This window comes from Acinetobacter ursingii DSM 16037 = CIP 107286 (genome assembly GCF_000368825.1).
Taxonomy (GTDB): Bacteria; Pseudomonadota; Gammaproteobacteria; order Pseudomonadales; family Moraxellaceae; genus Acinetobacter; species Acinetobacter ursingii.
The window spans coordinates 1,091,601-1,149,271 of the sequence record NZ_KB849717.1 but is presented as its reverse complement, the minus strand read 5'-3'; the positions used below and the strand labels follow the sequence as shown (position 1 = coordinate 1,149,271).

The window sequence follows — 57,671 nt, the reverse complement described above, 5'->3', positions numbered from 1 at the left end:
TTTTGTTTGGATCGGCTGTATTGCCTAGATTATCCATGCTGGTATCAACACCCATAATTAGCATATGGCTTTGTTTTGCTGCCCAGCTACTATTGATGACTGCGCCAGTACTATCCACTTGACCAGATGCGAGATCATGCGCCAATACACCGCCCGCTTTGATGGTTTTGCTAAAGGATACGTTATTGCTTTCAACCCATCCAGAAGCTCCTTTCACCATAGAGTCTTGAATGTTGGCCAGTGCGGAATAGCCAACTTTGTCTTTGATGTTGACTGTGGTGCCTTCCATTTTAGTAAAGGCCATACTTGCGCCTTTGAGTGCAGCATAACGATGTGTTTCAAGAAAAGCGGCAGCAAGTTGAATTTCTGCATCCGTAAAGCCGTTGTTGGCAGCTTTGAGTTTGACCCAAAGTTTTTTCTTGGCAAGAACAATCGGGGTATAACTTGCATCATTTGGATCAGTGGTTAAACTTTCCATAATGTTTTCAGGTTTAATACCACGAACGTTGACCAAATCTTCAATGGTTTTACTGTTGGTTGATCCTAGTTTAATCCATTGAATACGCGCTGTTGTCGATTCGGTTAATACATCCAGATATTTGGCAACATAGAGTGTTCCCGCAGATAAATCTTTTTCTTTATCTGCCACGAACATAAAGAAACCGCCATTGGTATAGTCATCGCCCATAATCGCAGTACGATTATCTGGCATCACCTGAATCAATTCATGTGAAATACGGCCTAAACAGAAATGTTTTTTTGCTGTACCTGAACCGTCTTTATTCACCACAATTTCTGGTAAATGCCCATAGTTATAAGGATTTGCTTTTGAGGCATCGCCAAAATAGTATGTCCCAATACCATCCGCACTTGGGCCACCAATCCCTTGTTTAAATGCATCTGGTTCATATTCTTCGCTAGAAAGGTGGGTATTCCACGGAGAAAGACTCGCACCACAGGTAATCCACAAGCCATGAACTTTGGACATATCCACGTTAAAATATTTTTTAAGCGTTAAATGGCCTGTTTTTTGATCTTGATCAAGCGTCAAAATAGCGATAGGCGATGGCAGTTGACCATACATGCTGGTTCCTGCCAAATTTTTAGTCGTGTATTCAAATTGAACCACATGGAACACAGGATTGGTTACACCTGCAACAGAAGCCCCTTCAATTTGGATCAAAGATGAACCATCTGGACAGTCAGAGAAAAATTGGCGCTCTGAACCTGCAACAGACGTATCTTTGATTGGGTTACCATTGACATCAAAATAACCACCAGCAACGATCGTACCGCCATTTAACGCAGGAACGCTTTCACCTGTTTTAAAGAATGAACTGTATCCAAGTTGATAGTCTGTTTTTGAGCCATCATCCCAAGAGATACTCAATTTTGAACCGACAGACGTGGTTGCCATTGCTGCTGGATCAGCCAATGTTGGTGCTGTCATTGGGGTAAACGTTGCATTTTTAAAATTAGCAGGTTTAACTGGTGTTGTAGAGCTGTCATTATCACTGTCATTGCAGCCAGCTAATGTTGCCGCAGTTGCCATTGCCCCCAATGGTAAAAAAGGAATTCCGCTGAACCATTTTAGTAAATCACGACGGGTAGGATGATTGCTTGCCGATGTCATAATAAATCCATAACGTTTGTGGGTATATTTGTGGCATTGATTCTAGGCAACTTAGATGACATTTTTTTTACGGTTTTAAGTCAATTTAAAGACAATATATTTTGTAAAATCAAATAATTAATTTTATAAAAATAAAGCCTGAATATATTGAATATTCAAGCTTTTAAAGATGTTATTGTTTTTAATTTTAAAGTTTTAATGTGCTGGTTTTTCTAGTAGTTTTCCAAAAAACAATCCCATCTCAAATAATAGCCACATCGGGACAGCGAGCATCACCATCGAAATAGCATCTGGTGGAGTAATAAACATGGAAATGAAGAAACAGCCGACAATTATAAAACGTCGTTTTTCAGCGAGGCTTTGAGTACTCACCACGCCAATCAAAATGAGGAGTAAAGTCACAATAGGAATTTCAAAAGTAAAACCAAATACCAGAAATAATTTAAGACAGAACTCAAGATAACTATTGATATCGGTCATTGGTGCGACTGTTTCAGGTGAAACGCTAATGAAAAAATGTAAAATAGCAGGCAGGGTGATGAAATAAGCAAAGGCAATGCCTGCAAAAAACAAAACGATGCTGCCTACAAGTAAAGGCAATGCCAAATATCGCTCTCTGGCGTACAGTGCAGGTTTAATGAATAACCAGAGTTGATACAAAATAAACGGCATGGCGAGAACTATCGCCACAAATAAATTCAACTTAAATGGAGCCATAAATGTGGCAGTAACATCCGTTGCAATCATAGAGGATGATGCAGGCAACTGCATGCGCAAAGGTTCAGATAGCCATTGATAGGTATAATTACGAAACGGAAGTAAGCAAAAAAATAAAAACAGCGTTACTCCCACGATTCTAAATAAATGTTTGCGTAATACCACCAAATGATTGGTCAATGGCATTTGTTCAAGTGTTTCGGCTGCTGTATTGAGCGTATTTGAGGGTAGCTGGTTCATACGGCAATCTTCAGTTCAATAGTGGCGGTCGGTTGCAATGTGGTGGGTAGACCATCAACAGTCTTTTCTTTTTGCTGCCAGTTTTTAAAGGGAATATAGCTTGCGGTTGAAATAAATGAATACACTCGAACAATTTTTTGTTGTTCCTGATGATTTTGAGGCGTTTGTTCTAATTCGGAAAGTTTTCTCTTTTCTATTTCTTCCAGTTGAGATTGTACTTTGCGTTCGAGTGCTTCAATTCGATTTAACTCATCCTGCATTTCTTTACGGAATTCAGAAATTTTGAGTTCACGGTCAATTTCATTTTGAATATTGCTGATATGACGTTTAATTCTGGCATACCAGCGTCCTGCAAAACGTGCCGCTTCAGGCAGCTTGTCAGGGCCCAAAACCAGTATGGCGATGACTGCAAAACACAGAATTTCGGTCATTCCAATATTCAACATGAGGGACGTTCCTTAGCCTTTTACAGATGATACAGGTTCAGAATTTTTCACATCTGCATCGATCGTTTTAGGTTGATTAAGCGCAGACTTTTCTTCGTCTTCACGAATTGACTTTTTAAAGTCTTTGACTGCACCACCCACATCTTTACCCAAATTTTTAAGTTTTGAGGTACCAAATAAAAGCACCACGACAATCAAGAAAATCACTACATGCCAAATCGATAAGCCTGCCATTTTTGTATCCTCCAAAAGTTTGTGGATATTTCAACAGTCTGTAGTGACAGTGCAGTGACAGAAATATTTCATTTTTAAGACAATTCAATTTTAGCTTTAGAAAAATGCTAGTATTCCACGTGATGATTGAAACCTTATTTTAGAGCATGTTGTGAATCTTATTCTCCCACTGATCGCCTTTGTTGTTGGATGGATACTGGCTCAAACGCGATTCGCTGTTGGTCTCAAACCTGCATTTGCGACTTTATTGGCCCGTGTCTTTATTCCGATTGTGATTATTTACAATATGGTGTTTTATCAGACGGGTAGTTTAAGTCTGATGCTCTTTAGTTTCGTCTCCGCAGTTTTGTTATATGCGTTGTTTATGCAATGCTTTAAAGATCGTTTAGGCGCATTATGCTTTAGCTATGTCAATATGGCGTGGCTGGGTTTTCCATTCGCGATTGCTTTATTTGGTACTCAAATCAGTTCTGCGATGGTGGCTTTATATATTGGCGGGTCTATTTTTGGCAATATTTGGGCTGTCACTGCGGTGTCTTCGGAGCCGCAAGAAAAATCGGTCATTGTAAAAAAAGTGATGCAATCTCCACCTTTTGTGGCTTTGGTTTTAGCTGGATTATTTAGGTTGATGGAGCTGCAAAATATCCAAGAAACCTATTGGGTTGATCACGTTTATAGTGCCAGTAAGATCGGAATGACCTTTGCAGGAATGTGTGTATTGGGCATGTGGTTACGACGAACCAAAGTCAATGTAGATGATTTAAAACGAAGTAGCATGATTTTAGCGCTTAAAATCATTTGTGGTATAGCATTGTGTAGTATTGCTTATTTTTATCTACCGATTCCACATGTTCAGCAATATATCGGTGTCATGTTTTTATTGTTCTGTTTACCGCCTGCGGCAAATATTGTGGCGCTTGAAACGCATTATCAGGGGACTGGAGTTTCAGCGAAGTATATTGCGTCGGGTACGATTGTGAGTTGTGTGGTGATTGCAGTTTATGGAATGTTGCTGCATTTTTATTTTTAAATCTATAAATATCCAGAATAAATATTCTACGTGTAAACGTCGTTCGCAATGTTTTAAATCAAAATATATTTACAATATAAATTATTGTAAGTATATGTTTTTCAATGTATTTTAATAGGAAATAAGTGATGTGTAGTTTTCTCATTCTTTACTTTTCAAGGATGAAAAGTAACAAAAATCCTTTGTTTGGCTGATGGTACGTCCTTGATACCACAGCCAAACGGGCGGCATCCATGCCGCCGTCACGGTCGTGCATCTCTATTTTATATTCAAATCTATGTGTATGTTTCTTGTTGAGAGGGTTCTTTATACGTGAGCCAAACTCTCACGAAAACGTTGCATTGCCTGCCCACGATGGCTGATTTTATTTTTTTCTTCCTTACTCATTTCCGCACTGCTGATGCCAAGTTCTGGCAACCAAAATAATGGGTCGTAACCGAAGCCATGTTCACCACGCGCTGCTTCTAAAATTTCGCCATGCCAGAAACCCTGAAAGATTTGTGGAAGTGGATCTTCTGCATGTTCAACCAAAGCCAATACACAGACAAACATTCCTTCAATCACTTGCCCATTTTGACGAAATGGTTTTAAGTCATTTAAAAGTTTTTCATTATTGGCGCTATCATTGCCATGATTACCCGCATAACGTGCTGAATAGATACCCGGTGCGCCGTCTAATACAGGAACACAGATGCCAGAATCATCTGCAATGGCAGGTTTTCCTGAAATTTTAGACGCATGTCGTGCTTTAATAATGGCATTTTCAATGAAGCTCAGTCCATCTTCAATCGCATCTGGAATGTCCAGTTGCCCTTGAGGAATAACATCCACGGGAAGTTTTAACTCTGCAAAGAGTTTTTCAAACTCGGTAATTTTACCTTTGTTGTTACTGGCTAAAACTAAAGTACCTTGAGAGAGCCAATGTGGTGCAGACATAATCAAAACCCGAATAAAAAGAGAAAATTAAAAAACAAAAAGCACCCGAAGGTGCTTTAAAATTTGAAGAACTTACTGCGCCTGAATCCACTTATCCGCACGATCAACCGCTTGACGAATCTGATCTTGGGTTAAATTGGCAGCCAACGCCGTTTTTTTGCTTTGTGACATGTTAATCACTTTATTATCCAACATGCCATCACGAGTTGATAACTCATACCATTGATACGCGCCCTGATAGTTTTTCTTTTGCTCTTCCATCATCGCGAGATTATAACTAGCACGGTTGTCACCATTACTGGCTGCTTTTTCAAAGTATTTACGCGCCATCGCTTCATTTTTAGCAACGCCAACGCCATCTGCATACATACGGCCGACATTGAGCTGAGCAGGGGATAATCCCTGATCTGCTGCGGCTTTAAACCATGTAAAAGCTTGTTTATCATCTTTGGCCACATCTTTACCGTATTGGTAATGCGAACCTAAATAAAATTGTGCACCCGCCTGACCCGCTTTAGCAGCTTTCATCAGATCGGTAATCCCCATTGTAGAATAATGTGCAGCTTGTGCTGCAATAGATTGTGGTTGGGCAACGTAATCAGCATGTGCGTGAATACTTAAAAGTCCAACTACTAGTGTGCTGAATAATGTTTTTTTCATAGAGCGCTCACTCGATATATTGCGACTTCACCAAACAAATTAGGGACATGCTTACTTAAAAAGCTCCCTTGCTGATTCCCATTGACGGCAAGTCGATTAATAATCCGAATCTGATTTTCTGCACACAGTGCTTCAAAATCTCGGAAAGTACATAAATGAATATTGGGCGTGTTATACCACATATAAGGTAATGCATCTGAAACAGGCATCATTCCTTTCAAAGCCAAAAACGAGCGCGTCTTCCAGTGCGCAAAGTTTGGAAAAGTAATGATGGCTTGTTTGCCCACTCGCACCATGTCACGTAATAAAACGTCTGGTGCATCTACAGCCTGCAAAGCCTGCGCCATGACGACATTGTCAAAAGACTGGTCGGCAAAACGGCTCAAGCCAAGATTCAAGTCTTGCTGAATAATATTTAACCCGCGACTGACCGCAATTGCAATCTTTTCTTGATCAATTTCTAGCCCATAAGCATGAATTTGGTGTTTTTTGCTCATATGAGCCAATAATTCACCATCGCCACAGCCTAAATCCAGCACACTGGAACCCGGTTTAATCCACTTTTCCGCAAGTTGTTGGTCGATACGCATCAGATCGCCTCCACATGTGGGGTAGATTTTAAAAGCGCTTCACCGCCTAAAAAAGCCCGTAGCGTTTTTACATAGAGTGGAATAGGAAATAAAAATGAATCATGCCCTTGTTCAGCATCGATATCCAGATAAGTCACAGGTTTATGATTGCTAATAAGTGCATCGACAATTTCCTGAGAACGTTCTGGGGCAAAACGCCAGTCTGTAGTGAAGGAAATCACGAGGAAACGACATTGGGTTTGCGCCATTGCTTTAGTCAATGACTGCTCATACTCACGTGATGGGTCAAAATAGTCCAGTGCCTTGGTCATAATCAAATAGGTATTGGCATCAAAATTTCGGCTAAATTGTTCACCCTGATAGCGCAGATAGCTTTCCACCTGAAATTCGACATCAAAGCCATACATAAATTTGCCTGATTTTAAATCACGACCAAATTTTTGTTTCATCGCTTCTTCAGATAAATAGGTGATGTGACCCACCATCCGCGCCAAAATCAATCCGCGTTTTGGATAGCTATCATTTTCCAGATAACGACCATGATAAAAATCAGGGTCGGACAGGATGGATTGGCGCGCGACTTCGTTAAACGCGATATTCTGTGCTGAAAGTTTAGGTGCACTGGCAATAATCACACAATTTTTTAAACGATCAGGATAGTCCACTGACCATTGTAAGGCCTGCATGCCGCCCAATGACCCACCAATCACCGCATACCAAACATCAATGCCCAATCGATCTGAAAGCATAGTTTGGGTTTTGACCCAGTCACGCACGGTGACCAAAGGAAAATCTGGGCCGTAAGGACGGTTTTCATTTTCAGGATTGGGCGAAGTTGGGCCAGTCGAGCCATTACATCCGCCAATATTATTCAGTGCAACCACAAAAAAATGATTGGTATCAATCGCTTTGCCTGGGCCAATACAGGCATCCCACCATCCTGATTTTTTGTCATCTTCGTGATGATAACCCGCCGCATGATGATGCCCAGAAAGCGCATGACAAATCAAAATCGCGTTAGATTGATCTGCATTTAAAGTACCATAGGTTTCAACCATCAGTTCGAAACGCGGTAAGCTGCGGCCACATTCTAAATGTAGAGGGTGTTCAAATTGAAACTTTTGTGGAGTGACCAAACCCACGGAGTCAGATGCAAAAGACACGGGAGCGATTCGCCTTCTATCTTTAAACCAATAATAAAGAAAGGATACCATAGGTATCCTTTCAAAAAGAGTGTTTTACGTAGTTTATACAGCGGCAGCGGCCACTTGATCTGTGCTCAAGACACCTTGTTCAATTAAACGATTGGTTGAGGCCAAAATCGCTTCAATGGATGAGGTCACGGTGTTGTCATGGATTCCTGCTCCAAACGCACTCTTACCTGTTCCTTTGACTTGAATTTCAATCAAGGTCAAGGCCTTGGCGTTGGCACCAGAGCTAATGCTACGTTCTTCATAGTTCAATACATCAATCGGCAATTGAAGCGCATTTAAGAAAGCCGAAATTGGACCATTGCCTTCGCCACGTAATTGTTGGATTTCACCATCAATATCCACTTCGAGTTCAATTGCCTGCGTGCCATTTACGTCAGAAAGGCGATAGTTTTTTGCGGTATAGTGCTGCTGTTTAGCATTTACGTAAGTGTCTTGGAACAAATTCCAGATTTCAGTTGCACTAATTTCCGTACCGTTGCTGTCGGTATGTTGTTGCACAATTTGTGAAAATTCAATCTGTAAACGACGCGGCAATACCACGTTGTAGTGAGATTCTAACAAGTAAGCAATGCCGCCTTTACCCGACTGGCTATTGACACGAATCACTGCATCGTAGTCACGACCCAAGTCTTTTGGATCGATTGGCAAGTAAGGCATATCCCAGATTTCTTCGTTTTTCTGGAATTCAAAGCCTTTTTTGATGGCATCCTGATGTGACCCTGAGAATGCCGTGAAGACCAAATCACCCGCATAAGGATGGCGTGGATGCACCGGTAAGCCCGTACATTCTTCAATGATGGCAATCACTTCATTGATGTTGGAGAAATCTAACTCGGGTGCAACACCCTGCGTGTACATATTTAAAGCAATCGCCGCGACATCAACATTACCTGTGCGTTCACCATTACCAAATACGCAACCTTCAACACGGTCTGCTCCAGCCATAATCGCAAGTTCAGACGCTGCAATCCCACAGCCACGGTCATTATGACAGTGAACAGAAATGATCACTCCATCACGACGGGCAAGATTACGGTGCATCCATTCGATTTGGTCTGCATAAACATTTGGTGTTGAAACTTCGACTGTTGCAGGCAAGTTTAAAATCACTTTATTGTCTGCTGATGCTTCCCAGATTTCAGTCACCGCATCGCAGACGTCTTTAGCGACTTCTAATTCTGTAGCAGAAAAACATTCTGGGCTGTACTGAAATACCCATTCAGTTTCAGGATATTGCGCTGCAATTTCTTTAATTTTTTTAGCAGCATTAACCGCTAAAGCTTTAGAGCCATTGGCATCAACATTCAATACTTTTTGACGGAAGGTCGGTGAATTAGCATTATAGATATGCACAATCGCGCGTTTTGCACCGACCAAAGACTCAAAGGTACGCTCAATTAAATGATCACGTGCTTGTACCAACACTTCAATATAGACATCATCTGGAATGTGGTTTTCTTCAATCAATTTACGAGTGAAGTCAAAATCTACTTGAGACGCCGATGGAAAACCAATTTCAATGTGTTTGAAACCAATTTTGACCAACATCTGGAACATTTTAAACTTTTGATCGATGTCCATCGGTTCAAAAATGGCTTGGTTACCGTCACGCAAGTCGGTACTCATCCAGATCGGCGCTTTGGTAATTTCGTTATTCGGCCATTGGCGGTCAGGTAAATCGACGCGCTGGTACATACGGCGATATTTTTTGCTTGGATCTGCCAACATCATGAGATAACTCCTTGTTGTAGTGCGCTTGCTCTATATTTTCAGGCAACTCACTACTTTATATATGGTGTTTAAATAAAACGATTAAAAGAAAATAACGAAAAATTTTGAGGCCAATTTTACAGGCAAAAAGAGAGTATGCGCGCTTGGCGCAGCATCAGGAGTGTATTCAAATCAGATGTAGACTTGGAAAAAGCAAAAATGTATTTCATTTCCGTATACCATTAAATAAGCTTAGTGGTTTCACCTGCGTAAAAAGATTTTACGACTCATTTGAGTGTAGGTGAAAAACGCCGCATATGCAAAATCATATCTTAAATTTTAATTTGAATAAATGGAAAATATTTCCCTGTTTTTTGCATAATTTGCAATTTATGAGGAAATATTTTCCTAATAATGATTCTATGTTGGTGATATTTTTTATTTATGGATTTGCGGAGCAGGTTTTATAACTCAGACCACATTCGCATCAGATTATGATAAATGTTAGTGAGCTTCATTACTTCTGGATAATGGTCGCCATGTTGCATACGTAAATTGCGAACGGACTCATCCAAAGTAAATAATAAATGCCGTTTGTTATCATCGCGAATTAAACTTTGTACCCAGAAAAAAGAAGCGAAACGTGTACCACGAGTAATACTACTGACCTCATGTAAACTGGTTGCAGGATAAAGTACGACATCGCCTGCGGGAAGTTTAACTTCGTGGTAGCCATAAGTATCTTCAATGACAAGTTCACCACCGTCATATTCATCTGGTTCACTTAAAAATAAGGTGCAGGATAAATCGGTGCGGATTTGTTCAGTTGTACCACGGATTAGACGAATCGAATTATCGACATGAAATCCAAAACTTTCATGTTCATTGTAACGATTAAACAAAGGTGGAATAATTTGATGGGGAAGGGCTGCGGTTTGGAATGTGGGATGATTCCAGATAGCCTTAATCACCAGATCGCTTAAATGCTGGGTCAAGGGATCTTGTTCAGATAATTGCTGATTGTGCTTAACTGAGGCAGACAAAGTTCCCGCAGTCACTTTACCTCCAACCCAAGTGGCTGATTCCATCAATGTTCTAAATTCCGCGACCTGTTGTTTGCTCAGTACTTGAGGAATATGATGGATCATATGAAATACCTTTGATCAGAAAGTGGCAATTAGAAAAATAGCCTCATGAGGAGGCTATTTTTCTAAATTTTAATTAAAGCCATAAATAGATTATGGTTTTAAGGATTAATATTTAAAATTAATGGCTAATACTGCATTACGACCATCACCTTCAAAAGCATAGTGTGCAGCATGCGCACTGGTGAAATAACGTTTATCCGAAATGTTATTTACATTTAACTGTAAATTCACATTTGGATTAATTTCATATTTCGCCATGGCATTATAAATGGTGTAAGCAGGCATATATTTTTCGGCAGTGGTACTCGAGTTAACATAGACATTGTCTTTATATTGAGCACCCGCACCTACAGTCAACTGTGGTAAGACTTTATAAGTCGACCATAATGTTGCACTGTTTTTTGCAACATATGGGATTGGGCCACCTGCTGGAACTGCTGTTCCACGTGAAAAGCCACCATCGGTGAGTTCACTGTCTAAATAACTATAACCTGCTGAAACTTCCCATTTATTGGTGATATGACCGTTTAAGCCAAGCTCAAAACCATCAACCTTACTTTCACCCACATTTGAGTAAAAACCTGCTGCATCCTGAATACGAGTATTTTGCTTTTCAGTACGGAAGATTGCAGCAGTGACATTGGCACGTTTATTGAAGATATCCCATTTAGTACCGACTTCATAAGTGCGGGCTTTTTCAGGTTTCAGGTCATTAATGGTAATGGCAACTGCCGATTCACTACTATCACCTTGTCCAACACCCACTGGATTGGCAGAAGTCGCATAGCTCGCATAGATACTGCCATTTTCAGTTGGTTTGAAGATCAGACCCGCTTGATAACTAAAGAAATCGCTATCGCTTTCAATACTTGTTCCCGCAGGAGTGGTTCCAGATGCCTTATTATATTTAGCTTCTGTATCGAACTTATCCCAACGTAAACCCAGATTCATTAACCATTGTGGTGTAAATTCGATGCTATCAAGCGCATATAAACCCACGGTACGGCTACGGGTGGTTGTGACCGCAGGATTTGCATCACGTGTACCAATCATGGCTGGATTATCTGGACTGGTGATACTGGTACACCAATAAGTCACAGCATTACACTGAGCATCTGCGGCTGTTGCAGATTGATTAAACGTGTATGACCCCATATCAGTGTCTTGTAAACTCCATTCAACGCCTGTATTAAACGAGTGTTTAATGGCGCCTGTATTGAATTTTCCAGTTAGAGCAAGTTGGTCTGAATAAGCGTCGGTGTCAGAAATTCGACTCAGCGCATGACCACGATAAACATAACCATTTAAAACATTGTTTAGCCCATTTGTACCCGTTTTAGAGTCATTTGAGTTGGTGTACACATAATCTGTTTTTGATTTTGTATAGTTCACCACATTAGATAAGGTTAAGTTGTCGTTAAAATCATGTTCTAACTTAAAGGTGCCAATATGGTTCTCACGTTTATCAAAGTCGCGATTTTTCCATCCATAGTAAATACCTTGTTTGGCTTGATAGGGTTTTCCGCCAGTCGATAAAAATGGAATACCTGCATCAGGTTCGTCATAACTTTGTAAATAGTAATAGCTTAATGATCCGCGAGTGGCTGTACCCAAGCCCCATGCGATGCTTGGTGCAATACCAACGCGATTGTATTCTGCACCATTACTTTGACCAGGCTTTTCGTTTTGATGTCCCATGACCACGACACGGCCAGCAACACCATTTCCAAAATCTTTATTGGCATCAAGTTGTATCTGACGATAGTCGTCTGTACCTGCTGCGACAGTGCCTTGATAAACATCACCTTGATGCGCTTGTTTGGTAATGAGGTTGATACTACCGCCAACACCACCGCCACCAGATAAAGTAGAACTCGAACCTTTGGTGACTTCTACCTGTTCAATTGCAAACATATCGCGGTTTTGCAGGGTGGCATTGCGGACACCATCTACATAGATTGAAGACTGGGAGCTATAACCACGAATATAAGGTGTATCACCAAATGGTGTACCACCTTCGCCTGCTGCGAAGGTAATTCCTGGTACATTTTGTAATGCTTGAGTTAACGAATTTGCACCGGTGTCTTGTAGCAATTTTTGAGAAACGACAGCAACAGATTTTGGCGTGTCTAAAAGGGGTGCAACATATTTTTTATTAGCCGAGTTATCTACTTTCAGACTGTCAGTACTCGCTTCAGCGTGAATAGTAGGTAAATGGGAAACGTCATCTTGAGCGATTGCTGGAACAGCAACAACAGATAAAGAAGAGGCGATTGCGGATGAAACAATCTTCTTACGCGTTTTAATAAAAGACATAGTCACAGATATCAATAATAAAAAGTATGTGAATAATAATGATTATTATTTTTATAAGTAGTTTTTTTCCATTGAAATTCTTGTTCAAAAAAGGAGATATTATGGATTTTAAGAAACATTATTTTACATGTGTATATTTAACTTTATGAAAACTAAATAAATTATTGATATAGATGAAAATATGTTCTTTTAAAAAAATTATTTTTTAAGTTTTTTTTAAGTTTTTTGTTTTTTTGGGGAAATGGTTTTTTCCATTAAAAACTTCCTTTTTCATCATCTGTTTTGTATATCGGGAAAGTTGTCATATAATGTGGCACTTTTAAAAATTGTTACTCTAACTAATTATCGAGGAAGCCATGCAAGTAACGACTGAAGCGGTTTCGGGCGTTGCCCGTCGTTTAAATGTTTCTGTACCGACGAGCCGTATTAATGAGCAATTTGAAGCTCGTTTAAAACGCACTGCCAAAACTGTGAAGATCAACGGCTTCCGTCCAGGCAAAGTGCCTATGTCACGTGTACGTTCAGACTTCGGTCCTGGTATTTATCAGGAAGTAGTGAACGATATTATTCGTGATAGCGTTTTTGAAGCAATTCAACAAGAAAAAATCAATGCTGTAGGCATGCCGAACATTGAAAAAGTGGAACATAAAGATGACGCTTTAGTGTATGAAGCGACTGTTGAAGTGTATCCAGAAGTTGAAGTTAAAGCATTCAATGATTTGGAAGTTGAACGCAAATCAACTGAAATCAACGACAAAGACGTTGATCAAATGATCGAAAACTTGCAAAAACAACGTCAAACTTGGGCTGTTACCAAAGGTATGGCGAAAAAAGACATGCAAGTGACTTTCGACTTTGAAGGTTCGATTGATGGTGAAAAGTTTGAAGGCGGTTCTGCTGAAGACTTTAAACTGGTATTGGGTTCTGGCCGTATGATTCCTGGTTTTGAAGATGGGATCGTGGGCATGAAAGCAGGTGAAGAGAAAGTCATCGACGTCACTTTCCCTGAAGATTACCAAGCTGAAAACCTTGCAGGTAAACAAGCGCAATTCAAAATCACTGTGAAGCAAGTTGAAAAATCAAAACTTCCAGAGATTGATGCAGAATTCCTTAAAATCTTTGGTTTGACTGAAGAAGAAGGCGTTGAAAAACTTAAAGCTGATGTTCGTAAGAACATGGAGCGTGAAGTTCGTAACGGTTTACGTAACCAAGTAAAACAAGCGGCGTTTGATGCACTTGTTGCTGCAAACGAAATCGAAGTTCCTGCTGCGATGGTTGCTCAGGAAATCGATCGTCAACGCGAACAAATGATTCAACAGTTTACTCAACAGTTTGGTGGTGCTGGTGCTCAAGCATTTGACAAGAGCATGCTTCCAGATGAATTGTTCAAAGAACAAGCTGAAAAATCAGTAAAATTGGGTGTATTGGTAAGTAAAGTACTTGCTGATGCGAAACTTGAAGTGGATCAAAGCCGTGTAGATGCTTATATCGAAGATATGGCATCTTCTTATGAAGATCCAACTGAAGTGATTGAATACTTCAAAAATGACAAACAGCAACGTGCTCAAATCGAAGCGGTTGTGTTAGAAGATCAAGTGGTTGATCACATTTTGGCTGCTGCAAAAGTAACCAATACTGATGTGAGTTATGAAGACTTATTGAAAGAACAACAAGCGCGCCAAGCTCGTTAATCTTTCATATAGATTGAGAAAAGGCGCGAAAGCGCCTTTTTTTATGAATCTGTTCTTTTCTGATATTCCGACAGAAATGCGCGTTTTATACAGAAATAAAACGATATTTTGAAAGGAATGCTTTTGCAATTTTAGTGATTATCCCTCATATTGTGGGAATGAGTTAAGTTACAAAAATTTAGGAATAAATAATCGTATGTATGTTCCAACAATTGAAAATGCTTTAGTTCCTGTTGTCGTTGAACAGTCTTCACGTGGTGAACGTTCTTTTGATATTTTTTCACGTCTGCTACGCGAACGTGTAATTTTTCTAACGGGTGAAGTTGAAGACAACATGGCGAATTTAATTGTCGCTCAGATGTTGTTTTTAGAAGCAGAGAACCCAGATAAAGATATACACCTCTATATTAATTCACCAGGTGGTTCAGTGACCGCAGGTATGGCAATTTACGATACCATGCAGTTTATTAAGCCAGATGTAGTGACTTATTGTATGGGTCAGGCGGCATCTATGGGTGCATTTTTACTCAATGCTGGTGCTAAGGGTAAACGTTACTGTCTTGAAAATGCCCGTGTCATGATCCACCAGCCACTCGGTGGTTTCCGTGGTCAGGCTTCTGATATTGAGATTCATGCGCGTGAAATCTTATTTATCAAAGAGCGTTTGAATCGTTTAATGGCAGAACATAGTGGTCAAGACTACGAAACCGTTGCCCGTGATACGGATCGTGATAATTTCATGACTGCGCAAGCAGCCAAAGAATATGGTTTAGTGGATCAGGTTTTATCTAAACGTCCCTAAAAGTTAAGATTTAAGTTGGAGTAATTATGTCCGAACATCCTCAAGGACAAAAACATTGTTCATTTTGCGGTAAAACGCAGTCTGAAGTCGGGAAACTGATTGCAGGTGAGGACGCATATATCTGTAATGAATGTGTGGACGTGTGTCTTGATCTTGTGCAAACCAGTCAACAAGTTGAAGCTGGAGATTGGGCAAGTCGTGAGCTACCTAAACCGCAAGAAATTCGTAAAGCTTTGGACCAATATGTGATTGGTCAGGATATTGCGAAAAAAACCTTATCTGTAGCGGTTTATAACCATTACAAACGTTTGAAAGTCGGTCAATCTGGACATAAAGCCAATCAGGATATTGAAATTGCCAAAAGTAATATCTTGCTAATTGGGCCAACAGGTTCAGGTAAAACCTTGCTTGCACAGACTTTAGCGCGGTTATTGGATGTTCCATTTGCTATGGCAGATGCGACGACCTTAACCGAAGCTGGATATGTGGGTGAAGATGTCGAAAACATCGTGCAAAAGCTGTTACAAAAAGCCGATTATGATGTAGAGAAAGCACAAAAGGGCATTATCTATATCGATGAGATTGATAAAATTACCCGTAAGTCTGAAAATCCATCGATTACCCGTGATGTATCGGGTGAAGGGGTACAGCAAGCCTTACTGAAAATGATTGAAGGCACAGTGGCTTCGATTCCGCCGCAAGGTGGACGTAAGCATCCACAGCAGGAATTTATTCAGATTGATACTGCGAATATCCTGTTTATCTGTGGTGGTGCGTTTTCTGGACTTGAAAAAATTGTGCAGCAACGTCAGGAAAAAGGTGGCATTGGTTTTACTGCGGAAGTCAAAAATAAAGATGAAAGCAAAAAACTGGCTGAATTGTTCCGTCAGGTTGAACCGACTGATTTGGTGAAATTTGGTTTAATTCCAGAGTTTATTGGTCGTTTGCCTGTGATTGCAACGCTTGAAGAACTGGATGAAGCAGCGCTCATGCAGATTTTGACTGAGCCGAAAAATGCGTTGACTCGTCAGTATCAATATCTATTTAATATGGAAGATGTTGATTTGGTATTTGAAGATGCAGCATTGCGTGCAGTTGCTAAAAAGGCTTTAGAGCGTAATACAGGTGCGCGTGGTTTGCGTTCGATACTGGAAAATGTATTGCTTGAAACCATGTATGAGCTGCCAAGTCGTGATGATGTTGGCACTGTCATCATCAATGAAGCGGTGATTACAGAAGGAGCGCAACCCGTTTTCCAAAAGGAGCGCTTACCGTACAAAAATCATGATACGGTTGAACAAGTTGATTTGAAAGTGGTTGATTCTAAATCTGCATAAGTTTTACATAGGTTCAGTCATCTGATACTTATCTGAAAAGCATGATCTGCTCAGGCATTTCATGCTTTTTTATTTGCAAATAAAAAATGAGGTGTTAATCTTGAGGCGAAATACGCATAGTTTTGCGCCGTAAAATAAATGAAATAAAACGCCTTGAGGGATATCATGCGTTATTTATTATTATCACTGTGTTGCGTTGGGGTGTTGACAGCTTGTCATAGTACTTCCCAGTTAAAATCTGAGCCTGAAACCTTAACCTCAACTTTGCCAAAAGTCGATGTCAATCAAGAGCCTGGAATATTAGATCAATATCATGTGGGCGGCTTTTCTGTTGGTGGTTGGGTTAACCAAAAACTAGGACAATATTTTCAGCCGATTCAACCACAAAACTCGCAAGCAGCAGTGGTATATTTGTATCGTCCTGACTCGCGTTGGAATCAGCAGGAGATCGCCGCTGCCAACATCTTTATTAATGGAAAGCGGATTCCGAGTTTATTAAATAATCATTATTATTGGGTGGAATTGCCTGCGGGAACCTATCGGATTTCGACCAGTCGTCCTTTAACAGTTTTTCATTTTCAAGAACCTAAATATATTGATATGACGGTAGATGCAGGACAAAGCTATTATCTGAAATATGATGAAGAAAATCCTGCACGTAAAGAACGCACAGGGCCATTTTTGATTATGCAGGAAAAAATAGGGCGTAATGAAATTGCATTTACTCGTTTGAAATCATCGAGCTATAACTTTGTAGCACAAGATACTTCAGGCAAAATTCGACATAAACCGCAAGAATTAAAACCTGCAAAATACGATGAAAAGTCAGATGTGTTATTGGTTAAGCCATTTAAAATCTGGAATCCAATGACGTGGTAAGCTTAATTCGGCTGAGGGGGTATCCCGCTACAGCCGAATTTACATTTATACCGCTTAAAAAACTTTAAAAAATGATGATAAATTACGGTTTTTCTTGATTTTTGTTTTTTTCGACAATAAGAGGAGCAATAATAGCCATCATTTTTTCCTGAAAATTTTCGCGTGTTTTATCATCATTAAATATTTCTTGGCCTAGCTGCATCATATAGGTAGACAATTCACCCATCATTTTGGCATTTTTTCGAGTAATGGATTGACCTTCAGGCGTTTTGAGAAATTTAATACTGGCTTGTAACTCTTCTTCGCTGTAAGTTTTCAAGTAAATATCTTGAATCACCTGCTGAGTTTTAGGATTAGCAATGATTTGATTGCTTGATTCTTTTAAAAGTTGGCTCAACTGGGTGGCTGCTTGTTTCTCTTTAATATTCAGTGTTTGCGAACCAGTTGTATTTAAAATAATTTGCTCTGCCTGTTTATTATAATAAGGCTCTAACTCTGTGAGTGATTGACGCAATAAATAGTCAATTTGACTCACTTGCATGAGTTCTTTCACTGTACTGAGTTTTGCAGGCGAAGCCAATAAACCTGTGCTAATGCAGGTCAGGCACAAACTGATAGAAAGGCGCTTAATAAGTTGTTGAACAGCCATGAGGATGCCTTTGGTCTAAATTATAAAATTAATTTGAAAGTAAGGTATAAAAGTGAATCTAGTTTAATCTATATGTTGGTTTTTTTAATATTATTTTGTAGTTCTTTTTAAACCCTGATGAAAGATTAGCTTTTAAATGAAAAAGCGACCATTTAGGTCGCTCTTCTTGCTCTTATAATTTTAGGCAGTTGCCTCTGGAGCATTGCGCCATAAGCTTTCAAGATCGTAAAACTTACGAGCGGTTGGTAACATCACATGGACAACAACAAAGCCCAGATCGATTAAGATCCATTCGGCATCACGTTCACCTTCAACCCCAATCGGGCGAAAACCTGCTTTACGTGCTTCATCAGCAACATTATCAGCAAGGGCTTTAACATGGCGGGTAGATGTACCGCTCGCAATAACAATCGCGTCGGCGACATTGCTAATGCTGCTTACATCAAGTTCTAAAATATCTTTTGCTTTTACATCGGTAAGTGCATCATGTACAACTTTTAGACAAGCTTCTACATTATGCGGCGTTGAATTCATTGCGAGATCGTGAGAATTAGAAGCGCTGGGCGATGGTTCTAAATTCATAAAGGGTATAATTTCCTGACAATTACTCAGGATCTAATATAGCGAAGTTTTGACTAAATTTCAAACCCTCGCTGTAACACATTATGTATTTACGTCATTAGAAAAATATTTGTTTTTCCATTCGAATGACTGTGCAGATGTGTATTGAGGTTTGTATTCTGCTGCAATGTATCCTTGGTACTGACTGTGCTGTAACCACTGAAAAATCTGTGCAAAGTTCAGTTCGGCTGTATCAGGTTCATGACGACCTGGGCAGTCTGCAAACTGGATGTGTCCAATCTGGTTGATATTTTCTTTTAAACCTTCGAGTACATCTTCACCCATCATTGCCAGGTGATAGCAATCATATTGCATTTTTAAAGCAGGATGTTGTACCGCTTCAAGCATTTCCTGAGCCTGAGCAATATTTTGCACTAAAAAGCGTGGCATATCAGTGCCATTAATCATTTCAAATACAGGCTCAATCCCATGTTCAGTCATCAGGTGACACGCCAGTTTAAGGTTGCTGGCCAGTGTATTTAGGCAGGGCAGTAAATCTGCATCCAGCGGTTGTTTACCAGCTAAGATATTGATTCGAGGCACATCTAGCGCACTCGCGTACTGAATCGCTTGTTCCAGCGCCTGATGAAATTCAATTTCTTTGCCAGGAATGCCTGCCAGACCATTGCCACCTTGCATCAGATCACCCGTAGGAACATTAATCAGACACAGACTTAAGTGATGTTGTTCGAGTTGTTCACGAATCTGGTGAATGCTGAGTTCGTAAGGAAATTGAATCTCTACATGTTGAAAGCCATATTGACGTGCCAGTGCAAAGCGTTCAATTAAAGGAACTTCAGTAAAAATAAGGGAAAGATTCACTGCTAACTGACTCATGATCTTCATCCTTTAAGATTTATTTTCTATCTGTTTGATCATAGTCGCTAAATCTTGCTCGGCAAAGCCTTTTTGTTGGTGCGCTTGTAACTGAGTTAAAGCTTGGTTAGCCACAGGAATATTGAGATTAAAATTTTTCGCCAATTGTACTGCGTTGTTTAAATCTTTCGACAAGGTTTGTACTTTCCATTGCACAGGTTCAAAGTTATGTGTCGCCATGCGTGGTGCTAAGATCTGAAACGGTTTTGAGTCTGCAAAGCCGCCTGCTAGTGCGGGTGCGAGCAAAGTGGTATCTACACCAGCTAAATTCGCCAATGCGATAGCTTCTGCAATTAAGGCGCTATTGGCTGCTACAATTAATTGATTACAAATTTTGGTCGCTTGCCCTGTGCCATTTTCTCCCATACGTGTCACACGTTGGGATAGAACTTGATAAATAGGAGCTAGTTCATCAATGATTTTTGCATCGCCGCCTGCAAAGATCACCAGCGTACCTTGTTCTGCACCCGCTGTGCCGCCAGAAACAGGGGAGTCAATCCAGTCGACTTGCTGTTGTGCGCTTTGCTTGGCAAGGTCTAAGGTCGTTTCTACAGACAAACTGGAAAAATCGACAATAACTTGTTTAGCTCTTAAGTATGGTTTAATTTGTTCAAATACATGGCTCACCGCATGATCATCCGCCAGACAAGTCAAAATGACAGGATAATCGCCAATATTTTTAAGTTGTAAAGATGTAGCGCCCATTGTAATTAATGGTTCACATGCGGCTTCAGTTCTATTCCAGACTGAAACTTTAAACCCTGCTTTTATTAAACGGCTTGCCATCCGACTGCCCATTAAACCCATACCTAAAAATGCAATTGGCGTATTTACATCAACTCTCATATTGGCTTCCTTATCGACATGTATATCTATCTATTTGTATTGGCGCGGCAAAAATTCAGTTTCAGGATGTTTGTCCTTTTGACGTGCCAAACGACTATTTTTACCGAGAATCAATTTAAGCTGCCAAAGTTTTTCCAAACGTAATGCTTTTTTCGGTTCGTGTTCCATCGCATCTAAAACCCGTTTTGCTGCTGTTAATGCGTCAGGAGAACGCTGTATGAGTTCAAGTGCCAACTGATTCGCACGTTCCAGTGGATTTTCAGAAAGATGGGTGACCAGACCAATTTCTTTGGCATAATCTGCATCAAAAATACGCGCAGTTAGCGTTAATTCTTTCGCTAAATCTACACCGACCAATCCTTTAATCGTGCGAGTCAGTCCCATATCTGGAACAAGTCCCCAACGACTTTCCATAATCGACATTTTGGTTTCTGGCTGTGCAATACGAATATCTGCGGCAAGCGCCAGTTGCATACCTGCCCCAAAGCAATAACCTTCAATTGCCGCAATCACAGGAACAGGCAGGTTCTGCCATACCAAAAAGGCTTTTTGAAAAAGGCTTTGTCCGGGTTTTATTAGCTCCCATGCAGCATACAGGCTGTTTTTAGGTGCGTTTAAGTCAGCCAGATCAATGCCTGCGCTAAAGACTTGTGCCTCACCTGTTAGAATGACACAACGTACACGACGGTCTTTTTCAATTTTTTTTGCAGTGCTGACCAGTTCACGCAGTAAAGCAAAGCTCATGGCATTGCGTTTTTCTGGTCGATTCAGGCGAACTGTGACGATACCATTTTGATTGCTGACATTGAGAAGCGCCATGTGTATTCCTTTGATTTTATTTATGTACGCAGCATAACATGAGCCAATCATGGAAAAATGACAGCTCAGTCACATTGAAAACCGCTGTGCTAAGACGTGGTATTTAAAATTTGTTGTGCTGCACTCTCAACTTCACGAATACTGAGTTGAAGTTCCTCAAAACGATTTAATACCTCTTGAATGAAAGCGTCATCGGCACGACGGCGTTCTTTTCTCAAGGTTGAAACGAATTGTTCAAAGTTGCCAGTGACATGTTGTAATTTTGGTGTCCCGACATAGCGAGTTGCACCATAAAGACGATGCAACACATGTTCCAGTTGCGGGAAGTCTTCCAGTTCGATCAACTGTTGCATTTCATTAAGTTCAGTATCAAAGCTATCTACGAGCATTCTAAGTAAATCTTGCGCCAGATCTTCTTTGTTGGCTGCAAGTTGTAAGCTTTGCTGCCAATCTAAAATTGTGGGATCAAGCGCATCCATCAAAATGGTGTTTTCAGGTCTGGTATTGCTGGCAAAATTATTTTTAGTCCATTCATTCAGGATTTGAATAATTTGTTCAATCTGAATCGGTTTAGTGACGTAATCATCCATCCCGACTTTCAGTAATTTTTGTTTTTCATCCGATAGTGCGTGTGCAGTTAAAGCAATAATCGGTAAGCGCATTTTGCCATCTAATGTCGATTCCAATGAACGAATCGCGCGAGTGGTATCAATCCCTGACATGACAGGCATTTGAATATCCATAAACACAATATCAAATGGTTTTTCATCACGCTCAAGACGATTTTCAATAATACTCAAGGCTTCCTGACCACTGAGGGCTTTGGTGGTTTTCACGTTGAGTTCACCCAGTAATGCTTCGAGTACAATCAAATTGGGTAAATGATCATCTACCGCCAGTACGTGTAAGCCCTGACCATTGAATTGCTCATGCTCAGGTTCAAAAATAGGCTGATTGCTCAACAGTTGAATCAAGGCAGCACGACTCAGCGGCTGATACAGTGGTCTAGCTCGATATTCATGCAGCATATTTGGCTCAAGCGCCATTTGATAACCATAGACTGCGAGATTACCTGTATAGCGACTGCGAATTTCTTTGAGCAAGGCTTCTGTATCGCCACTATGATCGACAATTAACCAGGTATTATCTGCGGATTTTAGGCTATTCAAGCGGCTGAACAGATCCAGAATAGATTGTGCTTCGGTATGTTGTACCTGATAGTTTTCAAGATAATGGCGTAGGATATTTGCAGTGGCAGGATGCGCCAGAAAAGACACCACATGTAAGTGTGAAAATTGTGGATGCACGATCTGATAATCCTCCTCCACTTGGAACAAGGCGGTAAACCAGAATGTTGAACCTTTTTCAGTGGGCGCGCGTTCCTGATTATCTTCAAACCCAATTTGGCCGTGCATGAGATGGACAAGTTGTTTAGAAATTGCCAGCCCAAGTCCAGTGCCACCAAACTGGCGGGTGACGGAAGCATCACCTTGAGAGAAAGACTCAAACAGTTTTTTACGATCGGTTCCGCTTAAACCAATCCCGCTGTCTTGCACGCTAAAGTGAATTAGACATTGTCCAATATCATCATGTTCGAGTCTTACCCGAACAATAATTTCACCATCAGGGGTAAATTTAATTGCGTTAGAAATCAGGTTGGTCAGGATCTGTTTAAAACGTAAAACATCCCCAATCACATGGGGTGGAATCTGGTCATCAAAATAAAATGCCATATCGATATGCTTTTGCGCCGCCAAAGGCGACAACATATCCATGACATCAAAAATCGCTTCTTCCAGATCAAACGACGCGGTTTCAAGCTCAAGCTTGCCGGCATCGATTTTGGAAAAATCCAATACATCATTAATCAAGGCCAATAAATGTGCAGACGATTTACGAATGGTTTGTAAATACAGGCTTTGCTCATTATTTAGATTTTGTTGACGCAACATTAGATGAATAAAACCATCAATACTGTTTAATGGCGTACGTAGTTCATGGCTGATATTGGCAAGAAAAACCGATTTGGCCTGATTGGCTGAAATCGCCTGATCACGTGCTTGTCGATAGGTAATATTTTGAACTTCAAGCGTATCCAGTGTGCGTCTTAAATCATCTTCAGTTTGTTCAGTATGTTCTTTAAGTTCTAAAAAGCTGAAATGCAGGCGTTTCACCATATTGGCAATATCACGCTGTAACAGTCGTAATTCGCCGGTACTATTGATCACCATGTGTTGATCAAGTGTATCGGCATTCAGACGTTGTAGTTGCATCCGAATTTCATACATCGGCGCGATCCAGCGTCGCGAGTAAAAATTGAGACATAACAACAGCAATAGCAGAGTAATCAGCCCTGTAATCACTAAAACCGTAAACACTCGATAACGTGCCAGTTGCAAAGGTTGATTGTCCATTTCAACCACAAGCCAAGTGGGTTGTTGTGCACTCTGAAGTTTAAGCCCATAAATACTATTATGATTATGTTTGATGGGGCCAAAAAAAACCAAGTCTGGAATGCTTGGCCAAAAACGAGTATCACGATAACCGATGCTGAGTTGCACTTGTCCTTGAGCATCAATAATAGCTGCGCGTTGTAAATTCCGTTCAGCAAACATGCTTTGCATGATGGACTGGGCATGATCGTATTGATCTGGACGCAATGTGACCAGTTTCAATAAATCTTCGGATGTACGCTGATAACGGGTTAATAATGCGGCTGCGGCATGACGTTGCTGTAATTTGGCTGAATTACTGGTTTCATTTAACACCAGTACAGTGCCAACGCCTGTCAATACCATGATCGGGACAAAAATCAAGGCAATGAGTTGACCATAAGCATGATTCAGATGTAAGCGTTTGGATAACTTTTTATTGAAATTTGACATAGCCCGATCAGATCTATCTCTTTGATCGGCATATTAACACGGCTTTGTCATAAACTGGCGAGGCTTTCAGCATTTTCAAGAAAAAGCCTGCGAAATGGGTGCAGTAAAGGTCATTTTTTCATACAATAGCCGCACCTCGATTTAGGTGTAGATCATGAGTAATACAGAACCTAATTTTTTTGCCGATGAATTTTTACTGGATCACTATGTAGGTAAAACGCCTCTGGTTCGTTTACAGCGTTTAGCCAAAAATAGCCGAACGACAGTATTGGCAAAACTCGAGGGTAATAATCCCGCTGGTTCTGTGAAAGACCGACCTGCTTATAATATGATTATGCAGGCTGAAAAACGCGGTCAGATTAAACCTGGCGACACTTTAATTGAAGCCACCAGTGGCAATACTGGAATTGCACTGGCGATGGTTGCCGCGATGCGCGGCTATAAAATGAAATTGATCATGCCCAATAACATGAGTCAGGAACGTAAAGATGCGATGCTGGCTTATGGTGCGGAGTTAATTGAAGTGACTCAGCAACAAGGCATGGAAGGCGCACGTGATTTAGCTTTGCAAATGCAGACCGAAGGTCAGGGTTTAGTCTTAAATCAATTTGGTAATCCTGATAATGTCGAAGCACATTACTTAACCACTGGCCCTGAAATCTGGGAACAAACAGGTGGTAAAATTACCCATTTTGTCAGCTCGATGGGAACCACGGGTACCATCATGGGCGTATCCAAGTACTTAAAAGAGCAAAATCCAGAGATTCAAATCGTGGGTTTACAGCCTTCTGAAGGGTCTAGTATTGCGGGAATCCGCCGTTGGCCAAAAGAATATTTGCCGACAATTTTTGATGCATCTCGCGTAGATCGTATTATCGATATTCCACAGATTGAAGCTGAAAAAACCATGCGTCGTCTAGCGCGTGAAGAAGGCATTAGTGCAGGAACATCATCGGGTGGTGCGGTTTGGGCATCGCTCAAAATTGCAGAAGAACAGCCTGATGCTGTGATTGTCTGCATTATCTGTGACCGTGGCGATCGTTATTTATCAACAGGTCTGTTCTCTGTGCAAGATCCTGAATAAACATTTTAACGAGTACTATTTAGAGATTATTATGCGCTTTCCGACACTGGTTTTTGATATTGAAACCTTGACCGATTTAAAGGCGGGGGCGCATTTATATCATTTGGATCTGCCTGATGATGATCTGGAACAGGCGCTGAGCAAAATTCGCCGTCAGGAATCTGGCATGGATTTTCAGCGTTTGCCCTTACATGAAATTGTCTGTATTTCTGGTTTATGGGTGGATGAGCATGGTTTAAGGCTGTTTTCCTTTAGTCAGGAACATTATTCTGAAGCTGAGATTTTAGCCAAATTTCTCTCTATTTTTGATAAACGTCATCCGAACTTAGTCAGTTGGAATGGTTCGCAATTTGACTTGCCTGTGATTCTGTTTCGCGCCATGTATCATGGTTTGTCTGCACCCAGTTTATTTGATCAGGGTGAGTTAGATACGCAAAAGCGTTATAATAACTACCAGAATCGTTATCATCATCGGCATATCGATGTGATGGATGTCATGGCAATGTTTAATGGTCGCAATTTTCAGAAATTGGACGATATCGCATGTTTGCTTGGCTTTCCCGGAAAACGTGGAGAATCGGGTTATCATGTACCAAGTTATGTTCAACATGAACAATGGCTGAAACTGACCAGTTACTGTGAAGGTGATGTACTCAATACCTGGCTGATTTATCTACGTTGGTTGTTACTCAAGGGTCAATTGTTGCCACAGGATCATGAACAGTGGATTCAGGCGACCATTCATTACTTACAGCAACAATCGCAACACCATGAATTTTTACAGGTTTGGCAACAGGCTAGTCATCATACTCCATTCACGCAACATTATTTTTCTTCAAACTCTCACGACTCATCACCCAACTCATCAAATCATTAGGTCTTCTCTTGAAACACGCCACTAAACCTTCTGCTCAATCTCCTGTGTACACTTTTCAGGTCGAGTCCTTATCGCATGAGGGGCGTGGTATTGCGCATTTTGGAACAGATGTAGAACATCCTGAAGCCAAAACAGGTAAAAAAGTTTTTATCCGCTATGCGCTGCCGAGTGAAATCGTTCGCGCCAAAATCACGCATGAAACCAAACGTCTGGAAGAAGGGGAAATGCTCGAATTGTTGAGTGAACCTTCTTCATTGCGTGTAGCCCCGATTTGTCCTCATTATGGCATTTGTGGCGGTTGTAGCATGCAGCATATAGATCCGAATGAACAGATTCAGTTAAAACAGAATGTATTGAAGTCACATTTGCAACATTTTGGTGGATTGCAAGCGACGCAGTGGTTGCCTCCTTTGCGTTCAGCGCAGCAGGATTACCGACATCGGGCGCGTATCGGTGTGCGTTATTTGCCTGCCAAAAAGCAGTTAATAATGGGCTTTCGGGAGCATCAAAGTAATCGTTTAATCTCGATTGGTACTTGTCCAATTCTGCAAGTATGGTTGTCAGAGGCTTTACCTGAATTAAAACAATTACTGCAAAGTCTAAAAGGCAAAGGCAGTATTGGTCATATAGAGTTGGCGATGGGAGATTCAGAGATTGCACTCTTGGTTCGCCATGTCGAGCCGCTCGCTCATAACGATATAGATCAACTACTGGGTTTTGTAAAACAAAAAGGTTGGCAGCTTTATCTGCAATCTAAAAGCTTTGCGAGCAGTTTAAAACGCGTGGATGAACAAGCAGAGATGCGTCTGCATTACAGCTTGCCTGAATTTGACTTAAATTTTGCGTTTTCGCCGCTTGATTTTACGCAAGTTAACCCAAGTGTAAACCAACAGATGGTACAATTGGCATGTGAATTGCTACAGCTACGACAGGGTGAGCGCGTGCTCGATTTATTCTGTGGTTTGGGTAACTTTACTTTACCGCTGGCACGTTGTGTTGGAACAACTGGGCGAGTGGTGGGAGTAGAAGGTAGTGAGGACATGGTACAACGTGGAACAGAAAATGCGAAACGTAATGAAATTTCACAAGTTGAGTTCTATTCACAAGATTTAACAAAAGATTTTTCGCATCATTCTTGGGCAAAACAGGGATTTGATGCATTATTGATAGACCCTCCACGTGCGGGTGCATATGAAGTTATGCAGTACATTCCGAACTTTGGAGCAAAAAGAATCGTTTATGTATCGTGTAATCCAGCAACACTGGCAAGGGATGCAAGTGTACTGGCTGAGCATGGTTACCAATTAAAAAAAGCAGGGGTGATGGACATGTTTACTCATACGGGTCATGTTGAATCTATTGCTTTATTTGAAAAAATGAAAGAGCTAAACGATTAAAAATGAGTATCACCATAGGAGAATGGTATGGTCACAGTACGTGAACAGCTACCTGAACGACTAATTGAGTTGTCAGATGAAACGACTGTAGAACATGCCGAAGAAGCACAACGTGAACTGGCAGCATGGCTGGATCGCGTTCGTGATATTTTAGACGGGGCAGAGCTAACCAAGCTTGAAGAGATTGCTTATCTTATTTTACAAAAAGAGTTGACCCTAAATACGCACCATTCATCCAATACCTTTTCAACAGGCATTGGAATGGCTGATATTTTGGCACATTTACATGTCGACGAAGATACTCTGTGTGCAGCGATGCTGTACCGTTGTGTCCGTGAAAATGTCATTATACTGGAAGAAATTCAGAAAAAATTTGGAGAGCAGGTTTATAACCTCGTCAAAGGCACTTTGGCGATGGGTAAACTGTCTGAATTAATTGAAAAAAACAAACGTCTTGAAGATCACTTTAATAACAATCAGCGCGAACATTTAAGTGGCATTTATAAGATGCTGATTTCAGTGACTGAAGATGTCCGTGTTGTATTGATTAAATTGGCGGAACGTACACTGGCATTACGTGAGCTGGCGACGTCATCTCGTGAACGTCAGGAACGTGTAGCACGTGAAATTTTAACCATTTATTCTCCTTTGGCACATCGTCTGGGAATTGCCCAACTGAAATGGGAACTGGAAGATTTAGCATTTCGCTATTTAGCGCCAGATCGTTATAAAGAAATTGCATCTTTACTTAATGAAAAACGTCTTGAGCGTGAGCATTACATTCAGTTTGTGATTGATAAGCTCAAGACTGAGCTTGCGGAACATGGGATTGAGTCTGAGATTACAGGGCGGGTTAAACATATTTATTCAATTTATCGGAAAATGAAGAGTAAAAACTTAAGTTTCGATCAATTGTATGATATTCGCGCGTTACGTGTTTTAGTCAAGAGCATTCCAGAATGCTATCACTCATTAGGGATTGTTCATCAAATTTGGCGGCATATTCCGCATCAATTTGATGACTATATTACCAACCCGAAAGCCAATGGTTATCGTTCTTTGCATACCGCGGTGATTGCCGAAAATAAATCACTGGAAGTGCAAATTCGTACCTATGAAATGCATGAAGAAGCTGAGCTAGGGGTATGTTCGCACTTTAATTACAAAGAAGGCTCTAAAACCACAGATCATTCTTTTAATCATCGATTACATTCTCTTAGAGCGGTGTTGGAGCATTATCAGGAACGTAATGAAAGTAATGTCCATAAGCATGACGATGAATCAGAAAATTTAGAAGATCTTCAAAATTTTGAAGACTTTGAAAAGATTTATGTGTTTAGTCGTGATGGGGATATTAAGGAATTACCGCGTGGTTCTACCGTTTTAGACTTTGCCTATCATGTACATACCGAAGTGGGTAACAAGTGTTATGCCGCGCGGGTGAATCAGCGTTACGTGCCCCTCACATATGCCTTAAAAACAGGTGAGCAGGTTGAGATTTTAACCAAAAAAGATCGTGAACCGAATCGTGACTGGTTGGTGAACTCTCTGGGTTATATTAAAACTGCTCGTGCGCGTGATAAGTTACGCCATTGGTTTAGACAGCAGGATCGTAGTAAAAATCTGGAAGTCGGTCGTGAAATTCTGAATAAAGAATTGGCACGTTTGGCGATTCATCCAAAAAGTATTGATCTCAACGATTATTCATCACACTTTAACCTGAAAACAGGTGATGACATATTGGTTGCATTGGTCAGCGGTGACATTAGTCTGCATGCCTTGATTAATCAGGTCAATCGTCAAATGCATCTGGACAATGACGAACCTGAACTGGTACTTAAACCGACACTGAATCCGCGTGCTAGTCATACTCTGTCTGCACATGGTATTTTGATTGATGGTCTGGATAATGTCGAACTTCACATTGCCCAGTGCTGTCAGCCTGTGCATGGCGAATCCATCGGTGGTTATATTACGTTGAATCGTGGCGTGAGCATTCATAAAGTAGCTTGCCCAGATTATTTGCGCATGATTAAGAATGAGCCTGAACGTGCAGTTGAAGCAGACTGGGAAATGCAGCCGACTCGTGGTCAAAGTGTGCAGATTGTGATTGATGCCTATGATCGTCGTGGCTTGCTCAAAGATCTGACACAAGTGATTTTTTCAGATCAAATCAATATTCGTCAGGTCAATACCATCTCTGAAGCCGATGGGATTGCCAATATGAAGCTGTTGATTGAAGTTAAAGGCTTGGCACAGTTATCTCGCTTGCTGGCACGTTTAGAGCAACAACCTGGAATTATTAGCGCCCGTCGCTTGGTACAGGGCAATTAAAATTCATATCTGAAACCATGAAAAACAAAGAAGCCCATCTATTTAAGATGGGCTTCTTTATGAATAAGGAGAAGATGCTGAAGAATTAGATCAGCATCTGATGATGATCATTATTCAGAAACTGCATTGCGTTTTTTGACATTACGCATCAAAGTTTCCAGACATTCGCGATGGTGACTTAAACGATGTTCGAGTAATTGAAAATCGACTTTAAGTTTATGATCCATTTGATGAATCTTTTCTGCCATTGCGGCTTTTTTAGCATGCAACTCTTGTTCTTTCAACTTCGCCCAGTCATTAAGTGTCAGAGTAAATGCCTCATACTCTTGAGCAATACGCTGCTTCATTTGAGCAAGGTCAGTGTTGACATCATGACCATAGATAGCCAAATCTTGCTCTGCATATTTAAAACGCATCGCTAACTCAGCTTTTTGAATGTTAAAACTTGGAATACGGCGCAAGTTTTTCGCTAAGCCCAGTTTTGAACATGACCAGATTAGCCATTTGGTTGGGTCATATTGCCACCATTTCACCCCATTACGGTAGTCGTATTGGAAGATATGATGGTAGTTATGATAACCCTCACCCCAAGTTGCAATCGCGAGCCAGAAATTATCACGTGCCGTGTTTTCATCAGTATAAGGACGTTTGCCCCACATATGACACAGTGAGTTAATAAAGAACGTCACATGATGGCTCAAAATTAAACGAACCAGACCACCTAACAGCATGACGCCCCAAACATCACCGACAGCCCAACCCACAGCACCCAGAATGACGACATGAACCGCAATGACCAGTGGAATGTAATATTTGTGTTGGAACATCACCAGTTTGTCATTGAGTAGATCTGGTGCATTTTTGAAATTTGGTTCTGCTGCTGGGTAGTCACGTAACATCCAGCCAAGATGTGCGTACCAGAAGCCTTTTTTGATGGAATATGGATCTTTTTCAATATCGTCTACATGGCGATGATGGGTACGGTGTCCTGAAGCCCAGAAAAGGATACTGTTTTGAACCGCAAAGGTTCCCATAATCATCAGGATGATTTTTAACGGTAAAGTCGCTTCATAGGCGCGATGTGCCCACAGGCGATGATAACCAGCCGTAATACCTAGACTGCTCATACCTAAAAGTACAAACATACTCACCCATGATGCCAAGCTAAAATCATGGTGATAAGCGTAAAGTGGGATCGCAATAACCGCGACAATCGGTAAAAAAACTAAAGCAAAAATTGCAATCCAGTTGATTGGGGCTTGAGTTACGGGAGTATTCATCTCCATCAGCGCTCCTGGAAACCTTTTTGTGAAAGGTTAAAATAGTACTATCTGGCCCTGAAATTATAACGAACATGACGGGCTACGAATTCATCATATTAACATGAGCGAACACATGTTCACTAGCAATATTGTACAAGTGTATTGATCAAAACAGTAACAGAATTCAACAATGTGCTTATTGATTTTATCGCAAGATCCATCATGTTTATGAAAGATAAACGATGCAATCAAATAGGGTAGGCATTTTGTGAGACATTCTTTACGCAACTTACTGTTTTTAAGTGTGGTTTTCGCTTTGGTAGGCTGTCAAAGTACAACAGCACCCATACAAAAAAATAACGGCAAACCAGCGTTAAACGCCCACCATCTCAAACAGTCATCTGTTCAGCCTTCGCGTAAAAGTATCGATGGTGTACAAGATGTGACTTGGCAGATTACATCTGTCCTGCAAAAACGCGCTAAATTTTTTAATCAAATGCCTTTTCTGACATTGAACTCAGCTGTGCAAACCGTTCAAGGCAATACGGGCTGTAATATGATTTATGGTCGTTATACCTATAACTTTGCCTTACAGCAACTTGATCTAGATGTTCGGGCAGGCCACCAAAGTTGCGATGGTGCATTGGCACAAGAAGCTGAGTTGATGGATGTCTTGCAACGTGTGAAACGATTTAAGTTGCAAGGTAATCAGATATTGTTGTTGGATCAAAGTGGGCAAATTTTGGTTCAAGCCCAGAAGAAATAAACCAGTTTGGATCAGTGAAGATTTAATGATCCTAAAGTGCTGCCAACATTTGCTTTGGATAATCCGTGATCAGACCCTGAATGCCTTCATCCTTGAGTTGTTTGGCACGGTCGATATCATTGACTGTCCAAACACTAATGTTTAACTGTGCTTGCTGGGAAAGTTGTAGCATGTCGTGGGTGGCCAGTTGATCCATCCAGCCAATATGACAGCATCCTAGCTTTTGAGCTATTTCAATGGCTTGAGCTTTTATATCTTCTTCAATTAAAAAGCCGCGCTTAAAGTTGCTGTTTTGTTGTTGTAGAGAATGCAGAATTTTTTCATCAAAACTGGTGATGGTGACTTGTTGCTCAAAGCCTTGTAAATATTGAGTTAAGCTTTGGGTAAGTTGTTCAGCATCAGCTTGAGTGTTGACTGCTTTCACTTCAACTTCGATATGATCAAAATCATGTAGTAGATTTAAAACCTGTGTAAGTGAAGGTGTGTATTCAGCTTGAGGCCAATTTTTCCAGTTGTGACGATGGTCAAATTGTTGTAGATCAATATCCTGATCATATACCGAGCCAGCAATACCTGTAGTCCGCAAAAAATTATCATCGTGAATAATCATAAGTTGATCATTGCTGAGTTGACGAATATCAAACTCAACAGCGCGAATGCCTAAGTCTCTTAAATACTGAAAACCACCCAGTGTATTTTCAGGTGCTTCGCCCCGTGCGCCACGATGACCAATGATTTGCATAGTTGAGTTACCCAGAATATGACCTTGTGATTTTAAAATTTAAATCGTGTCATTAATATTACGTTGCCATAACACTTCTGAGCCACCACTTTCACGCTGTAAGGTCCGAGATGCCACAAATAACCAATCTGACAAACGATTCAATAATTGTAATGAGGTGGTTTGAATATTTTGATCGCGTTGCTGGACCGTAATCAAACTGCGTTCTGCACGGCGACATACCGCACGAGCTTGATGTGCATAACTACAGGCCAAGCTACCAGAAGGCAGAATAAACTCTTTAAGCATTGGAAGCTGCTCATTCATCTGGTCAATACTTTGTTCTAAGTACTCAATGCTGGCATCTTGCAATAAGGTATAGTTGGGGATACAGACTTCACCGCCTAAATCAAACAGCCAGTGTTGAATCAGACTTAAATGTTTTTCCCATTTTTCTTTTTGGGTCGAATCTGAATGGGCAATTTGAGCACGTAATACCCCTAAAATTGCGTTCAACTCGTCCACTTCACCCAATGCTGCAATGCGTAAATCATCTTTAGAAACGCGAGAGCCATCGCCCAAACCTGTGGTGCCTGCATCGCCAGTGCGTGTATATATTTTACTTAAACGGTGTCCCATAAATTTTCCTTCAAAAAAAGGATAATGTTGGTCATTACATTATCCTTAAACTGCGCTGTTTAAAATATTTTTATCTATTTTTGTTTAATACGAAAGCGTTACTCCTGCTGAAGCAAGACGACCGCCGTTGATGTAGTAACTACCGCTACCATAGGCTGTGCGATAGTTTGTATCTCCGATATTTTGAATATTGGCGAATACTTGAACATTCTGGTTAATATTGTAATGACCATGCATATCAATGCGTAAGTGACCTGGAACTTTTACATCATCATAGGCGCTATTGTCATAAGAACCATTTGCCATCAGCGTGGTTGAGAAACCATAATGTTCATCTTGCCAGCCAGTAGTTAGACTCACATTCTGACGTGGACGACGGCTCAAGTCTTCATGAGTGTTATCATCTTTGGCGCGAACATAGTTATAACCTAGATTTGCATAAAGATGTTCGCCTTGCCATTTGATATAGACTTCGCCACCTTCCATTTTAGCTTTGTCTACGTTCTCCATTCGACTGCCACTATAGTTAATTAAGTCATCGACTTGAGTAGTATAGAGTGATAGGCCTGTAGAAATGTTGTAGGCTAGTTTTTGGTCAACCCCAATTTCATAAGAAATACTTTCCTCTGGTTTTAACTCAGGATTACCACCGTAGGCATACATGTCATTTAAAGTCGGTGCTTTAAAGGCTGAACCAATATTTGCATACACGCTAGTAAGCGGAAGTAGTTGGTAGCGAATTGCACCTTGAGCAACGGTATGGGTTCCAAATTTTTCATTATCTTCAACCCGTAGACCCAGTTGAGTATTTAAGCCTGCCTGATTATATTGATGTTGGATATAATAACCTGTTGAATCAATATCTTCGCTGTATGGTGTGCCGTAAGAGATTACATCACCATCAATATTGCGATGCGTTACACCTAACAGAATATTTTGATGTGCAGTAAAATTCCATTTCCCATAGAGTTCCGCTTCTTGAGTTTTACTATGAACAAAATCATAACTGTTGAGATAATTAGGATCTTTTTGGTTAATATCATCCTTAAACTGAGATAAACGAGCATTTAACTCGATATCCTCGAGCAATTTTACTTTACCTTTTAAATTAATGACTTCATTTTTAAAATCTTGATTGACCAAGCTGCCATAGTTGTCATAAGCACTATTCCCTTCATTTTGGCTATAATCAACGGAAGCAGCGTAGTTCTCTTTGTCTACACCAATTTTGGTACTAAAACCTTTTTGATCATAAGAAGCATCCGCTGCATTGGCACTGTCTTTAACAGGTGTTCCATCAGTTTCAAGACGCTGACCGCGTACTTGCGCATAAAAACCATTTTCTGCTAAATCTGCACCAACGACAGATTTATAGGTTTTATTTTCGCCGACTTCGCCTGTCACAAAGGCTGAGTTCTTTTCTGGTGTTTTTGAAATCAGTTGAACCACACCAGAAATTGCATCAGAACCATAAAGTACAGAAGCAGGCCCTTTCAAGACTTCAATTTGTTTAATATCTGTTGTATCAATAAAAGGCAAAGATGCCGTTCCCGAAGTAGCTGAGTTTAAGCGAACACCATCCCGTAAAATCAGAGTTTGGTTTGAATTACCGCCACGTAAAAAAATCGATGCAGTTTGTCCATAACCACCACTTTGCACCATATTAATGGCAGCTTCGCTCATTAATAGATCTGGTAAAGATGCAATTGGAGATTGTTCGAGTATTTGAGGTTCAATGATAGAAATCCGCGCAGGGACTTCACTCACTTTCTCCGCACTTTTAGAAGCTGTAACGACAATAGGATCAAGTTTGGTGGCATTCGTTGATTCATCTGCAAATGCAACAGATGAAAACCCCATCGCAATAGCGATAGCACCCACTAAACGAGTAGGTTGTAAAGAAATAGACATGATGTGCTCCATACATTCACCCCACGTGAATGATTGAGTTGACGGATGCAACAAGCAGGTCTCCGGACTTCAATATTATACCTATCAGGGTATTCACATATTCACCTTCCCACATTTGATCATGCAGTGGTGTTAAGCCTAAATTAGCCTAAAAAATATGCTTTACATTGTTACCGTTGCGGGGGCAGTGCTGGAGTTTCACCAGCTTCCCTATGGCGATTGCTTTGACTTGTTGCCATTTGGGCGAAGTATAAAGTCTGGCTGTGAATTAAACAATCTGAATACGATCTATTCACACTAAGTTTTTCCGCAACAGAGAGAAATTGCATTACAATAGCTTTCTTTTTATGATTTATAGATGGCTATAGATCAGGCAACCAAGAGCCATGTCCTTATGCGAACGCGCGCAAAAATTTGCGGTATTACCCGTTCTCAAGATATTTTATCTGTGGTTCAAGCGGGTGCTGATGCCATAGGCTTTGTGTTTTTTCCACCAAGTCCACGTCATGTAAGCCCAACGCTGGCACAGCAACTCATCGAAAATATTCCACCGTATGTTCAAGTGGTGGGTTTATTTGTCAATGCCAGTGCAGCGGAAATACAGACCACACTTGATCGGGTCGCATTGGATGTCATACAACTGCATGGCGATGAAACCCCAGAACAGTGTCAAGAAATTGCGAGAGTATGCAAACGCCGTTGGTATAAGGCCATTCAGGTTAAACCTGATCTGGATGTGATCGCAGAAATTCAGCGTTATCAGGCTGCGGGGGCCAGTGCAATTTTACTCGATGCATGGCATCCTGAACTCAAAGGTGGAACGGGTCATCAATTTGACTGGTCGAAGTTTCCTCAAATAGATATTCCTCTGATTTTGGCAGGAGGCCTAACGCCTGAGAATGTCGAAGATGCGATTGAAATAACACATGCTTACGCGGTAGATGTGAGTGGCGGTGTAGAATCTGCCAAAGGTATCAAAGACCAACAACTTATAGAAAGATTTATGCAAGGAGTCCAACGTGGATCAGCAAAACGCTAGTCAAAACGGTCAGATGGTTGACTATACGCAATATCCAGATGCTCGTGGGCATTTTGGTATTCATGGCGGACGTTTTGTGTCAGAAACGCTCATGGCGGCTTTGGAAGATTTAGAAAGTCTTTATAACCGTATGAAAAATGACGAGCAATTTTTGGCAGAATTCGACCGTGATCTGGCTTTTTATGTCGGACGTCCGAGTCCGCTATATCATGCAGAGCGATGGTCGAAACACTTGGGCGGTGCACAGATTTATTTAAAACGTGAAGACTTGAACCATACAGGTTCACACAAAGTGAACAACACCATTGGTCAGGCATTATTGGCAAAACTTTCAGGTAAAAAGCGGATTATTGCTGAAACAGGTGCAGGTCAGCATGGTGTTGCTACTGCAACGATTGCCGCGCGTTTAGGCATGGAATGTGTGGTTTACATGGGTGCTGAAGATGTCAAACGTCAGGCCATGAATGTCTATCGTATGCGTTTACTCGGTGCAACTGTTGTGCCTGTGCAAAGTGGTTCAAAAACCCTTAAAGATGCCATGAATGAAGCCATGCGTGACTGGGTCACCAATGTTGACAGCACCTATTATGTGATTGGAACCGTGGCAGGGCCGCATCCGTATCCGCAATTGGTACGTGATTTCCAATCGATTATTGGTCGTGAAGCACGTCAGCAAATTCAGCAGCAGGCCGGTCGTTTACCCGATGCTCTGGTGGCTTGTGTAGGTGGTGGTTCGAATGCAATGGGCTTATTCTATCCATTTTTGAATGACTATGATGTCAAAATGTATGGTGTCGAAGCGGCAGGTTATGGGGTCGAAACAGGTAAACACTCTGCGCCACTCAATGCAGGGCATATTGGCGTACTGCATGGTAATCGGACTTACTTGATGAGTGATGCACAAGGTCAAATTATAGAAACGCATAGTATTTCAGCAGGTCTAGATTATCCAGGTGTAGGCCCAGAACATAGTTTCTTAAAAGATATGCAACGTGTGCAATATGTGCCAATCAACGATGACGAAGCCTTACAGGGCTTCCGTGATTTGACCCAGATTGAAGGAATTATTCCTGCACTCGAAAGCTCTCACGCAATGGCTTATGTCACTAAATTGGCACCAACCATGTCGAAAGATCAAATTATTATTGCGACCGTTTCAGGTCGTGGTGATAAAGACTTGATGACGGTTGCCCGTGTCGATGGCGTGGAAATGGTTGAAATGTAATCTTCAACTTATTTGTTTTTAGGATTTAGGCTGCCGATCAGGTGGCCTTTTTCTTCAACAAAAGAGAATAAAAATGTCAAATCTATTTGTGGTTATGCTCGGTGGTCGTCATGCCCGTGCCAATACCGAAGTGCATGATGTGGTCTTTGCCATCGGATCTTCGCTAGAAGACATCACGCCGCAACTGAAACAAGCATGGTTTGGTGAATTAAAAGGCCTACACATCGATGCTTGGATGAAAGTGAATGGTGTAGAGTCAGAAGGTCTATCTTATCAGCTCCATTTCTCTCATGCTGCACCTGCTGCAAAGGATCAAAAACTATATTTGATTAATCTAGGTGGCTACGATGCACGTGAATTTGGCGAATTACATCGTTATGTTTTGGTGGTTGCAACCGATGCAACCATAGCTAAACAACGCGGTAAAGCTTATATCAATCAAAAATGGCAAAAAGCCCATACCGATCGGGTGCTTGAGGTGGATGATTGTTTAGCGATTGATTGTGTGCATGGATGTTATATTCATTTAGTTCAAGGCTCATTTGCTCCAAATCATTGGGAAAATACCTATCTCACTTTGGCTTAAATGTTCGGATCTCAAAATAATCGTGTAGAAAAACAATATGTTTTTCATCTATAAGTGAAAATTGTGTAAAATTTGCACGTGTGTCCTGATTTTTAAATGGATCATTTAAACGGATAACTGAAAATGGATTTAATACAAGAAAGTGGCCAACCACGTTATGGTCGTTTTAAGGAAATTCCGAGTGCGATTAGCCTCAGTCGATATGTCTATCAATCGCCTTTTGGCAAAATAGAAAAGGGTTGGCGACGTAAACTGAAATATAAGAAATTTAAATTTTGTAGTATTCAGCACGAACATTATTCAATTGGGCTTGCCATCGCCGATATTGCGTGGGCAGGGCATGGTTTTTTTTATATTTATGATCATGCAACCCAACAAGTGCTAGAGTGGAATGCCATTCAGCCTTTGGCGCGTAAAACCCATGTCGATGAGCAACCACAATTTAATCAAAGTTATTTTTACAAAGCACCTTTTGAAATTGAAATGCAACATGCCAATGGTGTGCGCTATGTACGTGTGACCAAATATGGTGAAATTAAACTCAGCGCGCGAATTTTCTGTGCGGGAACGTAACCTTTAAGTTTATGTTCCCCCAATGGTATTAATGGCTGGACCTATACTCAAAAGAAAACCACACTGGCGGTTGAAGGCTATTTTATCAATAAACAAAATCAACTGATTGAGTTTAATGATAAAACCTTTGCGGCTTTGGATGATACCTGCGGATTTTTACGACCAGAGACCGCGTGGTTCTGGCTCTCCTGTAATTTTTGGGATATGCAGGGACAGCGTATTGGTATTAATCTGGCCTCTGGGGTGAATGAAAGTTTTGGGAATGAAAACTGTCTGTGGGTGAATGGTCGTCTTTATCCGCTGAGCGATGTCTTGTTTGAGCGCGTACAAGAAAATCGCTGGCGTATACGTTCTCTGGATGAAAAGTTGCAACTTGAAGTTGAAACGGGTTGGCGACGTTATGAAAATATTAATCTCAGAATGGTGGGCAGTCAGTTTAGTCAGTGGCAAGCTAAAGTGACTGGGCAGATTCAACTCGAACAAGGAAATGTGATTCAGCTCAATACTGAATATGCCTTGCTCGAACAGCATTATGCCAAATGGTAATATTTCGAGTTAACAGCAGGCGTTAATAGCCTGCTTCCCAAAACGCTTGACCTGCTAAAATAGGATCACCAGTTTCTTCGTAGGTTTTGACCCAGACATCGTATTGATGAATCACTGGATGCTGGCTGGGATGAAAGTCAGATTTATACCAGTCCAGATATTCCTTTTTCATCGCCGTTAATATTCCCTTACGACCTAAAAACCACGGTAAGCCTTTACGAAACAATTGCAAACGCTGCCGACCATTAAAGCCGTCACAGTGTAACATCACATTGGCACGATATAACGTAAAGCCGAGCATCAAAGCGGTGGTGATCGCCAGCGCAAATTTACGTGTGACTTCGGGAACTTCTCCGACCTGTTGCATCACGTCAAAAGCCACATCACGATGTTCCATTTCCTCAATCGAATGCCATGCCAACAAAGCCCGAACATAAGGGTGAACCTCTTGCAGCGTTGCTTTTTTGCTATAAAAGGTTTCTGCCATCAATGCAGTCAAATGTTCTGCCGCCGCAGTCATGGCAATATTGTATTGTGGTGAACGTTTGATGAGCTCAAAGCGGAAAATCTTTTTGAGCGTGGTCGTAAATTGCTCAACGGGCATACCTTGCTCTTTCATGAGTTGATTCATTTTGTCATGGGCAATGCCATGCTGAGCTTCTTGTTTGATAAAGTCAGCCACTCTTGCCTGTAAGTCAGGATCCTGAATCTTGTCACGAAATAATCGGACGCACTCGATAAAATAACGTTCGCCATCTGGAAAAGTCAGACTCAGTGCATCAAACACACGGGTTCGAAATGGATCACCTGCAAACCAAAAACGAGGAACATCTTCAAGTTTAAAGTCTAGTTTGCTGCGCACCACGGGATCGACCTGATATTGTACATGGGCATTCATTTGTTTTAATTCTCGGTTGAAACAATGATTTTAGTATGGCGACAATCATCCGTTTTGTTTTGACAGTTGTTGCCATATTTTATACAAATAGCGACATGAGACAAAAAGGATGTCGCAATGTCAGTAAAAATAATAGTGGGATATGTACGCCTTCTGCATCGCGTCTTGCAGCATTATCAACTGGAATCTCTGCTGAGTGGTTCAGAACAACAGTCGCAATGGCAACAATTGACTGATGCATTGAATAACGATGCTGAACAGGGTTTCGATTTAACAGTTTATCTACAGTTGATGAAGCAACTCCAGCGGTATTTTAAACGTCCGATTAGTTTGGTTATGGCTGAACAAGCCAGTTTGCAGGACGCGGGGATGATGGGCTATCTGGCATCCACCAGTTTAAACTTACAACAGGCGATGTATTTGCTTGAACAATATTATCCCTTACTGTTTCAACAAACCAATCTGGAGCAGCTCAAAATTGTGGAGCAGGATCAACAGATTCAGATCATGTGGAGCGCAAATTATCAGGATTATCGTGAAATTTATGAATTGAATTTGTCATTAATCTTTAGAATTTCGAAACTGATTGCGCAGGAACAATTGATCCCGCCTCGTTTGATTCAGTTAGGACTGCCCCCGCATTTCTCATTAAGCCATTATGAGCAGTTTTTTGGCTGTAAAATTCAGCTGTATGTGGGTCAATATAAAATCTGTTTTGATCAACAGGTATTACAAGCACGAAGTTTTGCTGCCGATCAACAACTTAATCAGGTGTTATCCACTCAAGCTAAACAGTCCTTACAACAAACGGATACGTTTGAGCACCGACAGCAGTTATTAAAACAAAAAGTCTGGGGTTTTATTGAACAGGCATTAAAGCAACAAAATGAAGTCATTCAGGATTATGTCGCCAGACAAATGCATTATTCTGAACGAACTTTACAACGGCAGCTCAAATCTTATCAGCTTAATTTTCAGGATATTCTGGACGAATATCGTCTAAATTTAAGTCAAACTTATTTAAAACAAGGACGTTCACTGGTCGAAATTGCGACATTGTTGGGTTATGCCGATCAAAGTGCTTTTGGTCGAGCGTTTAAACGATGGACAGGACAAACACCAAAACAGTTTTTAAAACAACTGTAAGGTAATGAATAAGTCGCGCTGAATCAAATAAACACCCTGAGAATGGACTGAATTTTTTACGTAGACAACTGCAAAAGTACTTGATTCGATCATCCGTTTTTATACCAGATATATCAAACTGCCATGTTTTTTATAAAGCCAGAAATCGCTGCAATGGTCTGCTGATGTTGTTTATATTTTTGTTTTTTAGATCATTTTTAGAATAAATTTTAATTTAATTTCATATTTTATTGCTTGAAAGAACATTAAAAAATAGGAAGCTTTGATCATTGAGAAAAATAGCAAAATATTGATAAATGTACGCTCTGGGTTGTAGGGAATCACAACAACAGCGTACATAGCAACGTGAAGACTGTTCAATGGACAAAAAATAGCGTTACAATGCGGTGTTCTGTATTTCTACAAACAACTCCTCAGTTTATAAAATCAAGGAAAGCACAACCCTATGTCACGTCTCGCCACTCGTTTCGAACAGCTTAAATCCCAACAACGTAAAGCGTTGGTTTCTTATGTGATGGCGGGCGATCCTGAGCCACAGGTCACAGTATCACTATTACATAAAATGGTCGATGCAGGTGTGGATGTGATTGAACTGGGCTTACCCTTTTCCGACCCAATGGCAGATGGGCCAGTGATTGCACTTGCGGCTGAACGCGCGTTAGCGGGTGGAACCAATACGCTTGATGCACTGAATATGGTCAAGGAATTTCGTCAAAAAGATACAGAAACACCTGTGGTATTGATGGGATATTTAAATCCTGTTGAAGTCATTGGTTATGAAAAGTTTGTATCGACAGCGAAAGCGTGCGGTGTAGATGGCATTCTTTTGGTGGATATGCCACCTGAAGAAGCTCAAGATCTGGATGTTGTGCTGAAACAGCATGATATGGACCAAATCTTTTTGCTTGCACCAACCTCAACCGATGAGCGTATTCAACATGTCGTAAAACAAGCCAGTGGCTTTATTTACTATGTATCACTTAAAGGCGTAACAGGTGCAGCAACCCTAGACACGGCTGAAGCTGCGGCACGGATTGCCAAGATCAAAACACATACCAATGTACCAGTAGGTGTGGGCTTTGGAATTAGTGATGCAGCATCTGCAAAGGCTATGGGACAGGTTGCCGATGCGGTAATTGTGGGAAGTGCTTTAGTTAAACCTTTTGCTACATTGGCAATCGACCAAGCGGTTGAACAAACGGTCAATAAAATCAAGGAGCTTCGAGCTGCGCTCGACGAGTTAGTATGAATCAAGAAGTGAAATCAGGGAAAATTCTTAGCCCATCGACGCCGTGGACTGAACGTCATGTTCCTGGCATCCACACGCCTGATGAGCAACAAGTGCTTAAGGCAACATTTACTGAGCCAACGATTGAATGCCCTGAATGTCATGCATTGGTGACACGTACTGCAATCGCATTCAATGCCTATGTTTGTCCACAATGTGATGAACATTTGCGTATGAAAGCACGTGATCGTTTAACATGGTTTTTTGATCAGATCCAAACCGAACTGGGTCAGGAATTTGTAGCCAAAGATCCACTTAAATTTGTCGATAGTAAGCCTTATCCTGAGCGTATGCGTGAAGCACAAAGCAAAACGGGTGAAACAGAAGCTTTGGTTGTGATGCAGGGGAGTCTTAATCATATCCCAATGGTCGCCTGTGCCTTTGAATTTGACTTTATGGGCGGTTCAATGGGGACAGTTGTAGGTGATCGCTTTGTTCAAGCGGCTGAACGTGCAATTGAACTTAAACAACCTTTAATCTGTTTTGCTGCTTCTGGCGGTGCACGTATGCAGGAAGGCATGTTGTCGCTGATGCAAATGGCACGTACTTCTGCTGCAATTCAGAAAATGAAAGATGCTCATTTACCCTACATTGTAGTTTTGACTCATCCTGTTTATGGCGGTGTCACAGCATCTTTGGCAATGCTAGGTGATGTACATATTGCTGAACCGAAAGCTATGATTGGTTTTGCGGGTAAGCGCGTCATCGAACAAACCGTTCGTGAAAAACTGGATGAACCGTTTCAGCGCGCCGAATATTTGCTTGATCATGGGGTAATCGATCAAATTGTTCATCGACATGCATTACGTGATACTGTATCCCGTATCGTGGCGAAATTGATGAACTTACCTTGAAACCTGATGCTCCAAAAATAACAGATGATTTAGATACATGGCTCGATTATTGGGGCCATGTTCACGTTACAGGGATTGATTTAGGTCTGGAACGTGTGATTCCAGTGGCTGAGGCTCTGGGTGTCATGCAACCACAAGCCAAAGTATTTACCGTGGCTGGAACCAATGGTAAAGGATCAACGACGACCGCGTTAGCTTCCATTTTAAATGAACAGGGTTATCAGGTTGGCCTTTATCAATCGCCCCATATTTATCGTTTTAACGAGCGGGTTAAATTAAAGGGTCAGGAAGTTGATGACCAAACTTTAATTCATGCTTTTGTAGAAGTTGATCAAGCGCGCCGTCAGTGTGAATTAAGCCTCTCCTTTTTTGAAGCCACGACTTTAGCGGCTTTTGTTATTTTTAAACAAAAACAATGTGATGTCTGGGTACTTGAAGTCGGCTTGGGCGGTCGGCTTGATGTCGTGAATGTGATTGATCCCGATATTGCCGTGATTACCAATATTGGTCTAGATCATACCGATTGGCTGGGCGATAGCATTGAAAAAATTGCGTTTGAAAAAGCAGGGATTATGCGTCCCGATATTCCTGTCATTTTTGCTGGTCTACAAGATTTACCACACGCGATTCAAACTCAGGCCGATCAAGTCAACGCCAAATTATATGTGGCACAACAAGATTATTTTTATCAAGCTGCGGGTGATGGTCAGAGTTGGAATTTTGCATCATCAGGAACCACATTAAAACTTCCACTGAGTTCCCTGGCACTGGAAAATATTTCGACTGCGGTTGCGGCTGTACTGTTAAGTGGCTTAGATATTTCTCAGGCAGCATTGAGCAGCGGAATCAAAAAAGCCCAATTGGCGGGTCGTTTTGAACAGCGAGTCATCGCAAATAAAACCGTTATTTTTGATGCTGGGCATAATGCGCATGGTGTAGAATTTTTGTTAAAGCAATTGCGAAATTTCTTGGAATACAATAAACAGTACACAGAAGTTGTTGCTGTATTTTCAATGTTGGCCGATAAAGATATAAAATCAGTGGTAGAGCGATTAAAACTCACTGTTTTGAATTGGAAAATTGCGCCGTTAAATATTCCTCGTGCTGCACCGTTATCTCAATTGATGGATGCATTACAAGGTGAGACAGTAGACAGCTTTGAAAGTATCCAAGAGGCGTTTAAATTAGCACTTGAGCAAACCAACAATAATCAGCTAATTTTAGTCTGTGGTTCGTTTCATACATTAGAAGCGGTGTGGGAGTATTTGGAACAATGTCAATGAATAACAAACAGCGCTGGATGGGCGGTGTTGTTTTATTAGGTGGTGGTGTTTTATTGGCAGCATTACTCCTGAAAGGAAAAGAAGAAATACACCAAACGCAAGTTCAAACTCAACCAAAAGTCGAACAACCTGCAAAGGACAATAATCGTTCAAATCAGGCGGGCGAAATGGTTCAGTTACAACCGCTTGCAGTTGATGTTGAAACGGAAAAGCGTTTACTTGAAGAACAGCGCCGTGCGCGTGAAAAAGCGGTGGCAGAACAAGAAGCTCGTGCCGCAGACTTTCTAGCGCAACAACAACAGGCCGAGGCCGCAGCCGCGCGTAAAGCCGCAGAAGAATATGCAGCGATCAATGCGCGTCGTAATGCTGCTCAGGAAAGTTCAGACAATATTCCGCCAGAAATCACGGATCAAACAAAAAATACAGCGCAAAATACTGCACAAAAAGCCACAGACCAAAAAAAGTCTGAACAGCAAAAACTTGATGCAGAGAAAAGATTGGCTGAGCAGAAAAAACAAGCTGATGCTCAAAAGCTGGCTGAACAGCAGAAAGCCGATCAATTGAAAAAGCAGAAAGAAGCCGAAGCCAAACGTAAAGCTGAGCAAGAGCGCGTTGCCGCAGAGAAAAAGGCAACTGAAGAAAAACAGCGACAGTTAGACGCGGAAAAAGCAGCGAAGAAAGCGGCTGAAGATAAACGTAAAGCTGAAGCTGAGAAAAAAGCAGCGGATGAGAAAAAGCATAAAGCCGAAGAAGACGCCAAGAAAAAAGCAGAAGCTGATAAAGCACGTGATTTGTTGGAAAATGGCGATAAAAACTGGATGGTACAAGTGGCATTAGCTGCCAACCAAGCCAATGCAGATGCAGTGGTTTCCAAACTTCGTGCTAAAGGCTATAAAGTCACCACCAGCCCTACTTCTAAAGGCATTCGAATTATGGTGGGGCCATCTAAAAGCCGCGAAACTGCCGATGCTGCACGGAAGAAAATTGTGTCAGATAGCAGTTTGAATATGAAATCTGCTTGGGTGATCGACTGGATTCCACTCGATCAGCGTTAAGTGTTTTTGGCAGTGTTATTCTTGCTGATGATTTAAGATGGATTCGCGAGTTGCTCCCGAATCCATTTTATATTTTCAGGCGTAAATATTTTTTCAATATTTACCCAGATGGGGTGATAGCCGTAACTTCCGTATTTCATTTCTTGTACAGCATTTTCTATCGACCAATTTTCAAAAATAATTCGATACATTGCCACACTGGCACCTGTTCGATCTGACCCATGATAGCAATGCAATAAAACCTTTTGATGATTTTGTTTTACGATTTGAATCTGTTGCATCACTTCTAGTAAATCTTTTCGATTAATGGCCCATGTATGAATCGGGATATGAACTAAATTAAATTCGTGTGGATCAAGCACTTTGAGATCATCACTACGATTGCGTAAATTTATGATGGTCTGAATCTGCTGTTGTCGTAATTCAGGTATTAGTGCTTGTGAAGGTTGCTCGCTGCGATACAGATCATGGCTAATTTTATAAAAATTATGCTCTGCATGAAGCAAATTCCCCCAATGTGGTGGTCGTTGCTCAGTGGAAAGCGAAGGATGGGTAATACAGCCTGATAGATTTAAAGTGAGTATGATCAATAGGGGAGAAAATAAGGTTTTTTTCATGATAATGGTCGATAGCGTAAAAATTCTTGAATATCATGCGCACAAATCAATTCAATGTGTGGTTCATGTTGAGCTAAATATTGGAGTTGTTTGAGATTGGCTAAACGCATTTTATTGTCATACGCGAGCATACTCTCAAATACATGTAGTCCTTTCAGTTTCTGTTTGGAGTCTAATTCCTGATGTGAAAAATAGGCATCCCCACAAAATAACATCCAGCCCTCTGCTTGTTTAATCGCAATGCCACAGTGTCCAGCCGAATGCCCTAATAAAGGAATCATTAAAATTTCATCCTGAAATAATGGCAACCCCATCACTTTTTCCAGATTGAACCAGCTTTCTCCTTGAGTATGCTCAATGAAATTCCAAAGACGATGCTGCTTAAATTGGTTGTTCTTATAACGAATACGATTTTTAAAAGACAATGATTGTGTGGCATTAAATTCGGATGCCAGCACATGTACCGTGGCTTGGGGAAAATCAGAAATACCACCCGCATGGTCAAAATCCAGATGACTCACAAAAATATGCTGCACATCTTTAGGATTAAGTCCGAGTTGTTGAATTTGCTGAACAGCGCTGAGTTGCACATTGATTTCAATTTTTCCAAATTGATGGATGAGTCTGCCCAGTCGTTGCTGAGTGTGTAAATAATCTTGTAAACCTAAACCCGTATCAATCAACACCAACCCACGATCAGTTTCAAGCAATAAACAATGACAAATAATATGTGCCTGTAAGCCTGTTTGACTGACTAGAGGTGCGCATGCAGGGCACATCGTACCGCAATGCAAATGATGAATGTTATGAATCATAAATTTATTGTTTTTAGGATATTATCTTCTTTATAACCTAGTCTGTGAGTTTTACCAAATCTGTTCATTATAAAAAGTACCCATCATGACGATGGGTACTGGGTGGAGAAACGGTGATATGAGTTATTGTTTTGAGATTTATTTTTATTATTTAATGCAATCTTCATGCTTGTAAAACATGGAAGACTTACTATCTTAAATGATGCGCTGCGCTTGTTTTGATAAAAATTGAAGTATCACATTCAAACACTACGCGCTTCGCTGGTCTTGCACAAAATTAAAGCGTTGCTTTAACCTCTTCACTCACAGCATAGCTGTTCATCTCCTTTTGAAGACTTTAAGAGTTTTGTTCTTAGACTACGCGCTTTGCTTGTCTTGCGAAGAATTGAAACGATGTTTCAATTCTTCTCAGGCTGTGGTGTCAATCTTAGATAAGGTTTGACGGCCTTATAGCCTTTCGGAAAGCGTTCTTTGATTTCTTCTTCATCTTTGAGTGAAGGCACAATCACCACATCTTCACCTTGTTGCCAGTTTGCTGGAGTTGCGACTTTATGATGGTCTGTCAGTTGTAATGAATCTACGACCCGTAATATTTCATTAAAATTACGACCTGTTGACGCAGGATAAGTAATAATCAAGCGAACTTTTTTATTGGGGTCGATAATCACAAGCGAGCGTACTGTAGTGGTTTCACTGGCATTAGGATGAATAAATCCATACAACTCTGAAACCTTACGATCTTTATCGGCGATGATCGGGAAGTTGACTGTGGTGTTTTGAGTTTCATTAATATCTTTAATCCAGCCCTGATGGGATTCAACATCATCCACTGAAAGTGCAATCGCTTTGACTCCACGTTTTTCAAATTCATCTTTAAGTTTTGCGGTATAGCCAAGTTCAGTGGTACATACAGGCGTGTAGTCCGCAGGATGTGAAAATAAGATTGCCCAATCGTCACCTAAAAACTCATAAAAATTAATCTCTCCTTCACTGGATTGTTGTTCAAAATTAGGGGCGGTATCACCTAAACGTAAGCTCATTGCAAAAACCTCATAATATTGTGATGTGTTGTATGACCTTAAATATGCAGTTTTTTTATTGCGTTTAAAATTATTGTTTTCGCATGTTGTTATGAATTTTTAAGATATAGAATAGGGGCTTGATTCAAAAATAGATCAGAAAATCGCATGCAAATCGGTGTAAGTTAAATGCAAATTTGCTACATTAACGCTCTTTGGTTAAGCAATGTTAGAGTCATCTAGCAGATTTTTTCGCTGTTTGGGCGTAAAACCCTTGTAGTTCTTATTTGTGACTCCATAATAACAGCTAAGAAAAAATTAACCGACCTAGGGTTTGTTGCTATTAACAGACCTTATAACAAACAGGATTAGAGAGTTTATTCATGTTGGCAAGTCTGATCGGAGGTATCTTCGGTACAAAAAATGAGCGCGAACTTAAACGCATGCGTAAAATTGTTGATCAAATCAATGCGCTCGAGCCGACGATATCAGCACTAAGCGATGCAGACTTATCTGCAAAAACTCCAGAATTTAAAGAACGTTATAACAATGGTGAAAGTCTGGATAAATTATTGCCAGAAGCTTTTGCCGTATGTCGCGAAGCGGCAAAACGTGTCATGGGTATGCGCCATTATGATGTGCAATTAATCGGTGGTATTACCTTACACGAAGGTAAAATCGCAGAAATGCGTACAGGTGAAGGTAAAACCCTGATGGGTACGTTGGCCTGTTATTTAAATGCCTTAAGTGGACAAGGCGTCCATGTTATTACGGTCAATGACTATTTGGCGCAGCGTGATGCTGAACTCAACCGCCCATTGTTTGAGTTTTTGGGATTGAGCATTGGTACGATTTACTCTATGCAGTCTCCTGTTGAGAAAGCTGAAGCTTATCAAGCGGATATCACATATGGTACCAACAATGAATTTGGTTTTGACTATCTGCGTGACAACATGGTGTTTTCACTGCCAGAGAAAAAACAGCGTGGTTTGAATTATGCGATTATCGATGAGGTCGATTCGATCTTGATTGATGAAGCGCGTACACCGTTGATTATTTCGGGGCAAAGCGAAGATTCTTCTCAACTTTATGCTGCGATCAATAACATTCCACCTAAACTTCGTGCGCAAAAAGAAGAAAAAGTGGCCGATGGCGGACATTTCTGGATTGATGAAAAACAGCGTTCAGTTGAAATGACCGAAGTGGGTTTTGAAACTGTCGAGCAAGAACTGATTGCCATGGGTTTATTGGCTGAAGGTGAAAGCCTATATTCTGCAAGTAATTTAAGTCTGGTGCATCATGTGACTGCCGCAATTCGTGCGCATTTCTTATATCACCGCGATGTTCATTATATTATTCATGATGGTGAAGTGATCATCGTCGATGAACATACTGGGCGTACCATGCCAGGTCGTCGTTGGTCAGAAGGTTTGCATCAAGCAGTCGAAGCCAAAGAAGGTTTGGAAATTCAGCCAGAAAACCAAACACTTGCAACAACCACTTTTCAGAACTATTTCCGCCTATACAAAAAGCTTTCAGGTATGACAGGTACTGCTGATACTGAAGCAGCGGAAATGAAAGAAATTTATGGACTAGATGTGGTGATTATCCCAACCCATCGTCCAATGGTTCGTTTAGATCAAAATGATTTAATTTACCTGAATCGTAACGGTAAATACGATGCGATTGTGCAGGAAATTAAACGTATTCAGGAAACCCGTGCACCAATTTTGGTGGGTACGGCAACCATTGAAGCCAGTGAGGTGTTATCGCATAAGTTGACTCAGGCAGGCATTAAGCATGAAGTCCTTAACGCGAAACAACATGAACGTGAAGCGGATATTATTGCGCAGGCAGGTAGTCCAGATTCAGTCACGATTGCAACGAATATGGCTGGTCGTGGTACGGATATTATTTTGGGTGGTAACTGGAAAGCCAAGCTAGCTAAAATTGAAAATCCAACGCCTGAAGATGAAGCGCGCTTAAAAGCAGAATGGGAACATGATCATGAAACCGTGCTGAATGCAGGCGGTTTACATATCGTGGGTTCTGAGCGTCACGAATCACGCCGTATTGATAACCAGTTACGAGGTCGTGCTGGCCGTCAGGGTGACCCTGGGGTATCGCGCTTTTACTTATCACTTGAAGATGATTTGATGCGTATCTTCGCAGGTGACCGTGTGGTTGGTATGATGCGTGCCATGGGTCTCAAAGAAGATGAAGCCATTGAACATAAAATGGTGAGCCGTTCGATTGAAAATGCACAGCGCAAAGTCGAAGCACGTAACTTTGATATTCGTAAAAACTTATTGAAGTATGACGATGTCAATAACGAACAACGTAAGATCATCTATTCACAACGTGATGAAGTTTTAGCTGAAAGCACGCTGCAAGATTATATCGAAGAAATGCATCGTGATGTCATGAAAGGCATGATTGCGAATTTTATTCCACCTGAATCGATCCATGACCAATGGGATGTAGAGGGTTTGGAAAATGCCTTGCGCGTTGACCTCAGTATTGAGTTGCCAATTCAACAATGGCTCAATGATGATCGCCGTCTAGATGAAGAAGGGTTGGTAGAACGAATTACTGATGAAGTAATTAATCGCTATCGAGCGCGTCGCACCCAAATGGGAACAGATACCGCCGTTACGCTTGAACGTCACTTTATGTTGAATTCACTGGATCGCCACTGGAAAGACCATTTGGCGGCGATGGATTATCTGCGTCAGGGGATTCATTTACGTGGTTATGCTCAGAAAAATCCTGAACAGGAATATAAAAAAGAAGCCTTTAACTTGTTCATTAATATGTTAGGCATTATTAAATCTGACGTCGTAACTGATTTGTCTCGCGTTCACATTCCTACACCAGAAGAACTGGCAGAACTTGAAGCTCAACAGCAGCAACAAGCAGAAGCGATGCGCTTATCTTTTGAACATGATGAAGTTGACGGCTTAACTGGAACAGTGACTCATCACGAGATTGAAGAACAAGCACCACAGCAGCAAATTACGCCACCTGCGAGCCGTAATGCGCCATGCCCATGTGGATCTGGACTCAAATATAAACAATGTCATGGTCGTATTTAATCGTGAGATAAAGATCTTGCCATAAAAGAGAGTGATTTCAAAAAAGCAGAACATTTATGTTCTGCTTTTTTTACGAGATGTTGCAAGCTGTGAATAGTATTTGCAGTTTGTTCGATTAAATGGTATTTACTTGCACATCTTGAAGTGAAAACTGGTAAAGACAATGAAAAAAGTATTAAAAACATTAGTAATGACGGCCTTAACGATCCCAGCATTTACATTTGCTGCAACAGAAAATGCACAGCCAATCCAAACCACGACTGTTGACAAGGTAATGGCTGCACAAGGTAATACTACAGCTCAAGCAACTGTTCAGAATCAAACGACGACTTTAGTCAGTCCAAGAACAGGAATTCGCTATACGCTGGGTAATACGGGAACTCGCCCTATTATTTTTAAAACAGCGGCGATTAGTGCTGCTAACTCCGCAAATGTAAGTCGCATTGTTGCGACTAACCCTGCGCTCTCTGCGGCGAGTCAGGAAAAAGCCAAGCAGGCTTTATTGGGGACATCTGCTCAACTTGCGGCCAATTAAAAAGTCAAAATTTAAAAACCAGCAAGATTGCTGGTTTTTTTATTGCTGTAAAGTGAGTTTGAACGCTCGATTTTTATGTTATTTTGAACTAAGCTTTTCTTTTTCTATAACGAATTCATCGGATATTCAAAATGGCTGTTGGTGACGTAACAATGCCGCATATGCATGTGGTAAAGGGTGTAAAAATTGGTTCAACCCAAGCGTATGTGCGTTATCCCAATCGACGAGATTTAGTGGTATTCGAGTTTGCTGAAGGTTCGCAGGTTGCGGGTGTTTTTACCCAAAGTGCTTTTGCTGCTGCGCCCGTTTTACTCAGCAAAAAACATTTAAATGAAAGCTCATCCGCACAACAGCCGCGTTATCTCATTATTAATACTGGTAATGCCAATGCTGCAACAGGAAAACTCGGTTTAGAAAATGCGACTAAAACCTGTGCCAAACTGGCTGAACTGGCTCATGTACAACCTCATCAGGTTTTACCTTTTTCAACAGGCGTGATTGGTGAACAGCTTCCGATTGAGCGTTTATTAAATGGCATTCAACCTGCGTTGGACACATTAGATGAAGCAAGTTGGACAGATGCTGCTTTTGGCATTATGACCACGGATACCGTGCCTAAAGGGGCGTCTGAACAGTTTGAACTCGATGGTATCACTTATACCATGACTGGTATTAGTAAAGGTGCTGGGATGATTCGTCCCAATATGGCAACCATGCTGAGTTTTGTTGCAACCGATGCGCCGATCAGCCAAGCAATGGTTCAACAGTTATTGCAGACCACAGTCGAGCATTCATTTAACCGCATTACCATTGATGGTGATACTTCTACCAATGACTCTTGCATTTTTGTTGCCACAGCACAGGCGGGTGGAAATGTAATAGAGTCTAGCGATGATGCTCGTTATACCGTGGTGCTTGATGTACTCACCCGTATCATGAATCGTTTGGCACAATTGATTGTGCGCGATGGCGAGGGTGCTACTAAATTCATCACTGTGACTGTCGAGGGTGGAGCCAATACCCAAGAATGTTGTGACGTCGCGTATAGCATTTCAGACTCACCGCTGATCAAAACCGCTTTATTTGCTTCCGATCCAAACTGGGGACGGATTGTCATGGCGATTGGTAAAGCGGGCATTCAAAACTTGGATAGCAGCAAAGTTCAGGTCTGGTTGGGTGATGTGCAAATCTGTCTCGATGGTGGTGCAAATCCTGATTACACCGAAGAAATGGGTGCTGCGGTGATGGCAGAGAAAGAAATTACCATACGCGTTGATTTAGGGCGTGGTCAGGCGAAGGACACTGTGTATACCTGCGATCTGTCTTATGATTATGTCAAAATCAATGCAGATTACCGATCTTAAATATTTCGCTATAATTTAAGCTATAATCAGGCCTCCTCTGGGAGGCTTTTTTAACTGCCCGCTTTTGGTTCTCAAGTTATCAAATCATAGCCAGTAACTTGTGATGTAACGTTACAAGCATGCCAGCCCGTATGCAAAAGGATGAGAAGACGTTTATGAGTAGTGCGAATTTAATTGCGAACGACGCAAAAAACATTGTGCAGGCGCATTTAGATCGTTTAGGTGAGCCGAAAGATCAACACTTAAGTCCAGATGTTAAACAGGCAAAATTTGCGGAAATTGCAGCAGAACTCAAAAAACGTAATGCGGTACTTGTCGCACATTATTATTGTGACCCCGATGTACAGGAACTAGCAGAGCTGACTGGTGGATGTGTTTCTGACTCACTGGAAATGGCACGTTTCGGACGAGACCATGCTGCAAGCACATTGGTGGTTGCAGGTGTCAAATTTATGGGTGAGACGGCTAAAATCTTGTCTCCAGAAAAAACCATTTTAATGCCCACTTTGGAAGCCACTTGCTCACTGGATCTAGGCTGTCCTGTGGATGAATTTACTGCATTTTGTGATCAGCATCCTGATCATACTGTTGTGGTATATGCCAATACTTCTGCCGCAGTGAAAGCACGTGCTGATTGGGTGGTAACATCGAGTTGTGCCGTAGAAATTATTGAGCATTTAGACAGTTTGGGTGAAAAAATTATCTGGGCGCCAGATCAACATTTGGGGCGATATATCCAAAAGAAAACAGGTGCTGATATGTTGCTTTGGGATGGGGCCTGTATTGTACATGAAGAATTCCGCGCTCGTGGTATCGCCAATATGAAAGCGCTGTATCCAGATGCAGCTGTGTTGGTTCATCCTGAATCTCCAGAATCGGTAGTGGATATTGCAGATGCTGTGGGTAGTACTTCGCAACTGATCAAAGCCGCACAAACATTGCCACATCAGCGTTTAATTGTCGCTACGGATCGTGGTATTTTTTATAAGATGCAACAAGCGGTTCCAGATAAAATTTTAGTTGAAGCACCAACTGCGGGTGAGGGCGCGACTTGTCGTTCTTGTGCGCATTGCCCTTGGATGGCGATGAATGAGCTGGATGGAATTCTGCATGTATTACAACATGCCGATCAGGAAATACACGTCGACGCTGCTTTGGCACAACGGGCTAAACTTCCTCTGGATCGGATGTTGGCGTTTAGTGCTTCACTAAAACGCTAAAATGCTGCTTAAATATACATTCGATAAGGATTTTTAATTTTTTTTAATTCTAGGTGTTGACGTAATCACACGCCGCGCCTAGAATGCACACCGTACCGCACGATGTGCGATATAGCAAAAGCTGAGATAGATCGGAGCATAGCACAGCCTGGTAGTGCACCTGGTTTGGGACCAGGGGGTCGTAGGTTCGAATCCTACTGCTCCGACCATTTAAAATATTGTGATGTATTTGATATTTTAAATTCGGCGAAATATCGCATGATAGACATATCATCGGTTACGCGCCTGTAGCTCAGTTGGATAGAGCATCCGCCTTCTAAGCGGATGGTCACAGGTTCGAATCCTGTCAGGCGCGCCATTCGGTAGCTTGGTACTAAGAATCAAATTTTATGGTGGATGTAGCTCAGTTGGTAGAGCCCTGGATTGTGATTCCAGTTGTCGCGGGTTCGAATCCCGTCATTCACCCCACTCTTTTAAAGAGAGTATCGGAGCATAGCACAGCCTGGTAGTGCACCTGGTTTGGGACCAGGGGGTCGTAGGTTCGAATCCTACTGCTCCGACCATTTAAAACTTAAGTTTTAAAATAGATAAAATATCCGCTTAAATGCGGTTTTTTTATGTCAGAAATTTCTTCCTTTCAAAATATCTCCACCACATGATTGTCATGGAGATTTGAAAATTTTAAGTTTAAGGAATAATAATTACAGCAACACGACGATTTGCAGCACGATTTTCTTCAGTCGTATTGGGTACTAAAGGTTGTTCAGCACCGCGACCAACAATCTGTATATTTTGTACTTTAAAACCATGCGCTATGAAAATATTAGCAACGCTCTGTGCACGTTCTTGGGATAACTTCAAATTATATTGAGGAGCTCCAATATTGTCGGTATGTCCAACGATTTTCACTTTTTGCAAATCATATTTTTGCAACTGACGACTTAAACGTGAAATTTCCTGCTCATGTGCAGGTTGAATATCTGTTTTATCGAAATCAAATAACAATCGTTCTGGTAAACCGAGTGTCCAGCCTTCATCGGTCAGTACGAATCCTTCCTTTTTTAACATACGGACTTGTTTATATTTTAATGGGCCAAAACTTAAGCAACCAGAAAGAGCAATACAAATCATTGCTAAAAATGAAATTTTCAGGGAGTGGTTAAGCATATGGAATTCCAAAATTAAGGTTTATAAATAAACCAGTGGTGAGTTAAATGTTTTGCTTTATACATCGATTGATCGGCTTGCATGATCAAATCTTCTGGCGTAGTAGCGAATCTTGAAAATGCGATGCCTAAACTAAAGCTGAATTCAATAGATTGCCCTTCAAATAAAATCGGTGCTTTGCTACTGGCAATTAAATTTTCAGCAATCGTAATCAGGTGTTCAACTTGGTGAATGGATTGCAGAATGACGGCAAATTCATCTCCACCCAAACGTGCAATAAAATCTTGATGTCTCAGCTTTGATTTTAAACGCTTCGCCATTTCTTCTAGCACGGCATCACCTGCTAGATGTCCAAATTGATCATTGATTTGTTTGAAATTATTATTATCAATAAACATCAAAGCGGAATTCTGCCGTTTCTGGTGATCTTCAAATAAATCAACCAGTTCTTGATAAAAGTAGCTTCGATTTGGGAGCTGGGTTAAATGGTCATGATGTGCTTTAAATGATAATTGATGATTTTCATTTTGTAGATGTGTATGCCACGTTTGAATTTCTTCCAATAATTGATTAAATACATCATTTAAATCTTGAAACTCTTTAATATTATTATTTGGAAAGCGTAGGTTATATGCTTTTTGATCGCTGACGACCTGGGCAATCTGAGTCAATGGGCGCATGGATTGCATAATATAACGATAGGTCATATTGGTTGACCACCATAGCGCAATGACAATAAAAATCATGGCAATCGCAAGGCCAATTAGAATGGTAATAATAAACTGAATAATTTTTTCTGAACTTCCAAAAAGAACCAACTCACCAATTTTGTTGTTGTGATGATAAACTGTTAATTTAATAGGATCTTTTAGAAAAACATAATCTAAAAAGCTTTGGAGCTGACTATAATAAACAGGGGGTTTTGAACTCGATGCCAATTCTAAATGATTTTTGTCATAAATATGAATCGTACGAATCGAATGCTGCTCCGTATATTCATTTAAAATTTGTTGTAATGTGAGTTGATCTTTAAAAACCAGTGCAGGCTGAATCCGTTCACTCACGGTCAACCCTAAAATATTCAAATTTTGTTTGGCATAAGTTTCAATGGTAAATATTGAAATAAGAACAAACGTGAATGTACAGATAAAAAAAGTAATGGCAAAAATCGTTGCCTGAGATTTGCGGAATAAAGAATGTAAAGACTTAGATTTATACAGATTTGAAATCATTTCTCCTTACTCCGCATTGCGAGCTAAAAGTAGTACTCGAGGATCAATATGAACCTGAGAATAACTTAAAGCATCGAGATTAACTTTGAAGGTGGTTAATCCGCGCTGCGTGTATAAACAAAAAATGCTTCCGGTTTCACAATCAGGATTATTATTGCTAAAAGATAATAGGTTTCTTTGAGGATAAGCATTCACTAAATTTTGCTGTTGTTGGGGCGTGAGATTAGAAAAATAAACCGCCTGACATTGAGATTTCGAAAAATTGACCGCGCTCAGCCCTTGAATATGATATTCATAAGCAGATTGTTTGACTTGGCTTTGAAACGCTGCCGTTGCAACAGGATTATCAATGACACATAAGGTTGGTGTAATATTATTTGGCCATTTACTATAACTTAAAATGGCTAAAGTCAGGCTATAAGCATTATGGACAGAAACAGCGGGCACAGTTTCACAGGCCATTAGGATGACCATAGCAACAGCTAAACTTCTTCTTATACTGTAAAACATGTCAATAAAACTTATAAATATGCAACCGTCGTCTAATTCTACTTAAATTAGCTGTTTAAAAAAAGTTCTAAATATTTTTAACGAAAATAATAAAAAATGCTGAATTGTTTTCTAAATTAAGCTGATTGGTGCAAATAACAATCAAACCCGTCAAATATGATCAAAACATAGACGAAGGAGTGAAATCTTTAAAAAAAGGGGTTGCGTTGGTTGTAGAATGCTGTAGAATGCGCACTCATCGGCGGTGAAGCGGATAAAAACTTGTTGAAAAACAGGGTGTTGGTTGGGTCTTGAGGGATTTGATTGATATTTTGGTTGAGTAAAATGAGTTTTA

50 protein-coding genes, 4 tRNA genes, 1 pseudogene and 1 riboswitch (1 of these 56 only partly in view) are annotated in these 57,671 nt (G+C 40.9%); of the genes and pseudogenes, 27 read left to right on the top strand and 28 right to left on the bottom strand.

The genetic code is table 11. The features are described 5' to 3' along the window. The 4 genes from F944_RS12910 to tatA form a co-directional block, all read right to left on the bottom strand. Nucleotides 1-1,633, bottom strand: the 5' portion of a protein-coding gene (locus tag F944_RS12910; RefSeq protein ID WP_004991338.1) for a PhoX family protein. Its footprint begins 401 nt before the window's first position; the window shows 1,633 of its 2,034 coding nt (coding positions 1-1,633); its start codon is at nucleotides 1,631-1,633; the stop codon falls past the left edge of the window. A 195-nt stretch (nucleotides 1,634-1,828) separates the two neighbouring features. Beyond that, complete coding sequence (gene tatC / locus F944_RS12905) at nucleotides 1,829-2,590, bottom strand: twin-arginine translocase subunit TatC (RefSeq protein ID WP_004991337.1); 762 nt, start codon at nucleotides 2,588-2,590, stop codon at nucleotides 1,829-1,831. Next, complete coding sequence (gene tatB / locus F944_RS12900; RefSeq protein WP_004991334.1) at nucleotides 2,587-3,036, bottom strand: Sec-independent protein translocase protein TatB; 450 nt, start codon at nucleotides 3,034-3,036, stop codon at nucleotides 2,587-2,589. The genes tatC and tatB overlap by 4 nt, the downstream gene beginning before the upstream one ends. Before the next feature lie 12 nt (nucleotides 3,037-3,048). Beyond that, a complete protein-coding gene (gene tatA / locus F944_RS12895) occupies nucleotides 3,049-3,270 on the bottom strand; it encodes a Sec-independent protein translocase subunit TatA (RefSeq protein WP_004991333.1) in 222 nt (73 codons plus the stop codon). 151 nt (nucleotides 3,271-3,421) lie between these two features. Here tatA and F944_RS12890 point away from each other — a divergent pair, with 151 nt between their 5' ends. After that, nucleotides 3,422-4,300 carry an AEC family transporter gene (locus F944_RS12890; protein WP_004991331.1) on the top strand — a complete coding sequence of 293 codons (879 nt, stop codon included), beginning with the start codon at nucleotides 3,422-3,424 and terminating at the stop codon, nucleotides 4,298-4,300. Between the two features lie 306 nt (nucleotides 4,301-4,606). On the opposite strand, the gene rdgB is transcribed toward F944_RS12890, so the two are convergent. From rdgB to F944_RS12855, 7 genes are all read right to left on the bottom strand, one after another. Then, a complete protein-coding gene (gene rdgB / locus F944_RS12885; RefSeq protein WP_004991329.1) occupies nucleotides 4,607-5,236 on the bottom strand; it encodes an RdgB/HAM1 family non-canonical purine NTP pyrophosphatase in 630 nt (209 codons plus the stop codon). Nucleotides 5,237-5,308: 72 nt separating this feature from the next. Further along, a complete protein-coding gene (locus F944_RS12880) occupies nucleotides 5,309-5,896 on the bottom strand; it encodes a tetratricopeptide repeat protein (protein WP_004991327.1) in 588 nt (195 codons plus the stop codon). After that, nucleotides 5,893-6,486, bottom strand: coding sequence for a methionine biosynthesis protein MetW (gene metW / locus F944_RS12875; protein WP_004991325.1), 594 nt, complete (start codon nucleotides 6,484-6,486; stop codon nucleotides 5,893-5,895). Before metW ends, F944_RS12880 begins: the two co-directional genes overlap by 4 nt. Next, a complete protein-coding gene (gene metX / locus F944_RS12870) occupies nucleotides 6,486-7,649 on the bottom strand; it encodes a homoserine O-succinyltransferase MetX (protein WP_010588564.1) in 1,164 nt (387 codons plus the stop codon). Before metX ends, metW begins: the two co-directional genes overlap by 1 nt. Nucleotides 7,650-7,733: 84 nt before the next feature. Beyond that, nucleotides 7,734-9,431, bottom strand: a complete 1,698-nt coding sequence (gene leuA / locus F944_RS12865) for a 2-isopropylmalate synthase (protein ID WP_004991322.1) — start codon at nucleotides 9,429-9,431, stop codon at nucleotides 7,734-7,736. 443 nt (nucleotides 9,432-9,874) lie between these two features. After that, entirely contained in the window at nucleotides 9,875-10,558 is a 684-nt protein-coding gene (locus F944_RS12860; RefSeq protein WP_004991321.1) for a Fe2+-dependent dioxygenase, read from the bottom strand. Between the two features lie 105 nt (nucleotides 10,559-10,663). Continuing rightward, entirely contained in the window at nucleotides 10,664-12,874 is a 2,211-nt protein-coding gene (locus tag F944_RS12855) for a TonB-dependent receptor (RefSeq protein ID WP_004991319.1), read from the bottom strand. Nucleotides 12,875-13,230: 356 nt separating this feature from the next. Here F944_RS12855 and tig point away from each other — a divergent pair, with 356 nt between their 5' ends. The 4 genes from tig to F944_RS12835 all read left to right on the top strand — a co-directional run bounded on the left by tig (nucleotide 13,231) and on the right by F944_RS12835 (nucleotide 17,583). Next, a complete protein-coding gene (tig, locus tag F944_RS12850) occupies nucleotides 13,231-14,565 on the top strand; it encodes a trigger factor (protein WP_004991314.1) in 1,335 nt (444 codons plus the stop codon). Nucleotides 14,566-14,761: 196 nt separating this feature from the next. Then, complete coding sequence (clpP, locus tag F944_RS12845; protein ID WP_004991313.1) at nucleotides 14,762-15,367, top strand: ATP-dependent Clp endopeptidase proteolytic subunit ClpP; 606 nt, start codon at nucleotides 14,762-14,764, stop codon at nucleotides 15,365-15,367. A 26-nt stretch (nucleotides 15,368-15,393) separates the two neighbouring features. Then, nucleotides 15,394-16,704 (top strand): ATP-dependent Clp protease ATP-binding subunit ClpX, encoded by a 1,311-nt coding sequence (clpX, locus tag F944_RS12840; RefSeq protein ID WP_004991312.1) that lies wholly within the window; start codon nucleotides 15,394-15,396, stop codon nucleotides 16,702-16,704. 165 nt (nucleotides 16,705-16,869) lie between these two features. Further along, nucleotides 16,870-17,583 (top strand): DUF2846 domain-containing protein, encoded by a 714-nt coding sequence (locus F944_RS12835; RefSeq protein WP_004991311.1) that lies wholly within the window; start codon nucleotides 16,870-16,872, stop codon nucleotides 17,581-17,583. Between the two features lie 82 nt (nucleotides 17,584-17,665). On the opposite strand, the gene F944_RS12830 is transcribed toward F944_RS12835, so the two are convergent. The 6 genes from F944_RS12830 to F944_RS12805 form a co-directional block, all read right to left on the bottom strand. Then, on the bottom strand, nucleotides 17,666-18,232 hold the full coding sequence (locus F944_RS12830) for a DUF2059 domain-containing protein (RefSeq protein ID WP_004991310.1): 567 nt from the start codon (nucleotides 18,230-18,232) through the stop codon (nucleotides 17,666-17,668). A gap of 180 nt (nucleotides 18,233-18,412) precedes the next feature. Further along, entirely contained in the window at nucleotides 18,413-18,814 is a 402-nt protein-coding gene (rsfS, locus tag F944_RS12825; RefSeq protein ID WP_004991308.1) for a ribosome silencing factor, read from the bottom strand. Between the two features lie 81 nt (nucleotides 18,815-18,895). After that, on the bottom strand, nucleotides 18,896-19,690 hold the full coding sequence (locus F944_RS12820; RefSeq protein WP_004991305.1) for a hydroxypyruvate isomerase family protein: 795 nt from the start codon (nucleotides 19,688-19,690) through the stop codon (nucleotides 18,896-18,898). Nucleotides 19,691-19,702: 12 nt separating this feature from the next. Then, nucleotides 19,703-20,575 carry an NAD(P)-dependent oxidoreductase gene (locus tag F944_RS12815; protein ID WP_004991304.1) on the bottom strand — a complete coding sequence of 291 codons (873 nt, stop codon included), beginning with the start codon at nucleotides 20,573-20,575 and terminating at the stop codon, nucleotides 19,703-19,705. A gap of 30 nt (nucleotides 20,576-20,605) precedes the next feature. Next, nucleotides 20,606-21,394: a crotonase/enoyl-CoA hydratase family protein gene (locus F944_RS12810; RefSeq protein WP_004991302.1), complete on the bottom strand. Its 789-nt coding sequence runs from the start codon at nucleotides 21,392-21,394 to the stop codon at nucleotides 20,606-20,608. Nucleotides 21,395-21,483: 89 nt separating this feature from the next. Then, nucleotides 21,484-24,279, bottom strand: a complete 2,796-nt coding sequence (locus tag F944_RS12805; protein WP_004991300.1) for a GacS-like sensor histidine kinase — start codon at nucleotides 24,277-24,279, stop codon at nucleotides 21,484-21,486. Between the two features lie 154 nt (nucleotides 24,280-24,433). On the opposite strand from F944_RS12805, the gene cysM reads away from it, so the two are divergent. From cysM to F944_RS12785, 4 genes are read left to right on the top strand one after another with little or no spacing between them, the layout of a single operon-like run. After that, nucleotides 24,434-25,363 carry a cysteine synthase CysM gene (gene cysM / locus F944_RS12800; protein WP_004991298.1) on the top strand — a complete coding sequence of 310 codons (930 nt, stop codon included), beginning with the start codon at nucleotides 24,434-24,436 and terminating at the stop codon, nucleotides 25,361-25,363. A gap of 31 nt (nucleotides 25,364-25,394) precedes the next feature. Next, the gene (locus F944_RS12795) at nucleotides 25,395-26,240 is read left to right on the top strand and encodes a 3'-5' exonuclease (RefSeq protein WP_004991296.1); all 846 of its coding nucleotides are present in this window, start codon (nucleotides 25,395-25,397) and stop codon (nucleotides 26,238-26,240) included. Between the two features lie 8 nt (nucleotides 26,241-26,248). Continuing rightward, entirely contained in the window at nucleotides 26,249-27,637 is a 1,389-nt protein-coding gene (gene rlmD, locus F944_RS12790) for a 23S rRNA (uracil(1939)-C(5))-methyltransferase RlmD (RefSeq protein ID WP_004991293.1), read from the top strand. Nucleotides 27,638-27,664: 27 nt separating this feature from the next. Further along, nucleotides 27,665-29,971 (top strand): RelA/SpoT family protein, encoded by a 2,307-nt coding sequence (locus F944_RS12785; RefSeq protein ID WP_004991291.1) that lies wholly within the window; start codon nucleotides 27,665-27,667, stop codon nucleotides 29,969-29,971. A gap of 110 nt (nucleotides 29,972-30,081) precedes the next feature. Here F944_RS12785 and F944_RS12780 read toward each other — a convergent pair whose 3' ends face one another. After that, nucleotides 30,082-31,251, bottom strand: a complete 1,170-nt coding sequence (locus F944_RS12780) for an acyl-CoA desaturase (protein ID WP_010588563.1) — start codon at nucleotides 31,249-31,251, stop codon at nucleotides 30,082-30,084. 250 nt (nucleotides 31,252-31,501) lie between these two features. Here F944_RS12780 and F944_RS12775 point away from each other — a divergent pair, with 250 nt between their 5' ends. Then, entirely contained in the window at nucleotides 31,502-31,999 is a 498-nt protein-coding gene (locus tag F944_RS12775) for an META domain-containing protein (RefSeq protein ID WP_004991286.1), read from the top strand. 31 nt (nucleotides 32,000-32,030) lie between these two features. Here the strand turns inward: F944_RS12775 and F944_RS12770 are convergent, their stop codons facing one another. From F944_RS12770 to F944_RS12760, 3 genes are all read right to left on the bottom strand, one after another. Continuing rightward, entirely contained in the window at nucleotides 32,031-32,741 is a 711-nt protein-coding gene (locus tag F944_RS12770; protein WP_004991284.1) for a glycerophosphodiester phosphodiesterase, read from the bottom strand. A 39-nt stretch (nucleotides 32,742-32,780) separates the two neighbouring features. Then, nucleotides 32,781-33,359, bottom strand: a complete 579-nt coding sequence (locus F944_RS12765) for a cob(I)yrinic acid a,c-diamide adenosyltransferase (protein WP_004991281.1) — start codon at nucleotides 33,357-33,359, stop codon at nucleotides 32,781-32,783. Between the two features lie 84 nt (nucleotides 33,360-33,443). Continuing rightward, nucleotides 33,444-35,270 carry a TonB-dependent receptor plug domain-containing protein gene (locus F944_RS12760; protein ID WP_004991278.1) on the bottom strand — a complete coding sequence of 609 codons (1,827 nt, stop codon included), beginning with the start codon at nucleotides 35,268-35,270 and terminating at the stop codon, nucleotides 33,444-33,446. 36 nt (nucleotides 35,271-35,306) lie between these two features. Beyond that, nucleotides 35,307-35,518, bottom strand: a riboswitch (cobalamin riboswitch). Nucleotides 35,519-35,664: 146 nt separating this feature from the next. Here F944_RS12760 and F944_RS12755 point away from each other — a divergent pair. From F944_RS12755 to F944_RS12740, 4 genes and pseudogenes are all read left to right on the top strand, one after another. Further along, a complete protein-coding gene (locus F944_RS12755) occupies nucleotides 35,665-36,309 on the top strand; it encodes a phosphoribosylanthranilate isomerase (protein WP_004991277.1) in 645 nt (214 codons plus the stop codon). Nucleotides 36,310-36,322: 13 nt separating this feature from the next. Beyond that, nucleotides 36,323-37,534: a tryptophan synthase subunit beta gene (trpB, locus tag F944_RS12750; RefSeq protein WP_171063292.1), complete on the top strand. Its 1,212-nt coding sequence runs from the start codon at nucleotides 36,323-36,325 to the stop codon at nucleotides 37,532-37,534. Nucleotides 37,535-37,607: 73 nt separating this feature from the next. Next, complete coding sequence (locus F944_RS12745; protein ID WP_004991275.1) at nucleotides 37,608-38,120, top strand: DUF1543 domain-containing protein; 513 nt, start codon at nucleotides 37,608-37,610, stop codon at nucleotides 38,118-38,120. Between the two features lie 123 nt (nucleotides 38,121-38,243). Beyond that, a pseudogene (locus F944_RS12740) lies at nucleotides 38,244-39,239 on the top strand (DUF2804 domain-containing protein). 22 nt (nucleotides 39,240-39,261) lie between these two features. Here the strand turns inward: F944_RS12740 and F944_RS12735 are convergent. Further along, entirely contained in the window at nucleotides 39,262-40,137 is an 876-nt protein-coding gene (locus F944_RS12735) for a metal-dependent hydrolase (RefSeq protein ID WP_004991272.1), read from the bottom strand. Between the two features lie 117 nt (nucleotides 40,138-40,254). On the opposite strand from F944_RS12735, the gene F944_RS12730 reads away from it, so the two are divergent. From F944_RS12730 to F944_RS12710, 5 genes are all read left to right on the top strand, one after another. Then, nucleotides 40,255-41,283 carry an AraC family transcriptional regulator gene (locus F944_RS12730; RefSeq protein WP_004991262.1) on the top strand — a complete coding sequence of 343 codons (1,029 nt, stop codon included), beginning with the start codon at nucleotides 40,255-40,257 and terminating at the stop codon, nucleotides 41,281-41,283. Nucleotides 41,284-41,728: 445 nt separating this feature from the next. Then, nucleotides 41,729-42,532, top strand: a complete 804-nt coding sequence (gene trpA, locus F944_RS12725) for a tryptophan synthase subunit alpha (RefSeq protein WP_004991259.1) — start codon at nucleotides 41,729-41,731, stop codon at nucleotides 42,530-42,532. Beyond that, nucleotides 42,529-43,425 (top strand): acetyl-CoA carboxylase, carboxyltransferase subunit beta, encoded by an 897-nt coding sequence (gene accD / locus F944_RS12720; RefSeq protein ID WP_004991256.1) that lies wholly within the window; start codon nucleotides 42,529-42,531, stop codon nucleotides 43,423-43,425. Before trpA ends, accD begins: the two co-directional genes overlap by 4 nt. Continuing rightward, nucleotides 43,422-44,708: a bifunctional tetrahydrofolate synthase/dihydrofolate synthase gene (folC, locus tag F944_RS12715; RefSeq protein WP_004991255.1), complete on the top strand. Its 1,287-nt coding sequence runs from the start codon at nucleotides 43,422-43,424 to the stop codon at nucleotides 44,706-44,708. Before accD ends, folC begins: the two co-directional genes overlap by 4 nt. After that, entirely contained in the window at nucleotides 44,699-45,763 is a 1,065-nt protein-coding gene (locus F944_RS12710; RefSeq protein ID WP_026039845.1) for an SPOR domain-containing protein, read from the top strand. The genes folC and F944_RS12710 overlap by 10 nt, the downstream gene beginning before the upstream one ends. A 32-nt stretch (nucleotides 45,764-45,795) precedes the next feature. Here the strand turns inward: F944_RS12710 and F944_RS12705 are convergent, their stop codons facing one another. From F944_RS12705 to F944_RS12695, 3 genes are all read right to left on the bottom strand, one after another. After that, nucleotides 45,796-46,380 (bottom strand): dual specificity protein phosphatase family protein, encoded by a 585-nt coding sequence (locus F944_RS12705; protein ID WP_004991252.1) that lies wholly within the window; start codon nucleotides 46,378-46,380, stop codon nucleotides 45,796-45,798. Then, complete coding sequence (locus F944_RS12700; protein WP_004991250.1) at nucleotides 46,377-47,195, bottom strand: MBL fold metallo-hydrolase; 819 nt, start codon at nucleotides 47,193-47,195, stop codon at nucleotides 46,377-46,379. Before F944_RS12700 ends, F944_RS12705 begins: the two co-directional genes overlap by 4 nt. A gap of 398 nt (nucleotides 47,196-47,593) precedes the next feature. Further along, entirely contained in the window at nucleotides 47,594-48,235 is a 642-nt protein-coding gene (locus tag F944_RS12695; RefSeq protein ID WP_004991248.1) for a peroxiredoxin, read from the bottom strand. A gap of 362 nt (nucleotides 48,236-48,597) precedes the next feature. On the opposite strand from F944_RS12695, the gene secA reads away from it, so the two are divergent. The 8 genes from secA (at nucleotide 48,598) to F944_RS12655 (ending at nucleotide 54,991) form a co-directional block, all read left to right on the top strand. Then, on the top strand, nucleotides 48,598-51,309 hold the full coding sequence (secA, locus tag F944_RS12690; RefSeq protein WP_004991246.1) for a preprotein translocase subunit SecA: 2,712 nt from the start codon (nucleotides 48,598-48,600) through the stop codon (nucleotides 51,307-51,309). 163 nt (nucleotides 51,310-51,472) lie between these two features. Then, nucleotides 51,473-51,844 (top strand): hypothetical protein, encoded by a 372-nt coding sequence (locus tag F944_RS12685; protein ID WP_004991245.1) that lies wholly within the window; start codon nucleotides 51,473-51,475, stop codon nucleotides 51,842-51,844. Nucleotides 51,845-51,975: 131 nt separating this feature from the next. Beyond that, nucleotides 51,976-53,208 carry a bifunctional glutamate N-acetyltransferase/amino-acid acetyltransferase ArgJ gene (argJ, locus tag F944_RS12680; RefSeq protein WP_004991244.1) on the top strand — a complete coding sequence of 411 codons (1,233 nt, stop codon included), beginning with the start codon at nucleotides 51,976-51,978 and terminating at the stop codon, nucleotides 53,206-53,208. A gap of 155 nt (nucleotides 53,209-53,363) precedes the next feature. After that, complete coding sequence (gene nadA / locus F944_RS12675) at nucleotides 53,364-54,428, top strand: quinolinate synthase NadA (RefSeq protein ID WP_004991243.1); 1,065 nt, start codon at nucleotides 53,364-53,366, stop codon at nucleotides 54,426-54,428. Between the two features lie 132 nt (nucleotides 54,429-54,560). Further along, nucleotides 54,561-54,637: transfer RNA gene (locus F944_RS12670), tRNA-Pro, on the top strand. Between the two features lie 72 nt (nucleotides 54,638-54,709). Then, nucleotides 54,710-54,786 (top strand) — tRNA-Arg (locus tag F944_RS12665). Nucleotides 54,787-54,820: 34 nt separating this feature from the next. Further along, a tRNA-His gene (locus tag F944_RS12660) sits at nucleotides 54,821-54,896 on the top strand. Between the two features lie 18 nt (nucleotides 54,897-54,914). Beyond that, a tRNA-Pro gene (locus tag F944_RS12655) sits at nucleotides 54,915-54,991 on the top strand. A gap of 124 nt (nucleotides 54,992-55,115) precedes the next feature. Here the strand turns inward: F944_RS12655 and F944_RS12650 are convergent. The 3 genes from F944_RS12650 to F944_RS12640 are packed head-to-tail and all read right to left on the bottom strand — an operon-like array spanning nucleotide 55,116 to nucleotide 57,301. Further along, nucleotides 55,116-55,595, bottom strand: coding sequence for an outer membrane lipoprotein YfiB (locus F944_RS12650; RefSeq protein ID WP_004991242.1), 480 nt, complete (start codon nucleotides 55,593-55,595; stop codon nucleotides 55,116-55,118). Nucleotides 55,596-55,609: 14 nt separating this feature from the next. After that, entirely contained in the window at nucleotides 55,610-56,827 is a 1,218-nt protein-coding gene (locus F944_RS12645) for a diguanylate cyclase DgcN/YfiN (RefSeq protein WP_004991241.1), read from the bottom strand. A gap of 6 nt (nucleotides 56,828-56,833) precedes the next feature. Further along, on the bottom strand, nucleotides 56,834-57,301 hold the full coding sequence (locus F944_RS12640; RefSeq protein ID WP_004991239.1) for a regulatory sequestration protein YfiR: 468 nt from the start codon (nucleotides 57,299-57,301) through the stop codon (nucleotides 56,834-56,836). Nucleotides 57,302-57,671 lie beyond the last annotated feature (370 nt).

What these genes read in the sequence shown, in the direction of transcription:
- F944_RS12830 (WP_004991310.1), bottom strand. Translation starts at nt 18,232, where the DNA reads ATGGCTGTTCAACAACTTATTAAGCGCCTTTCTATCAGTTTGTGCCTG.
- trpA (WP_004991259.1), top strand. Translation starts at nt 41,729, where the DNA reads ATGTCACGTCTCGCCACTCGTTTCGAACAGCTTAAATCCCAACAACGT.
- F944_RS12860 (WP_004991321.1), bottom strand. Translation starts at nt 10,558, where the DNA reads ATGATCCATCATATTCCTCAAGTACTGAGCAAACAACAGGTCGCGGAA.
- F944_RS12730 (WP_004991262.1), top strand. Translation starts at nt 40,255, where the DNA reads ATGTCAGTAAAAATAATAGTGGGATATGTACGCCTTCTGCATCGCGTC.
- nadA (WP_004991243.1), top strand. Translation starts at nt 53,364, where the DNA reads ATGAGTAGTGCGAATTTAATTGCGAACGACGCAAAAAACATTGTGCAG.
- F944_RS12650 (WP_004991242.1), bottom strand. Translation starts at nt 55,595, where the DNA reads ATGCTTAACCACTCCCTGAAAATTTCATTTTTAGCAATGATTTGTATT.
- F944_RS12835 (WP_004991311.1), top strand. Translation starts at nt 16,870, where the DNA reads ATGCGTTATTTATTATTATCACTGTGTTGCGTTGGGGTGTTGACAGCT.
- cysM (WP_004991298.1), top strand. Translation starts at nt 24,434, where the DNA reads ATGAGTAATACAGAACCTAATTTTTTTGCCGATGAATTTTTACTGGAT.
- argJ (WP_004991244.1), top strand. Translation starts at nt 51,976, where the DNA reads ATGGCTGTTGGTGACGTAACAATGCCGCATATGCATGTGGTAAAGGGT.
- F944_RS12755 (WP_004991277.1), top strand. Translation starts at nt 35,665, where the DNA reads ATGCGAACGCGCGCAAAAATTTGCGGTATTACCCGTTCTCAAGATATT.
- F944_RS12695 (WP_004991248.1), bottom strand. Translation starts at nt 48,235, where the DNA reads ATGAGCTTACGTTTAGGTGATACCGCCCCTAATTTTGAACAACAATCC.
- F944_RS12735 (WP_004991272.1), bottom strand. Translation starts at nt 40,137, where the DNA reads ATGAATGCCCATGTACAATATCAGGTCGATCCCGTGGTGCGCAGCAAA.
- leuA (WP_004991322.1), bottom strand. Translation starts at nt 9,431, where the DNA reads ATGATGTTGGCAGATCCAAGCAAAAAATATCGCCGTATGTACCAGCGC.
- F944_RS12795 (WP_004991296.1), top strand. Translation starts at nt 25,395, where the DNA reads ATGCGCTTTCCGACACTGGTTTTTGATATTGAAACCTTGACCGATTTA.
- F944_RS12700 (WP_004991250.1), bottom strand. Translation starts at nt 47,195, where the DNA reads ATGATTCATAACATTCATCATTTGCATTGCGGTACGATGTGCCCTGCA.
- F944_RS12705 (WP_004991252.1), bottom strand. Translation starts at nt 46,380, where the DNA reads ATGAAAAAAACCTTATTTTCTCCCCTATTGATCATACTCACTTTAAAT.
- F944_RS12815 (WP_004991304.1), bottom strand. Translation starts at nt 20,575, where the DNA reads ATGAGAGTTGATGTAAATACGCCAATTGCATTTTTAGGTATGGGTTTA.
- F944_RS12855 (WP_004991319.1), bottom strand. Translation starts at nt 12,874, where the DNA reads ATGTCTTTTATTAAAACGCGTAAGAAGATTGTTTCATCCGCAATCGCC.
- F944_RS12785 (WP_004991291.1), top strand. Translation starts at nt 27,665, where the DNA reads ATGGTCACAGTACGTGAACAGCTACCTGAACGACTAATTGAGTTGTCA.
- rsfS (WP_004991308.1), bottom strand. Translation starts at nt 18,814, where the DNA reads ATGAATTTAGAACCATCGCCCAGCGCTTCTAATTCTCACGATCTCGCA.
- F944_RS12810 (WP_004991302.1), bottom strand. Translation starts at nt 21,394, where the DNA reads ATGGCGCTTCTCAATGTCAGCAATCAAAATGGTATCGTCACAGTTCGC.
- F944_RS12685 (WP_004991245.1), top strand. Translation starts at nt 51,473, where the DNA reads ATGAAAAAAGTATTAAAAACATTAGTAATGACGGCCTTAACGATCCCA.
- F944_RS12640 (WP_004991239.1), bottom strand. Translation starts at nt 57,301, where the DNA reads ATGGTCATCCTAATGGCCTGTGAAACTGTGCCCGCTGTTTCTGTCCAT.
- F944_RS12760 (WP_004991278.1), bottom strand. Translation starts at nt 35,270, where the DNA reads ATGTCTATTTCTTTACAACCTACTCGTTTAGTGGGTGCTATCGCTATT.
- tig (WP_004991314.1), top strand. Translation starts at nt 13,231, where the DNA reads ATGCAAGTAACGACTGAAGCGGTTTCGGGCGTTGCCCGTCGTTTAAAT.
- F944_RS12710 (WP_026039845.1), top strand. Translation starts at nt 44,699, where the DNA reads ATGTCAATGAATAACAAACAGCGCTGGATGGGCGGTGTTGTTTTATTA.
- F944_RS12820 (WP_004991305.1), bottom strand. Translation starts at nt 19,690, where the DNA reads ATGAGTCAGTTAGCAGTGAATCTTTCCCTTATTTTTACTGAAGTTCCT.
- F944_RS12805 (WP_004991300.1), bottom strand. Translation starts at nt 24,279, where the DNA reads ATGTCAAATTTCAATAAAAAGTTATCCAAACGCTTACATCTGAATCAT.
- F944_RS12770 (WP_004991284.1), bottom strand. Translation starts at nt 32,741, where the DNA reads ATGCAAATCATTGGTCATCGTGGCGCACGGGGCGAAGCACCTGAAAAT.
- rdgB (WP_004991329.1), bottom strand. Translation starts at nt 5,236, where the DNA reads ATGTCTGCACCACATTGGCTCTCTCAAGGTACTTTAGTTTTAGCCAGT.
- clpX (WP_004991312.1), top strand. Translation starts at nt 15,394, where the DNA reads ATGTCCGAACATCCTCAAGGACAAAAACATTGTTCATTTTGCGGTAAA.
- F944_RS12745 (WP_004991275.1), top strand. Translation starts at nt 37,608, where the DNA reads ATGTCAAATCTATTTGTGGTTATGCTCGGTGGTCGTCATGCCCGTGCC.
- secA (WP_004991246.1), top strand. Translation starts at nt 48,598, where the DNA reads ATGTTGGCAAGTCTGATCGGAGGTATCTTCGGTACAAAAAATGAGCGC.
- tatC (WP_004991337.1), bottom strand. Translation starts at nt 2,590, where the DNA reads ATGAACCAGCTACCCTCAAATACGCTCAATACAGCAGCCGAAACACTT.
- accD (WP_004991256.1), top strand. Translation starts at nt 42,529, where the DNA reads ATGAATCAAGAAGTGAAATCAGGGAAAATTCTTAGCCCATCGACGCCG.
- tatA (WP_004991333.1), bottom strand. Translation starts at nt 3,270, where the DNA reads ATGGCAGGCTTATCGATTTGGCATGTAGTGATTTTCTTGATTGTCGTG.
- clpP (WP_004991313.1), top strand. Translation starts at nt 14,762, where the DNA reads ATGTATGTTCCAACAATTGAAAATGCTTTAGTTCCTGTTGTCGTTGAA.
- trpB (WP_171063292.1), top strand. Translation starts at nt 36,323, where the DNA reads ATGGTTGACTATACGCAATATCCAGATGCTCGTGGGCATTTTGGTATT.
- F944_RS12780 (WP_010588563.1), bottom strand. Translation starts at nt 31,251, where the DNA reads ATGAATACTCCCGTAACTCAAGCCCCAATCAACTGGATTGCAATTTTT.
- F944_RS12765 (WP_004991281.1), bottom strand. Translation starts at nt 33,359, where the DNA reads ATGGGACACCGTTTAAGTAAAATATATACACGCACTGGCGATGCAGGC.
- F944_RS12645 (WP_004991241.1), bottom strand. Translation starts at nt 56,827, where the DNA reads ATGATTTCAAATCTGTATAAATCTAAGTCTTTACATTCTTTATTCCGC.
- metW (WP_004991325.1), bottom strand. Translation starts at nt 6,486, where the DNA reads ATGCGTATCGACCAACAACTTGCGGAAAAGTGGATTAAACCGGGTTCC.
- tatB (WP_004991334.1), bottom strand. Translation starts at nt 3,036, where the DNA reads ATGTTGAATATTGGAATGACCGAAATTCTGTGTTTTGCAGTCATCGCC.
- F944_RS12880 (WP_004991327.1), bottom strand. Translation starts at nt 5,896, where the DNA reads ATGAAAAAAACATTATTCAGCACACTAGTAGTTGGACTTTTAAGTATT.